This is a genomic window from Mycobacterium gordonae (assembly GCF_001417955.2).
In the GTDB taxonomy this organism is placed as follows: domain Bacteria; phylum Actinomycetota; class Actinomycetes; order Mycobacteriales; family Mycobacteriaceae; genus Mycobacterium; species Mycobacterium gordonae_B.
Genome location: NZ_LKTM01000257.1, coordinates 1 through 57,671 on the forward strand (window position 1 = coordinate 1; position 57,671 = coordinate 57,671).

A 57,671-nucleotide genomic window follows, 5' to 3' on the forward strand; every position below is an offset into this window, starting at 1 on the left:
GCGTTGGTGGGCTGGGCGGTCCTCCCGACCTCCTGGGGAGAGGGGGTCCCGGCGGGACGGGCGGCACCGGCGGAACCGGCGGCGTGGGAGCTGCCGGGGGCACGGGTGGCACCGGCGGATTAGGAAGCACCGACACCGGCGGCGCCGGAGGCACCGGCGGGACCGGCGGCGTGGGAGCTGCCGGCGCGCGCGGCGGTTCCGGTGGCGCGGGCGGCGCCGGCGGTCACGGCGGACTGCTCGTCGGCAATGGCGGCATCGGTGGCATCGGTGGCGGCGCTGGTTCGGGCGGAACCGGCGCCACCGGTGGCGCTGGTGGCACTGGTGGCACTGGCGCCATCGGAGGACTCGGGAGGCCCGACTACCCTGGTGCGGGCGGCAACGGCGGAGCCGGCGGGACGGGCGGAAACGGGGGCGACGGCGGCAATGGCGGCGACGGCGGCCAGGGCGGCGCCGGCGGTCTCTTTGGTCAATCGGGGGCCGCGGGCTTGGGTGGCACCGCCGGCGCGGGTGGCGGCGCCGGCAGCCCCGGCAGCGGGGGCGCCGGGGGTGCCGGGGGTTTTGTTGGAGCGGTGAGTGGCGGCGTTGGCGGTCCCGGTCAGCCGGGCGTTGCCGGCGCGGCCGGCGTCGATGGTCTGCCCGGATAGATCGCTGGCGATTCAGCGTGGGCCGGGTGGCCCACGGTCGCCCTGATCGGTGGATGTGATGACCGTCACTATGACGTTCTGCTCCCGGCGCGCGACTAGTGGGGTGAGAGAGCAACCCACTGGGTACGACACTCGGTAGTAAGCCGGAGTACGCTTGATTTAACGCTCAGGAGATGAACTATGGCCAAGCTGACGCGGCTGGGGGATCTGGAACGCGCCGTCATGGACCACTTGTGGTCGATGGCGGAGCCGCAGACCGTTCGCCAAGTCCACGAGGCGTTGTCGGCGCACCGCGACCTTGCCTATACGACCGTCATGACCGTGCTGCAGCGGCTGGCGAAGAAGAACCTGGTGTCCCAACTCCGTGACGACAGGGCTCACCGCTATGCGCCGGTGCACGGCCGCGATGAACTGGTGGCCGGTCTGATGGTCGACGCGCTCGCCCAGGCCGAGGACTCAGGCGGCCGGCAGGCGGCGCTGGTGCACTTCGTCGAGCGGGTTGGCGCGGACGAGGCCGACGCACTGCGCCGCGCCCTCGCCGAATTGGAAGCTAACCAACGCAATTCGCTATCTGCTGGACCTCCGGCCGACGACTGAGGGAGACTATCAGCGTGTGTGCGCTGGCCTTCACCATCCTTGCGGTGCTGCTGGCTGGCCCCACACCGGCGGCACTGGCACGGGCGAAGTGGCCACTGCGCGCTCCCCGGGCCGCGATGGTGCTCTGGCAGGCCGTTGCTCTCGCCGCCGTCCTGTCCACTTTCAGTGCGGGTATCGCCATCGCCAGCCGGCTGCTGATGCCCGGCCCCGACGGCCGGCCGACCGCGGGCATCGTCGACGCCGAGAGCCGCCTGGGGTGGCCGCTGTGGGCGGCCTACGTCACCGTCTTCGCGTTGACCGTGCTGGTCGGGGCGCGACTGATGGTGGCCGTGGTGCGGGTGGCCATCGCGAACCGGCGGCGCCGGGCACACCACCGGATGGTGGTCGACCTGGTTGGGGTGGGCCACGATTCCGCGCGCAGCCAACCCTGCGCCCGAACCCGCGATCTGCGGGTGCTGGACGTCAAGCAGCCGCTGGCCTACTGCCTGCCCGGGGTGCGCAGCCGGGTGGTGGTCAGCGAGGGGGCGCTGGCCACGCTCGCCGACACCGAAGTCGCGGCCATTCTGTCGCACGAGCGGGCTCATCTGCGGGCCCGCCACGATCTGGTGCTGGAAGCGTTCACGGCCGTGCACGCCGCATTCCCGCGCCTGGTGCGCAGCGCCAACGCCCTGGGTGCGGTGCAGTTGCTGGTGGAACTGCTGGCCGATGACGCCGCGGTCCGCACGGCAGGGCGCACTCCCCTGGCCCGCGCCCTGGTGGCCTGTGCCTCCGGTCGCGCTCCGTCCGGCGCGCTGGCCGCGGGAGGCCCCAGCACCGTGGTGCGGGTCCGGCGGTTGTCCGGCCGGGGCAACAGCCCGCTGCTGTCCGCGGGCGCCTATCTGACCGCGGCTGCGGTGCTGGTGGTGCCCACCATCGCGCTGGCCGTACCGTGGCTGACGGAGCTGCACCGGTTGGTCACCGCGTAGGCACCGGGCCGGGCGCCTTGGAATGCCGGGGAACGCCGGCGCGGCCGTTGTGCGACAGTATTTCCCAGGTTTCCTGAACCGCTGGGCCCGATTGAGAGGCAGGACATGAGTTCGTCGGATTCGAAGACTGCGACCGCACAGATCGGGGTGACCGGCCTGGCCGTGATGGGCTCGAACCTGGCCCGCAACTTCGCCAGGCACGGCTACACCGTGGCGCTGCACAACCGGTCGGTGGCCAAGACCGACGCGCTGCTGGACGAGCACGGCTCTGATGGCAACTTCGTGCGAAGTGAGACGATCCCGGAATTTCTTGCGGCACTGGAAAAGCCGCGCCGGGTCATCATCATGGTCAAGGCCGGCGACCCCACCGATGCCGTCATCAACGAGCTCGCCGACGCCATGGAAGAAGGCGACATCATCATCGACGGCGGCAACGCTCTCTACACCGACACGATCCGTCGGGAGAAGGCGATCCGCGAGCGCGGCCTGCACTTCGTCGGCGCCGGCATCTCAGGCGGCGAGGAGGGGGCGCTGAACGGGCCGTCGATCATGCCGGGCGGCCCCGCCGAGTCCTATGAGTCGCTCGGCCCGCTCCTCGAGGAGATCTCGGCGCACGTCGACGGCGTCCCCTGCTGCACGCACATCGGACCCGACGGCGCGGGTCACTTCGTCAAGATGGTGCACAACGGCATCGAGTACTCCGACATGCAGTTGATCGGTGAGGCCTACCAGTTGCTGCGCGACGGGCTGGGCAAGTCGGCGGGTGAGATCGCCGAGGTGTTCGACGAATGGAACAAAGGCGACCTGGACAGCTTCCTGGTCGAGATCACTGCGCAGGTGCTGCGCCAGACCGACGCCAGAACCGGCAAGCCGCTCGTCGACGTCATCGTCGACGAAGCCGAGCAGAAGGGCACCGGCCGGTGGACGGTCAAGTCGGCGCTGGACCTGGGGGTGCCGGTCACCGGCATCGCCGAGGCCGTGTTCGCGCGGGCGTTGTCGGGTTCGGTGGCCCAGCGCAAGGCGACGACGGGACTGGCCTCCGGCGATCTCGGTGACAAGCCCAGTGATGCAGCGCAATTCACCGAGGACGTCCGGCAGGCCCTGTACGCGTCGAAGATCATCGCCTACGCCCAGGGTTTCAACCAGATCCAGGCGGGCAGCGCCGAGTACGACTGGGGAGTCACGCCCGGCGACCTCGCGACCATCTGGCGCGGCGGCTGCATCATCCGGGCCAAGTTCCTCAACCGGATCAAAGAAGCCTTCGACGAGGACCCCGACCTGCCCACGCTGATCGTCGCCCCGTATTTCCGCAGCGCGATCGAAGCGGCCATCGACAGTTGGCGGCGCGTGGTGGTGACGGCCACGCAGTTGGGTATCCCGATCCCGGGGTTCTCCTCGGCGCTGTCCTATTACGACGGGTTGCGCACCGAACGGCTGCCCGCCGCGCTGACCCAGGGCCTGCGCGATTTCTTCGGCGCGCACACCTACGGGCGCACCGACGAGGAACCGGGCAAGAAGTTCCACACCCTGTGGAGTGGAGACCGAAGCGAAGTTCCTGCCTAGCGAGAGACGATGAAGTTCCTGGACGGGCACCGCCCGGCATTCGACCTGACCTACAACGACGTGTTCATCGTGCCCAACCGGTCCGATGTCGCGTCGCGGTTCGACGTGGACCTGTCGACGGTTGACGGTTCGGGCACCACCATCCCGGTCGTGGTCGCCAACATGACCGCGGTCGCGGGCAAGCGGATGGCCGAGACGGTGGCCCGCCGGGGCGGGATCGTGATCGTCCCGCAGGATCTGCCCATTCCTGCCGTGCAGCAGACGGTGGAGTTCGTCAAGAGCCGCGACCTGGTGCTCGACACCCCGGTGACGCTGGCGCCCGACGATTCGGTGTCAGATGCGATCGCGCTGATCCACAAGCGCGCCCACGGGGTCGCGGTGGTGGTCTTCGAGGGCCGCCCCATCGGGTTGGTCCGCGAAGCGGCCTGCGTGGGCGTGGACCGGTTCACCCGGGTGCGCGACATCGCCGTCACGGATTTCGTCACCGCACCGGCGGGCACCGAGCCCCGCAAGGTCTTCGATCTCCTCGAGCATGCTCCGATCGGCGTGGCGGTCCTCACCCACACCGACGGGACCCTGGCCGGGGTGCTGACGCGCACAGCCGCGGTACGTACCGGGATCTACAGCCCGGCTCTCGACAGCACGGGGCGGCTGCGGGTCGGCGCGGCAGTCGGCATAAACGGCGAGGTCGCCTCCAAGGCCCAGGCGCTGGCCGAGGCGGGTGTCGACGTCCTGGTCATCGACACCGCGCACGGGCATCAGGTCAAGACGCTGGAGGCGATCAAGATGGTCGCCTCGATGAATCTGGGTGTGCCGCTGGTGGCCGGGAACGTGGTGTCGGCCCAGGGAACCCGGGACCTGATCGAGGCCGGCGCCGGCATCGTGAAGGTCGGCGTCGGGCCCGGCGCGATGTGCACCACCCGGATGATGACCGGCGTGGGCCGCCCGCAGTTCTCCGCTGTAGTCGAATGTGCCTCTGCCGCAAGAGAACTGGGCGGACACGTGTGGGCTGACGGTGGCATCCGGCACCCGAGGGACGTGGCCCTGGCGCTGGCCGCCGGTGCGTCCAACGTGATGATCGGGTCGTGGTTCGCCGGCACCTACGAGTCCCCGGGCGACCTGATGCGCGACCGCGACAACCAACCGTACAAAGAGAGCTATGGCATGGCGTCCAAGCGGGCGGTGGTCGCCCGCTCCGGCGCGGAAAGCCAGTTCGACCGGGCCCGCAAGGCCCTGTTCGAGGAGGGGATCTCGACGTCGCGGATGGGTCTGGACCCCGACCGCGGCGGGGTGGAGGACCTGATCGACCACATCACCTCCGGCGTGCGCAGCACCTGCACCTACGTGGGTGCCGCGAACCTGGAAGAGCTGTACGAGCGGGCGGTGGTCGGCGTGCAGTCCGCCGCCGGCTTCGCCGAGGGGCATCCATTGCCCACCGGTTGGTGAATGACCCATGAACCACTCCGGCACCTTGCTCAGTGTGCTGGCCATCCTGGCGCTGACCTTCGGCACCGCGGTCTTCGTCGCCTCCGAGTTCTCCCTGACCGCCCTGGACCGCAGCACCGTGGAAGCCAACGCGCGCAGCGGCGGCGGCCGGGACCGGCTGATCCGGCGGGCCCACCGCAGGCTGCCCTTCCAGCTCTCGGGCGCGCAGTTGGGTATCTCGATCACCACTCTGGCCACCGGTTATCTGACCGAGCCGTTAGTGGCCAACCTGCCGCATCCGTGGTTGGACGCACTCGGCGTCTCCGACAAGCTGGCCGACACCATCACCGCGGCGTTGGCGCTGGTGGTGGTCACGTCGGTGTCAATGGTGTTCGGCGAGTTGGTGCCCAAGTACCTGGGTGTCGCGCGGCCGCTGCGGACCGCCCGGGCCGTGGTGTTGCCACAGTGGCTGTTCTCGGTGGTGTTCACGCCCGCGATCCGGATGACCAACGGGGCGGCGAACTGGATCGTGCGCCGGCTCGGCATCGAGCCGGCCGAAGAACTGCGCTCGGCGCGCACTCCCCAGGAACTGGTCTCGCTGGTGCGCACTTCGGCACGCCGGGGCTCCCTGGACGACGTCACCGCGTCGCTGATGCACCGCTCACTGCAGTTCGGCACCCGTACGGCCGAGGAGCTGATGACCCCACGGTCCAAGATCGTGGCCCTGCAGACCGACGACACCGTCGTCGACCTGGTGGCCGCGGTCGCCGCCACAGGGTTCTCCCGGTTCCCGGTCGTGCAGGGCGATCTGGACGAGACCGTGGGCATCGTGCACGTCAAGCAGGCCTTCCAGGTGCCGGCCGCGCAGCGGGCGCACACCCTGCTGCGGACGGTGGTCAAACCGGTCGCGGTGGTGCCCTCGACGCTGGACGGCGATGCGGTGATGGCTCAGATCCGCGCCAACTCGCTGCAGACCGCGATGGTGGTGGACGAGTACGGCGGCACGGCCGGCATGGTCACGGTCGAAGACCTGATCGAAGAGATCGTCGGTGACGTGCGCGATGAGCACGACGACGCGACCCCGGATGTGGTGGCCTCCGGCAGCGGCTGGCGGGTGTCGGGATTGCTTCGTATCGACGAAGTGGAGACCGCGATCGGGTACCGGGCGCCGGAAGGGCCGTACGAGACGATCGGTGGGCTGGTGCTGCGCCAGCTGGGCCACATCCCGATGGCGGGTGAGACCGTCGAGCTCCCCGCCCTGAACCGGAACGGCCTGCCCGACGAAACGATGCGCTGGGAGGCCAAGGTGGTGCGGCTGGACGGGCGCCGGCTGGACCTGCTGGAGCTCAAGGAACTGCCCCGATTGAGCAGGGATGAGCGATGAACTCGATTGTGGCGGTGCTGCTGGCGATATTTTTGATCGCCCTCAACGCCTTCTTCGTCAGCGCCGAGTTCGCGATGATCTCGGCCCGCCGCGACCGCCTGGAAGCGCTCGCCGAGCAGGGCCGGGCCAGCGCGGTCACCGTCATCCGCGCCGGCGAACAGCTACCGGCCATGCTGGCCGGCGCTCAACTGGGTGTCACGGTGGCATCGCTGCTGCTCGGGCGGACCGCCGAACCTGCGGTCGCCTCGTTGCTGCAGTCGGCGTTCGAGCTGACCGGAATTCATCCCGCACTGGTGCACACCCTGGCCTTCATCCTGGCGTTGGGCCTGGTGGTGACGCTGCACGTGTTGCTGGGCGAGATGGTGCCCAAGAACATCGCGCTGGCCGGTCCGGAGCGCACCGCGATGCTGTTGGTCCCCGCCTACCTGCCCTATGTGCGCGCCGCGCGCCCGGTCATCGTGTTCTACAACAAATGCGCGAACGGGATACTGCGGCTGCTGGGGGTGGAACCCAAGGACGAACTCGACATCACGGTGTCCACCGCGGAGCTCTCGGAGTTGATCGCCGAATCGCTCTCCGAAGGTCTGCTCGACAAGGAAGAGCACGTCCGCCTGACCCGCGCACTGCGGGTGCGCACCCGGGTGGTCGGAGATGTCGCGGTTCCGCTGGCGAAAGTCCACGCGGTCCCGGTGGCATCGGCGAGTTCCGGGCCCACCATCGGTGCGGTCGAAGAGGCCCTGGCGCAGACCGGCTACTCCCGTTTCCCGGTGGTCGACCGCGATGGCAACTACATCGGCTACCTGCACATCAAGGATGTGCTCGCCCTCGGTGACAATCCACACACGGTGATCGGCCGGGCGCTGGTGCGCCCACTGCCGACGATTCCGCAGGCGCTGGGGTTGCCCGATGCACTGTCGCGGATGCGCCGCAGCAACAGCCACCTCGCGCTGGTGACGGCCGATGACGGGGAGGTGGTGGCGCTGGTCGCGCTGGAGGATCTGGTGGAGGACCTCGTCGGCAGCATGCGCGACCGCGCGCCCCGAGAGTGATCAACAAGCCCGTATGATCTGAGCGGCCGCGGGTACCAGACAAGTGCTGTCGGGAACGAAATCCCATGTGTCCGCGTTGCCAGAAAGCGATTCACAGGGCCCGCCGCGTTGCTGCGGGCGAAGCTGTCAGCGCGCCGTGACCTGGCATTGAGGGTCGGCCGGGCTAGGCTCGTCGAGCTACCCATCGGTAGTCTGACGGTAGCTAGTCGGCGGGTCCGGAGATGGTTCGGCGAGGTTGGTGAGGGGCCGGTAAGGCCATTACGGAGGAGAACGATGACTGATCGGGTGACCGAAGGCAACCTGCGCGTGGCTCGCGTGCTCTATGACTTCGTGAACAACGAGGCGCTGCCCGGCACCGGTATCGACCCGGACAGCTTCTGGGCGGGTGTCGACAAAGTCGTCACCGACCTCACGCCCCGCAACCAGGAACTGCTGGCGACTCGCGACGAGCTCCAGGCCCAGATCGACAAGTGGCACAAGCAGCGGGTGATCGCCCCGGTCGACCAGGACGCCTACCGCCAGTTCCTCACCGAGATCGGCTACCTGCAGCCGGAACCGGATGACTTCACCATCACCACGTCCGGCGTCGACGACGAGATCACCAGCACCGCGGGTCCGCAGCTGGTGGTGCCGGTGCTCAACGCGCGGTTCGCGCTCAACGCCGCGAACGCGCGGTGGGGGTCGCTGTACGACGCCTTGTACGGCACCGACGTCATCTCGGAGGAAGACGGCGCCGAGAAGGGGTCGGGCTACAACAAGGTGCGCGGCGACAAGGTCATCGCCTACGCCCGCAAGTTCCTCGACGGCGCGGTGCCGCTCGCGTCGGGCTCCTGGGCCGACTCCACCGGCGTGAGCATCGACAACGGCCAGTTGCAGGTTGCGCTCGGCTCCGACTCGACCGGCCTGGCCAGCCCGGAGAAGTTTCTGGGGTACTCCGGTGAGCTGGGCTCGCCCAGCTGGTCGGTGCTGCTGGTCAACAACGGTCTGCACATCGAAATCCTGATCGACCCCCAGTCGCCGATCGGTGCGACCGACGCGGCCGGCATCAAGGACGTGATCCTGGAGTCCGCGATCACCACGATCATGGACTTCGAGGACTCGGTGACCGCGGTCGACGCCGACGACAAGGTGCTCGGCTACCGCAACTGGCTCGGACTCAACCGGGGCGACCTGTCCGAAGAGGTGAGCAAGGGCGACAAGACGTTCACCCGCGTGCTCAACCCGGACCGCACCTACGCGACCCCCGACGGCGGGGAGCTGACGCTGCCCGGACGCAGCCTGCTGTTCGTGCGCAACGTCGGTCACCTGATGACCAACGACGCCATCGTCGACGCGGACGGTAACGAGGTGCCCGAAGGCATCCAGGACGCGCTGTTCACCGGACTCATCGCGATCCATGGCCTGCGCACCGGCGATGAGAACGGACCGCTGCAGAACAGCCGCACCGGCTCGGTGTACATCGTGAAGCCGAAGATGCATGGCCCCGAAGAGGTCGCGTTCACCTGCGAGCTGTTCAGCCGCGTCGAGGACGTGCTCGGATTGCCCCAGGCCACCCTCAAGGTCGGCATCATGGACGAGGAACGGCGTACGACGGTCAACTTGAAGGCGTGTATCAAAGCCGCCGCCGACCGGGTCGTGTTCATCAACACCGGGTTCCTGGACCGCACCGGGGACGAGATCCACACGTCGATGGAAGCCGGCCCGATGATCCGCAAGGGCGCGATGAAGAACAGCACCTGGATCAAGGCCTACGAGGACGCCAACGTCGACACCGGTTTGGCCGCCGGCTTCAAGGGCAAGGCCCAGATCGGCAAGGGCATGTGGGCGATGACCGAGTTGATGGCCGACATGGTGGAGCAGAAGATCGGCCAGCCCAAGGCCGGCGCCACCACCGCGTGGGTGCCGTCGCCGACGGCGGCGACCCTGCACGCCATGCACTACCACCAGGTGGATGTCAGCGCCGTCCAGGACGAACTCGCCGGCAAGAAGCGGACCACCCTCGACGAGCTGTTGACCATCCCGTTGGCCAAGGAGCTGGCCTGGGCGCCGGAGGAGATCCGCGAAGAGGTCGACAACAACTGCCAGTCCATCCTGGGTTACGTGGTGCGCTGGGTCGAACAGGGCGTCGGTTGCTCGAAGGTGCCCGACATCCACAACGTCGCGCTCATGGAGGACCGCGCCACCCTGCGCATCTCCAGCCAGTTGCTGGCCAACTGGCTGCGCCACGGCGTGATCACCAGCGAGGACGTGCGGGCCAGCCTGGAACGGATGGCGCCGCTGGTCGACAAGCAGAACGAGGGTGACCGGGCCTACCGGCCGATGGCGCCGAACTTCGACGACAGCATCGCGTTCCTGGCCGCCCAGGAGCTGATCCTGGCCGGTGGTCAGCAGCCCAACGGCTACACCGAGCCGATCCTGCACCGCCGGCGCCGCGAGTTCAAAGCTCGCGCCGGCGCGTGACCTGACCGCGGCGACCTGACCAAGATTCGAAGGAGAGGACGCAGACACCCGCATGGGTAGGCACAGCAAGCCCGACTCCGGGGATTCCCTGCCCGATCCCGAACCCGAGCCGTTCGACGAGCATGTCGACGAACCCGATGCCTGGGGTGCCGGGCGATTCGGTGACGAGTACGGCCAACCAGCTGGCGATGACTATCCCGAGTTCGGGTTCCGCCCGGCCGACGCGGAGCCGCCCGCGGAGCACGAGCCGACGGCCGAAGAGCCCCCGGCGACGGCTCCCCCACCGCCGCCGTTGCGGGCCAGCCACCGCGGGCTCCGGGATTGGCAGGGTGGACACCGCAGTGCCGGTGGCCGGCGCGGTGTCAGCATCGGTGTCATCGTCGCCCTGGTCACCGTCGTCGTGGTGGTCGCCGGGGTGATCCTGTGGCAGTTCATCGGCGACGCGCTGTCGCACCGTTCGCACACGGCCGCCGCGAACTGCGCCGGCGGCAAGGACGCCGTCGCGGTCCTGGCCGACCCGTCGATCGCCGACCAGGTGAAGGAGCTCGCCGACGGCTATAACAAGCAGGCGGGCCCAATCGGCGACCGCTGTGTCGACGTCACCGTCAAAGCCGCCAACTCCGACGCCGTCATCAGCGGCTTCATCGGCAAATGGCCGGCCGAACTGGGTGCGCAGCCCGGCCTGTGGATTCCGGGAAGTTCGATCTCCGCGGCCCGGCTGTCCGGTGCCGCCGGGCAGAAGATCGTCAGCGACAGCCGCTCGCTGGTGACCTCGCCGGTCCTGCTGGCGATCCGGCCGGAGTTCAGTCAGCCCCTGTCCAAACAGAACTGGGCGGCACTGCCTGGCCTGCAATCGAATCCGACGTCCATGGCGAACTGGGGGTCGCTGCGACTGGCCCTGCCGGTGGCCGGCAACGGCGACGCGTCATTCCTGGCCGGCGAGGCCATTGCCGCGGCGTCGGCACCCGCCGGCGCGCCGCCGACGGCCGGTAGCGCCGCGGTACGCACCCTGGTGAGCGGGCAACCCAAACTGCCCGACGACTCGCTGAACGAGGCGATGAACGCGTTGCTGAAGCCGGGCACGAAGGCCGAGGAGGTGGCGTCCGCCCCGGTTCACGCGGTCGTCACGACCGAGCAGCAGCTGTTCGCGCGCGGCCAGTCGATCTCGGATGCCAAGAGCAAGTTGGGATCCTGGACCCCGCCCGGCCCGGTCCCGGTGGCCGACTACCCGACGGTGTTGCTCAGTGGCTCCTGGCTGAAGCAGGAACAGACCACCGCCGCCAGCGCCTTCGCGCGGTACATGCACACCCCCGAGCAGCTTGCGAAGCTCGCGAAGGCGGGATTCCGGGTCAACGGTGTCAAGCCGCCGAGCAGCGCGGTGACCAGCTTCGCGGCCTTGCCCGCCACTTTGTCGGTCGGCGACGACGCCCTGCGCGCCACGCTGGCCGACACCATGGCCACCCCGTCGGCGGGTGTCGCCGCCACGATCATGCTCGACCAGTCGCTGCCGAACGACGATGGCGGCGGCAAGACCCGGCTGGCCAACGTCATCGCGGCGCTGGACGGCCGGATCAAGGCGTTGCCGCCCACGGCGGTCATCGGGCTGTGGACGTTCGACGGCCATGAAGGACGCGCCGAAGTGCCGGCCGGGCCGCTGGCCGACCAGGTCAACGGCCAGCCCCGCTCGGCGGCGCTCGCGGCGGCGCTGGACAAGCAGTATTCCTCCGGCGGCGGGGCGGTGTCGTTCACCACGCTGCGCATGATCTACCAGGAGATGCTGGCCAACTACCGGGCCGGCCAAGAGAATTCGATTCTGGTGATCACCGCCGGGCCGCACACCGACCAGAGTCTGGACGGCCCCGGTCTGCAGGACTTCATCAAGAACAGCGCCGACCCCGCCAGACCCGTGGCGGTCAACGTCATCGACTTCGGCGGGGACCCGGACCGGGCCACCTGGGAAGCGGTCGCCCGGCTCAGCGGCGGCAACTATCAGAACCTGGCGACCTCCGCCGGGCCCGATCTCGGCACCGCGGTCAACAATTTCCTGAGTTAGGCCGGTATCAAGCGATGAACGTGGATTTCACCCCGGATCCCGAGCTGTATCCGTTCGAGTCACGCTGGTTCGACAGCTCGCGGGGCCGGGTCCACTACATCGACGAGGGTGACGGCCCGCCCATCCTGTTCTGCCACGGCAACCCCACCTGGAGTTTCCTCTACCGCGACATCATCAAGGCCCTGCGGGGCCGATTCCGTTGCATCGCACCGGATTACCTCGGCTTCGGCCTGTCCGAGCGCCCGGCCGGCTTCGGGTACAAGATCGACGAGCACGCCCGCGTCGTCGGAGAGTTCGTCGACCACCTGGGTCTCGACGGATTCGTGACGATGGGACAGGACTGGGGCGGCCCGGTCGGCATGGCCGTGGCGGTCGAGCGTGCCGACCGGATCCGCGGTGTCGTATTGGGCAACACCTGGTTCTGGCCGACGGATGTGTTGACCACCAAGATCTTCAGCCGGGTAATGGGCAGCCCGCCCCTGCAATGGGCCATCCTGCAACGGAATTTCTTTGTCGAGCAGATGATTCCGGCGGGGACGACGCGCAAACTCAGCCCGGCGGAGATGGAGCACTACCGGGCGGTGCAGCCGGACCCCGCTGCGCGCAAAGGTGTCGCCGAGATGCCCAAGCAGATCCTGGCCGCCCATCCCCTGCTGGAACGACTTGGCCGGGAAGTACCGGCCAAGCTCGGCGGCAAGCCCGCCCTCTTCGTCTGGGGCATGAAGGATTTCGCGTTCCGCCCCGGACCGTCGCTGCCGCACATGCGGGCGGCGTTCCCCGATCACGTGCTCGTCGAGTTGCCTGCCGCGAAGCACTTCATCCAAGAGGATGCGCCCGAGGAAATCGCCGCGGCGATCCTGGACCGCTTCGGTTGAGCTACGCGAAGGCCTCGACCGGCGGGCAGGAGCAGACCAGGTTGCGGTCGCCGTAGGCGCCGTCGATGCGGCGTACCGGGGGCCACACCTTGGGCCGGAATGCCTTGCCCAGCGGGTACGCGGCCTCCTCGCGGGTGTACGGGTGGTTCCACTCCGATGCCACCAGGCACTCGGCGGTGTGCGGGGCGCCGCGCAGCGGGTTGTCGTCCACCGGCCACTGTCCGGAACCGACGCGGTCGATCTCCCCGCGAATGCCGATCATCGCCTCGCAGAACGCGTCCACCTCGGCCAGGCTCTCACTCTCGGTGGGCTCCACCATCAGTGTGCCGGCCACCGGGAAGCTCATGGTCGGCGCGTGAAAGCCGTAGTCCGCCAACCGCTTCGCGACATCGTCGACCGTCACACCGGTGGCCTTGGTGATGCCGCGCAGATCCAGGATGCACTCATGGGCGACCATCCCGTTCTCGCCGGTGTAGAGCACCGGGAAGTACTCGTCGAGGCGCCGCGCGATGTAGTTGGCCGACGCGATCGCGGTCAACGATGCTGCCCGCAGCCCGTCCCCGCCCATCATCCGGATGTAGGCCCAGCTGATCGGCAGGATCGACGCCGACCCGTACGGTGCCGCGGACACCGGGTGCCCCTGGGGAAGCTCGGGAGCGTGCGGGTGGCCGGGCAGGAACTGCGCCAGGTGCGAGCGCACCGCCACCGGGCCGACGCCCGGGCCGCCGCCGCCGTGCGGGATGCAGAACGTCTTGTGCAGGTTCAAGTGGCTGACATCGCCGCCGAACTTGCCCGGCCGGGCCAGGCCCACCAGCGCATTCAGGTTGGCGCCGTCGACGTACACCTGGCCGCCGGCGTCGTGCACGGCCGCGCAGATGTCGGCGATGTCGTGCTCGTAGACGCCGTGGGTGGACGGATATGTGATCATCAGCGCCGACAGCCGGTCCGCGTGTTCACCGACCTTGGCCCGTAGATCGTCGAGGTCGACGTCGCCGTTCTCGTGACACCCGACCACTACCACCCGCATGCCGGCCAGCGCGGCCGAGGCGGCGTTGGTGCCGTGCGCGCTGGACGGGATCAGGCAGATGTCGCGGTGCGGTTCGCCCCGGCTGGCGTGGTAGTCGTGGATTGCCAGCAGCCCCGCGTACTCGCCCTGGGAACCCGCGTTGGGTTGCAGGGAGACGGCGTCGTAGCCGGTGATGGCGACCAGCCAGCTTTCCAGGTCACCGATCAATTGGCGCAGGCCGACGGTGTCGGACGCCGGGGCGAACGGGTGCTGACGCCCGAACTCCGGCCAGGTGATGGACTCCATCTCCGCGGCCGCATTGAGCTTCATGGTGCAGGAGCCGAGCGGAATCATGCTGCGGTCTAACGCAATGTCCTTGTCCGCCAGGGTGCGCAGGTAGCGCATCATCGACGTCTCGGTGCGGTACCGGTGGAAGGCCGGATGGGTAAGGAATTCCGATGTGCGCGTTGCGATATCGGTTCGCCGCGGCTCAGCGGCCGGCACGCCGAACGCGTCCAGCACCGCCGCGACGTGAGCGTCGGTGGTGGCTTCGTCGCAGGCGATCGACACGTGGTCGGCATCGACGCGCCACAGGTTGATTCCCCTGTCTTTCGCCGCGGCCACCACCTCGTCGGCGCGGCCCGGCACGTGCGCCAGCACGGTGTCGAAGAAGTCGTCGTGCACCAGCGCCTCGCCCAGGGCGCCGGCGATGGTCTCGGCCTGGGTGTGCACCCGGCGCGCGATGGCGGTCAAACCCTCGGGGCCGTGATAGCTGGCGTACATGGCGGCCATCACGGCCAGCAGGACCTGCGCGGTACAGATGTTGCTGGTGGCCTTGTCGCGGCGGATGTGCTGTTCACGGGTTTGCAATGCCAGGCGGTATGCGTCATTGCCGTCGGCGTCTTTGGACACCCCGACCAGGCGTCCTGGCAACTGCCGGGCGTGCTTGGTGTGCACCGCCAGGTAACCGGCGTGCGGGCCGCCGAATCCCATTGGCACGCCGAACCGTTGGGTGGTGCCGAAGGCGACGTCGGCGCCGATCTCGCCGGGCGGTGGCAGCAAGGTCAGGGCCAGCAGGTCGGCTCCGATGGCCACCAGCGCCCCGCGGTCGTGCGCCTGGCGCACTAGCGCGCTCCAGTCCGTGATCCGCCCGCTTGCCCCGGGCAGCTGGGCGATCACCCCGAAGAAGTCGCCGTCGGGCAGCCCGTCCCGCAGGTCGGCGGTGACGATCTCGATGTTCAGCGGCTTGGCCCGGGTGGCCAGGATCGCGGCGGTCTGCGCGAATACGTCGACGTCTACGGCGAGCCGGTTCGCCGGCCCCCGGTAGGCCCGGTGCATCAGTGTCATGGCCTCGGCGGCCGCGGTGCCCTCATCGAGCATCGAGGCGTTGGCGATCTCGAGGCCGGTGAGGTCGGTCACCATCGTCTGGAAGTTCAGCAGCGCCTCGAGGCGGCCCTGGCTGATCTCGGGCTGATACGGGGTGTACGCGGTGTACCAGGCCGGGTTCTCCATGATGTTGCGCAGCAGCACCGGCGGGGTGAGCGTGTCGTAGTAGCCCTGCCCGATCATCGACACGGCGATCGTGTTGCTGTCCGCCAGCGCCCGCAGCTCGGCCAGTGCCTCGGCCTCGGTGGCGGCCTGCGGGAGGCCGTCCAGGCCGGGGGCGAGACCACTGGCGGTCAGTGTGTCGAGGATGCCGCTGGGCACTGCCTTGGCGGCCAGTTCGTCCAGCGAGTCGACGCCGATGACGTCAAGCATTCTCTTGACGGCCGAGCTGTCCAAGCCGATGTGCCGGTCTGCGAACGTGAAATGGTCGGACACGCGAAGATCTCCTGACGTAGGGCACCACTGAGTGCGGGGCCCTCTCCCTCTGTCTTCACCCGCACATCGGGCGCCTGAGAGATTCGGCGCGGCAGGCGCCTTTCCCCATCGGCGGACGGTGACCAATATGGGTCGCCGTCACTTTCCAGAGGCATCGTTGTCTCGGGCGGTCCGGGTGCCTGAGAGGTTGACGGAGAGGTATTGCTCCTTCGGCGTCCGTAGCTGGCGGCCACGGAACTCTCCCGCGCGAGGGCGATGCGGAAACCAGTTTACGCCGCCGGGCAGCTAGCCGATCTTGCGGTCGCGGTGCTTGCGCCGGGAGGCCAGCTCGTCCTCGGGCGCAGCGATCGATTCGCCGCCGTCGGCCCGCTCACCCGGGAAGTCGGCGATGACGCCGGTCAGCTCGCGCATCGCCCCCGAGACGGCGATGCCGAACACGCCCTGGCCGCCCTGCAGCAGGTCCACGACCTCTTCGGCCGAGGTGCACTCGTACACGCTGGTGCCGTCGGAGAAGAGAGTGATGTTGGCCAGGTCCTGCACGCCGCGCTGGCGCAGGTGGTCGACCGCGACCCGGATGTTGTGCAGCGAGATCCCGGTGTCCAGAAGCCGTTTGACGATTTTGAGGACCAGGATGTCTTTGAACGAGTAAAGCCGCTGGCTGCCCGACCCGGCCGCGCTGCGGATGGAGGGCACCACCAACGAGGTGCGGGCCCAGTAGTCCAGTTGGCGGTAGGTGATGCCGGCGATCTGGCAGGCACTCGGTCCGCGGTAACCGACCAGTTCGTCGGGCACCGAATCGTCCGGGAACAACCCGGGCTGGACGGGTTCGGCGGCGCTGTTGTTGGCTTTCGGCGCGGTGGCCGGGTTTTCAGCAAGATCCAGCTGTCCTTGACGTGGCTGCTCGCTCACGGTGCGTCCTCTCGCCGATCGCGCTGTTGTCACTAGCTGCGGCACTGGCTGCCCCAACAGCCACGTTATCTCAGGTTCGAGTGTTTGAGAGCATACGCTGTTCGGTGGCCGCTGTGCTGTGGTCGATCATCAACTCGTCAACAAAGTATGGCTGCCGCCCGGATCAGTCGGCGATATCTGCCAGGCGTGTCGACAATCCGTTGTGTGATATGAGACGCATCCGTGACATGTGGGGGGTACCCGCGCAACACGGGCGTGCGCCGGTCAGGTCGCCTTGAAGTCGTCCGGGGAGACGCTGTCGAGAAACTCCTTGAACTTCTCCACCTCGTCCTCACGGACGGCACTGCTGGACTCTTCGTCACCCTCGTCGGGAATCAACAGACCGGCCTGGGCGAGAACGTCCTCCTCGACGTAGATCGGGACACCGACCCGCAGGGCGATCGCGACCGAATCCGACGGCCGGGCCGACACCTTGATGTCGCGGTCGAAGATCAGGTCGGCGTAGAACGTGCCTTCCTGTAAATCGACGATGCGCACCTCTTTGAGCGAATGCCCAAGTGCGGCAATGAGATCCCTGATCAGATCGTGAGTCAGCGGACGGGGTGGCTCCACCCCCTGTTGCTCGAGCGCGATGGCCGCGGCCTCCGACTGGCCGATCCAGATCGGCAGATAGCGGTCACCGTTTGCCTCGCGCAGCAACAGCACCGGCTGGTTCTGGGGCTGCTCGACGCGAATGCCGACAACACGAACTTCACCCATCTGTGTCTGCCCTCCGCACGCGCTGCTGTGACTCAATTCGCCGAATACCAGCTGTCGAAGGAAGTCTAGTCCTCAGCGGTGCAGTACGTCGCGGACGGCGGACTTGATCAGTGAGGTGTGCAAGGTGATTGCCAGCGCGGCCACCTCTCGCGCCAGGTCGTCGGCACGGTCGCGTGCGCCGGCTTTGTCTGCCTTGACCAGCGGACCGGCGATCTGGGCGATCAGGTCCGACTGTCGGTCGGCCGCAGAACGGAACGCCCGCAGATGTCTGGGTTCGACGCCGTAATCGGCCAGCGCCCGCGCACATTGAAGAATCACCACGGCGTGTTCGTCGAAAAAACCGGCCGGGCCGGTGGTGATCACGCCGGCCTTCAGCAGGGCCGTCAGCAGCTGGTCGTCGACCCCCGACCGTTCCAGCAGGTCTTCGCGACTGAGCCGGATACGCGGCGGCGCCACGGAATCGGAGACCGCTTCGGAGCCGGCGCCGTCGGCGGCCGTGACCAATCGCGGTACGCCGTAGGGAGACCCGACCGCCGGCAGTTCCCCGTCGGGCAGCGCGTCCAGCTGAGCCCTGATCACCTTCAGGGGGAGGTAGTGATCCCGTTGCGCGGTGAGGATGAAGCGCAGCCGCGCACAGTCGTAGGCCGTGAACCTCCGATAACCCGACGCCGCGCGTTGAGGCGTCACCAGCCCTTCGGCCTCCAAGAAACGAATCTTGGAGATTGTGACGTCGGGAAAATCAGGTCGCAGCAAGTCCAGGACCGCCCCGATCGACATCCCGGCGAGCGCAGGGCTATCGGGCGCGGTCACTGGCCCCCGGATCCCCCGTCGTCGTCACCCTTGGGGCCGGTCAGGAATACCAGACGGAACTTGCCGATCTGAACTTCGTCGCCGTTGGCCAGCACGGCGGAGTCCACCGGCTCGCGATTGACGTAGGTGCCGTTCAGGCTGCCCACGTCGACGACGCTGAACTCGCCGCCTTCCAAACGGAATTCGGCGTGCCGGCGGCTCACCGTCACGTCGTCGAGGAAGATGTCGCTGTCGGGGTGCCGGCCGGCGGACGTGATGGCCTGGTCCAGCAGGAAGCGGGAACCGGCGTTGGGTCCGCGTTTGACGACCAGCAACGCCGAGCCCGCCGGGAGGCCCTCCACCCCGGACACCGAACTCTCGGTACCCGACTGAGCGGGCGCGTCCAGTTCGTTGAGGAAGTCTGCGCGGAAGACCGAGGTGGTCTCCACGGTGACTTCATCACTCTGGTCGTTATCCATTCCCGTCACCCGCTGCTCCTCACTGGCCGCTGTGGCGTTGTCTGACCGGGCCGTTCGGCCGGTCGCCCACTCGGATCTACCGCCTGTACTGCGCTGCTGTCCACTGCTTGAAATAACCGATGTCTTGACCGTACCGCGCACGGGTCGGCCGTGTGCCGACCCCTGCAGGATCCTAAGCCCGACATCCCGGCTTCTCCTAGATCTACCGAATCCCCCGACCGGTCCCGGATCCTGCCACGCAACGCTTTCGGGACCTTAGCAACCGTCATTCGGTCAGCGTGCCGCGGTACGCCTCAGCGTCGAGCAGTCCCGCGATCGCCGCGTCCAGTTCGCCGGCGTCGGCGCTGTCGACCTGGAGCTCCAGCAACCATCCTTCGCCGTAGGGATCGGAGTTGAGCAGCTGCGGTGTGCTCTCCAGCTCACCGTTGACCGCGGACACCTTGCCCGTGATCGGGGCGTAGAGATCGGACACCGACTTCGTCGATTCCACCTCACCGAACGAGTCGCCGGCACTGAGCTCGGCGCCCACATCGGGCAACTGAACGAACACGACGTCACCCAGCGCCGACTGAGCGAAATCGGTGATCCCGACCCGAACGGTGTCTTCCGCGCTGCGGCGAACCCACTCGTGTTCGGTGGTGTAGTGCAGATCGGACGGGATATCGGTCACGGTGATCCTGTTCTGGTCGGTGTTGGTTCACTTGCCGGGCTGAGCGTATTGGTGCGGTTTTGGTTGTCGCAAGGTGGTCACCTCGATGCGGTCGGCCTGCTGCACCGACATCCGGCCGCCCACCCGCTTGACGCTGTCCTCGGCCCCGCCCGGGATGTTCATGGCCGCGGCCAGCGTGGGCGGATCACCAATCGCCAGAATCGAATACGGCGGCGAGAACGGCTTGCTGTCGATGGTGAGGGCACCCGCCGAGCCGGTGACCCAGGTGTCGACACCGACCCGCACGGACTGCCGGGTGTCGTTGATCTCGACCGCCTCGGCGCCCGCCGCGCGCAGCTCGTTGATGACGTCAAGCATCACTTCGGGTGCGACGCCGGGCCCGGGATCCTCGATCTTCACGGTGACACCCGGACCGGTCGCCCCCACCGCGCCGGCCAGGATGGACAACGCGGCCAGTCTCGCCTGCGCGCTCTCGATCGCGGCCTGGTCGGTGTTGCCCGAGGCCTGCAACGCGTTCAGGGTGTTCTGCAGATCCGCCACCTCGGTGCTCAGCGTCGCCTCGCGCTGCCGCAACGAGTCCAGCAGTACCAACAGGTCCGCGGGACGGGCCGTCTCCAGGGAATCGCCGGATTCGTTCTGCCGCACCTGGGTAACGATCGCTATGCCCAGGACCAGGCACAGCAACACCGCCAGGCTGCCGAACACCAGTCGGGACCTGCCGCCGGTCAGCGCCGCCCGCATACCGGTGCGGCCGCCGTTCGAACGCTTTGCCGGCAGCTCGTGCCGCCCGTGCTGGACGGGCTTTTCGTCCTTCTCGTGGGGGTTCGGCTCAACGTCGGACATCTCGTCACGCTCCGAACAGCCGGCGGCGCAGCGCGGCCGCGTTGCCGAAGATCCGGATTCCCAGCACCACGATGATCGCCGTCGACAGCTGGGTGCCGACGCCCAGTTGGTCGCCGACGTAGACGATCAGTGCCGCGACCAGGACGTTAAACACGAACGAGACAACGAAAACCTTGGGGTCGAAGATCCGCTCCAGGTAGGCGCGCAACCCGCCGAACACCGCGTCGAGCGCGGCGACCACCGCGATCGGCAGATACGGCTGGATGACCTCGGGAACGCTGGGATGAAACACCAGCCCGAGCACGATGCCGATGACGAGCGCGGCAATACCGATCACTTGGGCCCAATCTCTCTGGCGAACTTGATGTCCCGGATCGCTCCGGCCGGCAGAGCCAGGCTGTCGCCGAGGTTCACACTGACGCCTACCCCGTAGGAGGCCTCCAGCAGCCTAAGCCGACGCAACCCGGGACTGCGATCGAAGGTGTCCCGCATCGCCTTCGACGGGCCGACCGCCAGGATGGTGTACGGACTGGTGGTCGGGTTGTTGTCGACCAGGATCGCGCCCCCGGCCTGCCGGATGGTCACGTTGGGCCCGATTCTGGCACCGTCGACCGAAATGGCTTCCGCGCCACTGGCCCACAACGAATTCACGACGAGTTGCAGGTCGCGGTCGAGGATGATCTGCTGACTACCGCTGACCCGTTGCTTGGACGCGTCGGACAGGTTCGGGCCGGCGCCGGGGTCGGTCACGGTCACCGTCAGGCCGGGCCCGGTCACCGGCGTGCTGGCCGCCGCCAGGCTGAGCGCGTCCAAACCGTTCAACAGCCGTTGGCCCTCGGCGTCGTCCGCCAGAGCGAGGCGCTGCACCTGATCGACCTTGGCCGCCAGCGCGCTGCGCTGCTGGGCCAGCCGGGTTGCCGTGGCTTGGGTCAGACGCACATTGGAGGCCAGCAGCTGCTGCGCGGAGCGAACCCCGGGAGCGACCGAGCGGGCCTGGGCGACGGCGGCGGCGAACACGGCCGCCACCAGGGTCGCGGCCAGCGCCTGCCACAGCCACCCGAACGCGCGCTCGCGCCGGCTCTCGGGTTCGGCGCGGCGCTCTCGTTCGGCGGCCGCCGCCGCGTAGCCGGGGTCGAGATGTTCGGACAGCAGCGCGCGCAACAGGGACGGCACCGGAATGCGTTTGGGGCGGGCCGCATCGTGGGTGCTGAAGCCGGCGTTGGGGTCGTAGCCTCCCAGCAGCCGGTCGGGCTCAGCCACGGCTGACCTTCGGCATCCGGCGCATCACCAGGACCATCTGCACGATGTAGAGCACGAACGCCCACAGGTACATGTACAGCCCCCAGATCAGAAACGCCCAGCCACAGGCCAGCACGACGCGGCTCCACAGCGCGTCCCACTGCCCCAGCAGCACCAGCGGGAAACCGGACATCAGCGCGAACGTCGCGGCCTTGCCCACATAGGAGACCGGCAGCGCCGACAGCCCGCGGCTCCACAGCAGCGGCAGGGTGCCGGCCAGCGCCGCGTCGCGGGCCAGCAGCGCCAGCACGAACCACCACGGGGCGATGCCGCTGATCGCGAAGACGATCGGCACGGTCACCATGTAGAGCCGGTCGACGGCCGGATCCAGCAACATGCCCAGCCGCGACTGCTGATTGAGCAGTCGGGCGATCTTGCCGTCCGCCCAGTCCGAGAACCCGCTGAACATCAGGATCGCCACCGCCCAGCTGAGGGTGTGAGTGACCAGCATCAGGTAGACGAAGACCGGGATCAGGCCGAGGCGGACGACGCTCAGCACATTGGGCACCGTCAGGACCCGGTTCTGCGCGAGCACTGGCTCCATGTGCCGTGACATTAGCCCGGAACCCGCTCGACCGTGAAGCTGGCTTCACCGTCGGACACGTGCGTGAAGCCAGCTTCACGCACGGCGGAGGGAGGACTCAGCGGAAGACGCCCGGCAGGCTCAGGGTGGACAGCGTGTCGTCAGACAGCGGGTTGTCATTGACCATGTAGGTCCACGTCGACGTCGGGCGGGCCAGCTTGGACAGGTCCAGACCCGGCTCGTCCTCGAGGATGTTCGCCGTCTCGAACGTCTGCTGCGCCGCCTCGATGGCGTCGGCGGCCAGCGACGCGAATGCGTCCACCGCCATCCGGTGGAATTCGTCGAGCGGGTTCTGGCGCCCGAGCGCGCGCAGGTGGATGCTCTCCCGGATGTCGGCCAGGTAGGCCAGGTGATCGGCCCAGCCGCGGTCGAGGTGATACAGCATGATCAGCCGGCAGATCTTCTCCAGGCGTTCCTCGGAGATCTCCTCGCGCAGTTCCTTGTATCGCTTGGGTGCCAGCTCCTCCAGCTCCTCGCGCGCAGTCGGCGTGCGCAGCAAGGTGTTTCGCCGATCGACGATGATGGCGCGCTGCTGGGCGATGAGCTGGTTGTAGCGCCAGGTATTCGCGTGCACATCGAGCAGCCGGCCCTCGGCGACCCGCTGTGCATGGTCGAGCAGAGTGTTGGTCTTCGGGCTGAGAATGCGGCCGTCCTCGTCGGTTTCAGTGGGCAGCTTGTTGCTGTCGAGATTGGCCGCCACCACGTCGTCTTCCCAGCTCGAGAAGAACACCGACGACCCCGGGTCGCCCTGACGCCCGGCCCGGCCGCGCAGCTGATTGTCCAGACGTTCGGTGTGGTGGCGGCCGGTGCCGACCACATGCAGCCCGCCCAGCTCGGCCACGCGGTCGTGGTCGGACTCGTCGGAGCCGCCCAGGCGGATGTCGGTGCCGCGTCCGGCCATCTGGGTGGATACCGTGACCGAGCCGTAGGTGCCGGCCTCGGCGATCACCTGGGCTTCTTCGGCGTCGTTCTTGGCGTTGAGCAGCACCGCGGGGACATTGCGCCGGGTCAGCCGCTCGTACAGGTCCTCGGATTCGGCGACGTCGCGGGTTCCGACCAGGACGGGCTGCCCGGTCTCGTGTACTTCCGCGATGTGCTCCACGATCGCGTCGTTCTTGGCGGCGGCGGTGATGTAGACGCGGTCGGACTCGTCCTCGCGGATGTTCGGGGTGTTGGGCGGTATCGGCGACACCCCGAGCTTGTAGAACTGGCGCAGCTGCTCGCCGGCGGCCAGCGCGGTGCCGGTCATGCCGCAGACGGTGGTGTAGCGGTTGATCAGCGCCTGCACGGTGATGGTGTCGAGAACCTCGCCGGTCTCGGTGGTCTCGATCCCTTCCTTGGCCTCGACGGCCGCCTGCAGGCCGTCCGGCCAGCGCTGCAGCTGGGCGATGCGACCGCGGGACGAATTGATGAGGTGCACCGCGTCATCGCGCACGATGTAGTGGACGTCGCGCTGCAGCAGCACATGGGCGTGCAAAGCGACGTTGATCTCGGTGAGCGTGGTCCCGACGTGTTCCTCGGAGTACAGGTCGATGCCGCCGAGCGCCTTCTCGAGCTTGCGGGCGCCCATCTCGGTCAGGTGCACGTTGCGGCTGTCGGCGTCGGTGGCGAAGTAGTCGTCGGCGTTCTTGTGGTGGACGAGCTGGCCGACCAGCTTGATGATCTCGAGCCGCGGCGTCTCGCGGTGGGTAGTGCCGGCGAGCACCAGCGGCACCAGGGCCTCGTCCACCAGCACCGAGTCGGCCTCGTCGATCAGCGCGACGTCGGGGTTGGGTGACACCAGGTCGTCGACGTCGGTGACCAGCTGGTCGCGCAGCACGTCGAAGCCGATCTCGTTGACCGACGCGTAGGTGACGTCGCAACCGTAGGCCGTTCTGCGTTCCTCGCTGGTCGACTCGGCGGTGATCCAGCCGACCGTCAGTCCCATCGCCTCGATCAGCGGTCCCATCCACTCCGCGTCCCGGCGGGCCAGATAGTCGTTGATGGTCACCACATGCACGTGCCGCCCCGCCAGCGCGTAGCCGGCCGCGGCGATAGCCCCGGCCAGCGTCTTGCCTTCGCCGGTGGCCATTTCGATCACGTCGCCGGCCAGCATCCGCAGCGCCCCGAGCAACTGCACGTCGAACGGACGCAGGCCGGTGGCACGCTCGCCCGCTTCCCGGGCGATCGCCAGGAACTGCGGGATGTCGGCGGAGTCCGCCAGATCGTCCAGGTTGAGCAGCCCGGCGGCCTTACGCAGCTTCTCGTCGGTGAGGTCGGCGGCTTCCTTCTCGTACTCTTCGGAATCGGTCACCACGGCCATCGAGCGGCTGCGGTTCTTTTCCGTCGTGGCGCCGAGCAGGCGCCAGAAGCGGCTGCTCAGCCGTCCGGGCTGGGAGCGGGTGGTCTTCGGCACAGCCCCACGGTACGCGGTTGGCATCAGGCCAGGTTGGATCGGCGCGGGTAGGCGACGCTCGGGTCGGTGAGCACGTTGACCACGGCGGGCAGCCCGCTGGCGAAAGCGCGTTCCAGGGCCGGGCGCAGCTCCGCGGGCGCCGCCACCAGCTCGCCGTGGCCGCCCAGCACGCGTGCCACCTCGTCGTAGCGGGTTCCCGGGCGCAGCTCGGCCACCACCGAATAGCCGTACAACGCCTCCATCGGGTGCTTCTCCAGCCCCCAGATGCCGTTGTTGCCCACCACCGACACCACCGGCACCCCGTGCCGGACCAGGGTGTCCCACTCCATGCCGCTGAACCCGAACGCGCCGTCACCCTGCAACAGGACCACCTGACGTTCGGGGTGGGCCAGCTTGGCCGCCAGCGCGTAACCGGGGCCCGATCCCAGACACCCGAAGGGACCGCTGTCCAACCAGCAGCCGGGCTGGTAGCTGTCGATCACCCGGCCGGCGTAGGACCCGAAGTCGCCGGCGTCGATCACGACGATGGCGTCGCGGTCCAGCAGCGGAGCCAGTTCGGCGTATACCCGCATCGGGTGCAGTGGGATGCGGTCCTCGGCCAGTTCGGCCCGCTCCAGGTCCCGCGCAGCGGTCTCGGCGGTGCGCAGTCCGTCGATCCACTCCTGGTGCCCAGGCGTGCCCGATCCGGCCAGTGCGGACAGGATCGCGGTCAGGTCGCCGTACAGCTCGGCGGCGACCGGACGCGGATGGGCGCGCCCGGGTCGGGCGCGGTCGACGACGACGAGCTGGGTGTCCGCGCCGAAGACCCCGCCGAAGCCGAGCCGGAAATCCATCGGCACCCCGACGATCAGCGCGACATCGGCTCCGCCCAGGGCCCTCGAACGCGCCCGCGAGAACGCCAGCGGATGGTCGGCGGGCACCACACCGCGGGCCATCCCGTTCATCAGCACCGGGATGCGCAGCTGTTCGGCGAGCCGCAGCAGCGCGGTTTCCCCGTGCCCCCACCACACGTTGGTACCGGCCATGATCACCGGACGCTCGGCTTTGGACAGCAGGTCGACGGCCCGATCCAGCGCGTCGGCGTCAACAGCGGGCGGCTCGGGCAGGTCGCTCAGGGTGCCGGGGCGGCCGTCGTCCTCGGACACGGAGAACACGTGATCCATCGGGAAATCGACGAATCCGACGCCCGACGGGGCCCCGACCGACGCCCGCAGCGCCTCATCGAGGAGCGAGCCGGCGTCCTGCGCCGACTGTGCGGTGGCGGCGAAGCGGGACAGCGGCGCCACGAACGGCACGTGGTCGATCTCCTGCAACGAACCCATCCCCCAGCGACCTGCCGGTGCCCGGCCGCCCAGCACCACCAGCGGCGACTGGTTCTGCTGCGCGGCAGCCATGGCGCTCATGCCGTTGGTGATGCCCGGGCCGGCGGTCAGGGCGGCCACCCCGGGCACCCGGGTCACCTTGGACCAGCCCTCGGCGGCGAATGTCGCCGTCTGCTCGTGGCGGGTGTCGATCAGGCGGACACCCTCGTCGCGGCAACCGTCGTAGATCGAGAACAGATGTCCGCCGGACAGCGTGAAAAGCGTGTCGATGCCGCTCGCCCTGAGCCGGCGGGCGATGAGTCGTCCGGCGTGCACGGTCTGGGCTGGGGCGGCTTCGGTGGTCATATTCGCAGCCTATCCATCCGCTTCGGGTACCTTCGCCGGAGGATTTCTGTTGCTCAGCCGCGCAGAACACCTCGACCGTGAGGAGACAAGGCCGTGGGTCCGAAGCCGTTTACGCCGTCGATCGACTGGTCACACGCGCTCATTGATTCGTTGCGGTGGACCGCCATCGCATGGTCGATCAGTGCCGTCGCCCTCTTGTTCGCGCTCGTGCTGTTCCGGTTCATCACGCCGTGGGGCCGGCAGTTCTGGCGGATCACAGGCGGGTATTTCACCGGTCGCCACAGTGTCCGGGTCTGGCTGATGTTCGGTGTGCTGCTGCTTTCGGTGGTGCTGGCGGTACGGCTGAATGTGTTGTTCAGCTACCAGGGCAACGACATGTACACCGCCCTGCAGAAGGCCTTCCAGGGTGCCGCCGGCGACAATGATGTCGTCAAAAACTCCGGTGTGCATGGCTTTTGGATGTCGATCGGGATTTTCAGCATCATGGCCGTGATCCACGTGGCCCGGGTGATGGCCGATATCTACCTGACCCAGCGGTTCGTCGTCGCCTGGCGCGTCTGGCTGACCGACCACCTCACCGGGGACTGGCTCGCCGGCCGCGCCTACTACCGGGACCTGTTCATCGACGAAACGATCGACAACCCGGACCAACGCATCCAGCAGGACATCGACATCTTCACCGCGGGAACGGGTAACGGGCCGAATCAGCCGGGGACCGGAACGGGAAGCATTCTGCTGTTCGGCGCCGTGCAATCGGTGATTTCAGTCGTCTCGTTCACCGCAATCCTGTGGAACCTGTCCGGCACGCTCACCATCTTCGGGATCGACTTCCCCCGGGTGATGTTCTGGACGGTGATCGTCTACGTGCTCATCGCCACCGTCATCTCGTTCATCATCGGCCGTCCGCTGATCTGGCTGAGCTTCCGCAACGAAAAGCTCAATGCCGCTTTCCGATATGCGTTGGTGCGGGTGCGCGACGCCGCCGAGGCGGTCGGCTTCTACCGCGGCGAGCGGGCCGAACGCACCCAGTTGCGTAAGCGTTTCACCCCCGTCATCGACAACTACCTCAAGTACGTCAACCGCAGCGTCGGCTTCTATGGCTGGAACCTGGCGGTGAGTCAGGCGATCGTGCCGTTGCCGTGGTTGATTCAGGCCCCTCGATTGTTCGCCGGCGCAATCGATTTCGGTGACGTCAGTCAGACGGCGTCGTCATTCGGCAATATCTCGGACTCGTTGTCGTTCTTCCGTAACGCTTACGATTCGTTCGCGTCGTACCGGGCGGCCATCATCCGGCTGCACGGCCTGGTCGAAGCCAACGAGCAAGGGCGGGCACTGCCGTCGGTGTTGGCCCTGCCGAGCACCGACGGGTCGGTGCAGATCGACAACGTCGAGGTGCGCAAGCCCGATGGCGACCGGTTGATCGACCCGTTGGATGTGCGTCTGGAGACCGGCGACTCGCTGGTGATCACCGGCCGCTCCGGATCGGGCAAGACCACCCTGCTGCGCAGCCTCGCCGAGTTGTGGCCGTTCGCCACCGGCACCCTGCACCGCCCCGGCGGCGACAACGAGACGATGTTCCTGTCCCAGTTGCCCTATGTGCCGCTGGGTGATCTGCGTTCGGTGGTGTGCTACCCGCTGTCGACCGAGGATGTCTCCGAGGCGGAACTGCACGACGTGTTGACCAAGGTCGCTCTGGCTCCGCTGATCGCGCGTCTCGATGAGGATCAGGACTGGGCCAAGGTGCTCTCGCCGGGTGAGCAGCAGCGGGTTGCGTTCGCCCGGATTCTGCTCACCAAACCCAAGGCCGTCTTCCTCGACGAGGCCACCTCGGCGCTGGACCCGGGCCTGGAGTTCGCGCTGTACAAGCTGGTGCGTACCGAGCTTCCGGACACCATCCTGATCAGCGTGAGCCACCGCCCCACCGTCGAGCAACACCACAAGCGGCACCTGGAACTGCTCGGCGAAGCGCAGTGGCGGCTGGGGCCGGTCGAAACCAAGGCGGCCCCCTCGGAAGTCACCTAGTCGGCGTCTGACAAAGCTCGGTGCTCCGTCAACTCTTGAGCGAGCATCACGATGATGCCACTGGGACCGCGGACGTAACTGAGCTTGTAGGTGTTTTCATAGGTCGCCACGCCGCGCAGCGGATGGCATCCGTGCCTCGCTGCGATCTCCAGAGCCCGGTCGATGTCGTCGACTGAAAACGCGACGCGGTGCATACCAATCTCGTTGGGAAGGGTGGGTTCAGACTCGATCGCTGCCGGGTGGATGTACTCGAAGAGCTCAAGTCGGCCGTGACCGTCCGGGGTCTCGAGCATCGCGATGTTGGCGTGGTTGCCATCGAGGCCGACGGCGGTCTCGGTCCACTCACCGCTGACCGTGTCACGGCCCACGACCGTGAGACCGAGATCGGTGAAAAAGGAGATCGTCGCTTCGAGGTCGCGAACGGCGATGCCGACGTTTTCAAGTTTGATGGCCACGTGCTGCACGTTACGACGATGGCCTGCCGCCCGCCGGGCCGCGTGCGCTCCGGCTGGGTCTGACGGCGCCTACGCGCCCGCCGCCCGCCGGGCCGCGTGCGCTCCGGCGCGGCGCCCGAAGAAGGACCCCTCCCCCAGCTGCGTTCCACTGGCATAACCCTTGCCGTCCTGAGCGATGTTGGAGGCACAGGCTCCGGCCGCATAGAGCCCGGGGATCACACTGCCGTCAGCCCGCCGCACCTCACCGTCGACGGTGACCGTCAGGCCGCCCATGGTGAATCCGGAGTACATCGCCCGCCCGAGCGACAGATCGAACACCGCCCAGGGGCTTTTATCTTGCGGGGCAAGGTATTCAGGCTGCTTGTGGAAGTCCGGGTCCGCACCCTTCGCGGCGGATTCGTTGTAGCGCTGCAGCGTTTGCGCGAGGTTGCCCGTGGGGATGCCGAGTGCGGTCTCTATTTCGGCGACTGTCTCGTACCCGTCCAGAAACTTGATCAGCGGCAACTCGGGCATCTTCATGTGCGTCTCGTCGACAATCAGATACGCGGTCTGCTCGGGCTGCTCGAGCACGAACGCCGAGGTGCGCGAGTGATAGGAGTCCTCGGCGACGAAGCGTTTGCCTTCCTTGTTGACGATGAGACCGGTCAGCAGGATCTCCGGCGGATAGGCCGCCGCCGTGATGAACAGCTCGTCCATGTTCTTGGTGACGCCGCCCGCCGACACACCGAGCCGGATGCCGAGTCCGTCGTCGTGGGGGTTGCCCAGGATGTAGGGCGCAACCAGACCATGGTGTTTAGTGCGCCGCGGCTGACCGAGCGCCGGCGTGTGCTCGGCGACCATCTCGGGGTTCATCGCGAAACCGCCGGCGGCGATGACGACAGCCTTCGCTCGCACGGATCCGGTCTCGGAGAACCGCTTCCAGCTCGCGCCGACGACTGCGCCGTCGCCGTCGACGATGAGGTTGGTCACCCCGGTTTCGTACTGGACCTGCACGCCGAGTTCGTCGGCGCGCTTGACGAGCAGGTCGATGACCATTGCGGCACCGCCCAATTCGCCGGGCACCGGCACGGAATGCCCACGCGGCGCCGGCTTGGCCTGTTCGCAGTACGGCCACACTTTCTCGTTGCCGGTATAGCTGAGCCCCTCGGTGCCCGGCGGCACCACAACCTTGCCGGGGTAGTAACTGCGCTCGAACTGAAAGCCAAGTGCCTCAAGCCAATTGAAGTGCTCGACACTGTCGTCGCAATAGCTGCGGATCTTGTCGAGTTCAGGCTCGCGGGACACCGCGACCAGGTACTTGTACATCTCCTCGGGCGAGTCGTCCTGATTGGTCGCCTGTTGTACGGCAGTGCCGCCACCCAGGTAGAAGTGCCCCCCGGCCATGGAGGTGGTGCCCCCCGCGGCCGCGGCGCGTTCCAGAATTAGCACCCGGGCACCCGCGGCGGCGGCGCTGACCGCTGCGCACCCGCCGGCGATGCCGAAGCCGATCACGAGCACGTCGACCTCATCCGACCAGGACTCGACCGTGTCCGCGCTGACCGTCGTTGGAATGTCGGTGCTCACCGCTGCTCCTGTTTTATGTAGTCGTAGAACGCTTTGATCTCGGGCGAGAGGTACGCGATCTCCACAAACGGGACCCCCGCTTGCGGCGCGCTGACATAAGCGAAGTGGATGCCACCGGGCATCACGCCCTGCTGCACCACCTCGGCGTCGTGACGGGCCGCGTCGGCCAGTGCGGCATCGAAGGCCTCAAGCGATTCGGCCTCCATGCAGATGTGATGCAGACCCGGGCCGTGGTCGCGCAGAAACTCACTATAGATATTCTCCCCGCGGACCGGAGCGATCAGCTCCAGCTGCATATCCCCGAGGTAGCTCAGCGAGATGCCGGCGACGAAATCGGCCGGCTCGCCCCGCAGCCGGCAGGTGTCCGGCGAGAAGTGGACATCGGGTATCCGCACCCACTTGCGGGCACCTAAAAGCCCGGTGAGGGCCGTTTCTGTGGCATCGAGGTCCGGCGTCACCCAGGCGATCTGGATCGGTGACGCAGCGAGAAAGTTCATCGTCTCGCAGACTAGCGCAGCCCGAGGTCAGCTGAAAGAACGGGGAAAGACTTTGCCGTGGCCGTCTGTGCCCGGTCCCAAGCGGCTGGCTGAACGTGTTCTAATTCGGCTGGCCGAACAGGCCGATCAGCAACCGGACCTGGGTGTCGAACACGCTCCTGGGGTCGGTCACGGTATCGGCACCGTACTGCTCGAAGACCTCCATGCTGATCGCACCCAACACGCCGGCCCACAGCAGAAAACACCTGGCCATCACGCGATCATCGCCCGGAAAGCCGAACTCGTGCCGAATGCGTTCGAAGTCCGACGACATCGGTTGCGGCGCGGCATCACTGGTGAGCATGATGTCGCCGGTGGTGATGCCCGCCGCGATCGCGTCGAACAGATCCGCCACCACGCGGGTGCCCACTCCCACGGTGCGCTCCGGCGGCGCGTGATACCCGGGCACCGGGCTGCCGTACAGCAATGCCCATCTCGCCGGGTGCGCGACCGCCCAGGCTCGCACCGCGTGCGTGATGGCCAGCACGTCCTCGCTCCACGAATCGCTCTGGGTGCTTTCGCGGGCCTGGCGCACCGCCTCGGCGAGGTCGGAATACGCATCGACCAGCAGCAACGTCAACAGCTCGTCCCGGTTGGCGACGTAGCGGTACACCGCCGAGGAAACCATGCCCAGTTCGCGGGCGATGGCCCGCAGCGACAATCCGGCCGCGCCGTGCTCCAGCAGATGGCGGCGCCCGACTTCGACGATGTTCGCCTCGATCTGTTCCCGCGACTCCTGGCGCTTGCCCACGGCGTCAAGTGTGGCAGGACCGAGATCACCGCTCTTGCTTTTCGGTCACGGTTGTGACACGGTAATCGACAAGTGAGAGCACTGCTCTCGTTTGTGCCTGGGAGGCAGTGATGACCACGCAGTATCAGCAACCACATCGCGTCGCGCAGTACGCGAACACGGTCATCCGCTGGCTCGCGGAATCCGGCGTCAGCATCGCCGGCACCCGGGCGCTGCGGGTGCGTGGGCGCAAGACCGGCCAACCGCGCAGCGTGGTGGTCAACGTGCTGGTCGCCGACGGCGCTGAGTACCTCGTCTCACCCCGCGGCAATACCCAGTGGGCCCGCAACGTCAGGGCCGCGGGGGTGGTCGAGACCGGCCCGCGCTGGCGGCGTCGGCGCGCCACCGTCACCGAGGTTGCCGACGACGACAAACCCGAGATTCTTCGCAGTTATCTGCAGCGGTGGTTTTGGCAGGTGAAGGACTACGTCGGCGGCGTGACGCCACAATCCGGCACCGAGGAGTTGCGCGCTGCCGGGACCCGGATCCCGGTGTTCGCGCTGGCGACTACGGATTGAAACCGGTGTCCTCGCGGACCTGCTGGGAGACCGACGCCCAGAGGACCGCCGCGGGCAGGGTGCCCCACACGCTGTTGAAGATTCCCACGATTTGGCCGGATCCATCGCCCGCGAGGTAGATCGGTCCGCCGGAGTCACCCTGCTGGGTCTGCACTCCGTTGGTCATGGTGAACCAGCCGTTGTTGACGCTTTCCACCGTCCCGCAGGTCTCGCCGGTGATGATGCCGAAGTGGCAGACCGCCTGACCCGGACTCACCGTGCCCGGCCCGGACCGCAGCTGGCGGCCACCCGGCAGCGCGTTGCTCACCGTCACGTTGTCCGCCAGGGCAATCGCCTCGTAGTCGGCGATCTGCTGGTCGGTGGCTACCGTCGAACCGGTCGGCGTGTTGTCGCGGAAGGTCGTCATATGCCCGATGACGTTGTTGGCCTGGTCGGTGACGGCGCCGCCCCCGCGGCAGTGCCCGGCCGTGTACGCCGTGTGCATGCGGACATCGACGAATCCCAGGGTGCAGACCCGATTGTCCTGGTGGATCTCCATCCCGGGATACACGACCGTGGGGTCTGCGCTGGCGGTTGCCGGCGCGAGCGCCGACACCGACGCCACGAGCATCAGGGATGCGGTTACTGAACGCAACACCGTGCGGCGCACCATCGGACTCCGATCATCTCGGGCCGACACAGTGCCGACCTCCCCTATCGAGGTTACGGATTGATAACCCCGTATAGGTCATCGCCCGGGAATCGCGCTGCGTTACCGCGATGTGGCAAGTGGCGCGCTTTTGTGGGTCTGGTCGGCCGTGCGGGGCGCCCACCCCGGGGGCCCGAAGACGTAGCCGAACCGGTCGCGCAGCCGGGTCGCCGCGCGGACGTCGCGCGCAATGGCCACGTATTCGTGCGTCTGCAGCTTCCAGATGTTGAACGTGTCGACCTGCTTGGTCAAGCCGTAGTGCGGCCGGAACGTCTCCTTCTGGAAGCTGCCGAACAGGCGGTCGAAAAGGATGAAGATGCCGCCGTAGTTCTTGTCCAGGTACTCCGGGTCCATGCCGTGATGCACGCGGTGGTGGGACGGGGTGTTGAAGATGAACTCAAACCAACGCGGCAGCTTGTCGATGCGCTCGGTGTGCACCCAGAACTGGTAGATGAGGTTCAGCGACCAGCTGAAGAAGATCAGCCACGGCGGGAGCCCGAGCAGCGGCAGGGGCAACCACATCAGGATCTCGCCGCTGTTGTTCCACTTTTGCCGCAGCGCGGTGGCGAAGTTGAAGTATTGGCTTGAGTGGTGCGCCTGGTGGGTAGCCCAGATGAGCCGGATGCGGTGGGCGACGCGGTGGTAGGCGTAGTACAGCAGGTCTACGCCGACGATTGCGGCGACCCAGGTGTACCACTTGGTCGCAGGGAGGTGCCACGGGGCGAGGTAGGCATAGATTCCGGCATACCCGAACAGCGCCAAGGTCTTCCAGGCGGCAGTCGTGGCAATCGACACCAGACCCATCGAGATGCTCGCCATGGAGTCGCGGGTCAGGTATGCCCCCGACGACGGCCTGTCCTTCGACGGGTTCTTGGCAGCAGCGGCATCAAGCTTCTCCAGCTTGCGGGCCGCCGTCCACTCCAGGGTCAACAGCAAGAGGAAGAACGGTATGGCAAACAGCACCGGGTCCCGCATTTCCGGGGGCAGCCCCGTGAAAAAGCCCGCTATAGCACTCACGGCAGCCAGATTACTGTCATCGCGGTCGGAACGTACCGGGTTCTCGCACGGTAGGCACCAGTGAGAACTCTGACGCGCCCGGTGCACAAACCGCACGTGACCCAGCGTCTGCTCCGCGCGTCCGGCATGCGCAACCGGATGTTCCCGCCGGCGAAGCTGGCGAGCTGGGCCGCCAACCCCCGTCCGCCCTACTGCGGGATGCCGTCCAAGCTGGTCCAGAAGAAGGTCGAGGTCGTTCGCGAGGACCTCAACGGCCGTCCGGTCTACCAGGTCACCCCACGTCACAGTGACGTCCGCGACCACACGGGTCACCTGATCTACCTGCACGGCGGCGCCTATGTGCTGGATCTGCTGCCCCATTTTCACTGGCCGGCCATTGCCCGGCTGGCGACCATGTTGAACCGCACCATCACGGTGCCGATCTACCCGATCGCGCCCGAAAGCAACTATCGGCAGGTGTTTCCGTTCCTGCTGCAGCTCTACCGAAGCATTTTGGAGACGCGTGAACCGGATTCCGTGGCCTTCATGGGAGATTCGGCCGGGGGCGGGATGGCCTTCGCGCTGTGTCACGCCGTGCGGGACGCGGGCCTGCCGAAGCCCACGGATGCTGTGCTGCTCTCGCCCTGGATGCATCTGGGGCTGCCGGACCCGGATGTGCCCAACGTCGCCAAAATCGACCCTTTCCTCAACCTCGACGATCTGCGTGCGGCCGGAATTCGCTACGCCGGCGGCGATCCGCTGGACACTCCCCTGCTCAGCCCCAGCGTGGGACCGCTGGACGGGCTGCCGAGATTGACCGTGTTCACCGGGACCCATGATGTACTCAACCCCGACGCTCGCGCTTTTCGCCGGCGTGCGACGTCCGAAGGCCTGGACATCGGCTGGTACGAACTCGAGGGAGGCATGCACACGTGGATGCTCCTCCCCGGCCACAAGGCCAAGGCGACGCTGGGCCAGATCCGCAACGTGCTGGCGGGTCAACCCGGGTCCTGATCATCGGTTCCGGTTTTGCCGGACTGTGGGCGGCGCTGGGTGCGGCGCGCCGTCTCGACGAACTCACGGTCCCCCCGGGGAGCGTGGAGGTCACGGTGCTCAGCGCCCAACCGTTCCACGACATCCGGGTGCGTAACTACGAGGACGACCTGAGCGCCTGCCGCATCCCGCTCGCCGAGTTGCTCGACCCCGTCGGCGTCGCGCACGTCACCGCCGAGGTGACGCACATCGACACCGATGCCCGCACCGTCACCACCTCGGCCGGTACGACGTACGGATACGACCGGTTGGTGCTCGCGGCGGGCAGCAGGGTGAACAAACCCGACCTGCCGGGGCTGCGCGAATTCGCTTTCGACGTCGACACCTACGACGGTGCCGAGCGCCTGCGGCACCATCTGGAAGCGTTGCCCGCTGGGCCGGCGACGGCCACCGTTGTGGTGGTCGGGGCTGGGCTGACCGGGATCGAGACAGCCTGCGAGCTGCCGCACCGGCTGCGCGAACTGGGGCTGACTCCGCGCGTGGTGCTGGTCGACCACAACCCGCTGGTCGGTTCGGACATGGGCGCTTCGGCGCGGCCGGTGATCGAGAAAGCCTTGGCGGACAACGGCGTTGAGTGTCGCACTGGTGTCGGCGTGACGGCCGTGGGGCCGGCCGGTGTGTCGCTTACCTCGGGCGAGCAGCTGGACACCGCCACCGTGGTCTGGTGTGCCGGAATGCGGGCCAATGCGCTGACCGGCCAGTTGCCGGTGACCCGCGACCGATTGGGGCGCGTTGCGGTCGACGACTACCTACGGGTGATCGGGGTCCCTGCGATGTTCGCCGCCGGCGATGTGGCCGCGGCCCGCATGGACGACGAGCACCTGTCTGTCATGTCGTGTCAGCACGGCCGGCCGATGGGACGGTACGCGGGATACAACGTCATCAGCGAGCTGTTCGGCGAGCCGATGCTCGCGCTGCGAATCCCTTGGTATGTCACGGTTCTCGACCTCGGTCCGGCGGGTGCGGTGTACACCGAAGGGTGGGATCGCCTCGTGGTGGCTCAGGGCGATCAGGCCAAGGCCACCAAACACACGATCAACACCAAGCGGATCTATCCACCCCTGACCGCCAGCCGCGCGGACCTGCTCGCCGCCGCCGCGCCGGAGCTGCAGGCGCGACCCTGATATCAGTCGGGTTGGGCGGTGGGCAGCATCGGGCTGTTCTGCTCGCCGGCGTACCAGTGCACCGCATAGATGCCCGGTTGCAGCGACAACTCGGCCACCAGCCGTTCCAGTTTGGCCGCGGAATGACCGCCCAGCAGCACATGCGCGGTCAGCGCGGCATTGTCGTCGGACTGTCCGGTGTGGATACCGCGCAGGATGATGTCATTGCTGCGAGTGTGCTGGACGATCTGGGCCCGGGCATACTGCGCCGACTTGGGCCGGCAGACCACCTGGACCTGGAACGGTTCGAGGCCCTCGTCGTCGTCGCCGGTGTCGTCGTGGTCGATGAGCCGACCCAACGGGCGTCCGAACAGGTGGATGACGATCACCGTGCCGGTGGCGATCAAGGCGAACACCAGGTGTCCGGAGGCCGCCAGCACGCCGACGGCGGCCGAGCACCACAGGGTGGCCGCCGTGTTGAGCCCGCGGACGTTGGCGCCCTGGCGCAGGATGACACCGCCGCCCAGAAATCCGATGCCGGAGACGACGTACGACGCGACCCGGGTGGGGCTGCTGTCCTCGGTCGCGGCGGCGTAAAGCACGAACAGCGTGGCACCGGCCGCCACGAGCGCGTTGGTGCGCAAACCCGCCATGCGGGCCCGCCACTGGCGCTCCAATCCGATCAGGGCGCCGCACCCCACGCCGACGGCCAGGCGGAGCGCGAAGTCGGCAGTGGTCAACGTCTGCACGGCGCAACTCCTTTCCTCGAACCGCAAGGCAACCAGAATCGGGTTAACGCTCGGTGTCGGCCGGGCAAACCGGCTTGTCGCTAGAAGTAGCCGCCCTCGGGTTGGCCCAGGTGCTCGGGGCAGTAGGTGTTCGACGCGATGGCCGTGAACAGTGCCGCACCGTCCAGGGTCAGCCCGGGATTCTGGTTGCGCACGTCGGTCAGGACCTGCAGACCGGTCTCACCGTTGCGCATCAACCCGCACACGGCCTGCGCCGACGTGATCGCCCGGCTGGTGTCGGGCACCGTGATGCCGGCCTTGGCGAGTGCGGCCAGGAAGGCGGCGTCGTCCCCCGCGGGGTCGCCGTGGGCGGGTGCGGCAAAACCTAGTGCCGCGGCCGCGGCAGCGGCGGCGAGGACCGCTGACAACAGCCTCATCAGCCGCCCTGCCCCGACTCGGGCAACATGATCTTGGGCTTGTCACTGTTGGAGACGTGCACGGCATGGATGCCGGGTTTCTTCGACAGTTTCTCGAGGAGCCCGTCGAGCCCGGCCTTGTCGACGTTCCAGTGTTGCACCGCGTCGGGCTCCTGCTGCAGCTTGGCGATGACCTTGTCCAGTTTCACCGGTTCCACCGGGCCCTCGCCGCCGTTGGCGCGGGCCCGGGCACCGCTTCCGCTGTAGACCTGTGCCCCGACCGTGCCCGCGGCACCACCGGTCAGACTGCCCAGCGCCGCCTGGTTGACGAGGTCGGCCGGAAGCGCGGCCGCGGGCGCCGCGGCCATGCTGGTGGCGGGCAGCGCGGTGGAGACCATCCGGATCGCCGGGGTGGCCGAGGCCCAGCTGGGCGGCACCGACAGCTTGCCCACCACGTTGGCGCCACCCACGCTCGCCGACGTCGCGCCGGCCGATGTCGCGCTGCTCAGGCCGGCGGAAGTCGGAGCCATCCCTAGCCCCGCTCCCAGTGCCGACTTCGGGATGTCCTCGAGCGGCGGCTTCCAGAACAGCTTGAACTCGGTCATGCCCAGGTTGGGACCGCTCATGGAGTCGTTGGCCACCGTGCTGAACCGGCCGATGTCGGCCAGGATTCCGAAGCTGTTCTCCCACGTGGAGGCGGCCAACGGGGTTCCGGTGAGGGCGTTCAGCAGCTGGCCCATGGCCTGGATGTACGCGGTGCCGCCGCTGCCGAGAGCCTCGAAGACCTGCAGGACGATGTCGAACGGGAAGATCGGCGCCGCCGTCGGAGCGGCCGTGGCCGCCGCGGTTGCCGCCGCCGTGCCCGCGGCCAGGGCACTGGACTGTCCGACCGCCGCTTGCTGGCTGCTCAGACCGGCCGCGTTGGTGACCTGCGGTGGGTCGGTGTAGGGAGTCAGCCTGGCGGCGACCGCTGACGAACTGGCGTAGTCGAACATCGCCGCAGAGTCCTGGGCCCACATCTCGGCGTACTGGGCCTCGAGGGCTGCGATCGCGCCGGTGTTCTGCCCGAAGATGTTCGTGGCCACCAGCAACGCCAACTGGGCGCGGTTGATCGCGATCTGCGTGGGTGGCACCACAGCGGCGAACGCCGCCTCGTAGGCGCTCACGGCCGCTTTCGCCTGATCGGCGGCGGCTTTGGCCTGGGCCGCGGTAGCTGACATCCAGGTCACGTACGGTGCCGCGGCCGCGGCCATCGCGGCGGCCGAGGGACCGGTCCACGATTCGTTGGCCAATCCGTCGACGATCAGGCCGTATGCGGATGCGGTGGCCTGCAGTTCGGCCGCCAGGGTGTCCCAGGCCGTGGCGGCCGCAATCATCGGACCGGCACCCGGGCCGGCGTACATCAGGCCGGAGGTGATCTCCGGCGGTCGCACCGCGAAGCTCATGACCCGGGCCTTTCCGCTACAGACATCATCGGTCAGTCCGCCGGTATCACGATGATTGTCGCCGTGGCAGCAACGTCTTCGGCGGCCGCCGCACCTCCCGACGCCCCGGCGGTGCCGTTGCTGACGGTGCGCACGGTGGCCCCGGCCAGCGCGCGTCCGGCCAGGCTCGCCATGGCCATCTCTCCGAACACGCCACCCTCGGCCGCCGCGGGCGCCGCCGCCAGTGCCTCGGGGGTGGCGGCGGGCAGCACCGATGCCATGGTCCTCATCACGGGAGCGGCCGTGACCCAGCCCTGTGGCACCGACAGCGATCCGACCAGGGTGGAGTGCCCCATCGACCCGGCCACCCCGCCGGCGGGCCCGACCGAGGCCACGTATCCCCCGCGTAGTGGCGACAGGCCGGCCAGCGGCTTTCCGCCGGTGCTCAGCAAAGAGGCGACACCCGGGGCGTTCTGCGACAGGCCGAGGATCTGCAGGGCGAAGAGCCACCAGCCGCCGCCCAGGACGATGCCGGCGATCGGGCTGTAGGCGCCGGTGATGGCAGCGAAGAAGGGGCGGACCGCCACGACAAAGGGGTTGATGGCGTCGATGACCGAGGACACCGGTGTCGCAGCCGCGGGTGCCGCAGCCGCCGGGCCCACCGTCTGCAGCGCGTTCGGGACGACGGTCATGAGCTGGGCCAGCTGGGATTGTATTTCGGTAGCGCCGACAGCCTCAGCGGTTGCGGCACTCTGTCTGGCCATCCCAGCCGGATCGGTGGTCTCCGGAGGCTCGGTGAACGGCGTCAGCTCCGTCGCGGCGGCCGACGATGCCGCGTATGCATACATTGCGGCGGCGTCCTGAGCCCACATCTCCACGTACTGCGCCTCGGTGGCAGCGATCGCGGCCGTGTTCTGACCGAGCAGGTTGGTGGCGATCAACGCCATCAGCAGGCTGCGGTTGGCTTCGATGACGGGCGGCGGCACGGTCGCCGCGAACGCGCCTTCGTATGCCGCCGCGGCGAGTTTGGCCTGTGCTGCGATCTGCTCGGCCTGAGTGCCCGTTGCGTTGAGCCACGCGACGAACGGCGCCGCCGCCGACAGCATTGACGCCGCCGCCGGGCCGTGCCACGACCCGACGGTCAAGCCCTGGATCGTCGAACCGTAGGAGGTCGCGGTGGTGTGCATCTCGGCCGCCAGCGCATCCCACGCCGCTGCGGCAGCCAGCATCGGCCCAGATCCCGCCCCCATGTACATGCGTCCCGAGTTGATTTCCGGCGGCAACGCCCCGAAGTCCATCTATTCCCTCCGGTCCCCATTGTGGGCGCCATGGTAATCGCCGGGGTGCCGTTGTGCGGGGAGGTCCGGCGGATCTCATATGAAGTCCACCAGATGCCCCAATGACACTCCGCGCAATTCCACGTATTTGCGGGTTTGGGTACCGGTTATGTGAAAGTCGAGTGAGTTTCTGTCAGCTCTTCGAGAGGTGTTGGGGGCAGTAGAACTTCGAAGAGATGACGGCGAACTCGGCCGCGGCATCCAGATTGAACGCCGGGTTGTGGGTCTGCACATCATGGACGAGCTCAAGACCCGACTCGCCGTTGTTCAGGCAGGTGCACACCGCCTTGGCGGACCGCACGGCCTGGGCCGGCGAGTTGTAGCCGATATCGGCCGTGTGCAGGGCCGCGAGGAACCCTGCGTCGTCCCCACCGCCATCGTCTGAGGGGTCGGCGTACGCCGGGACGGCGAAGCCGATTGTGGCACTCACGCCGATCAGCGCGAGAAGCAATTTCATGTCATAACCCTTTCTTGCTCGGGGGGTCGTGCTATCCCAATTGCGCATCCGAAGGCACCACCGCCTTATCGCCCTTCGACAGGTGCACCGCGTGGATGCCTGGTTTCTTGGCCAGTTGTTCCAGCAGGCTGTCGAGACCTTCCTGATCGACCGTGTGGTGCTGAACGCTGTCCGGCCGTTCCGATATCTGGGCGACCATCCGTTTGAGCATTTCCGGTGATTTGAGGTCGTTGAGGTCCTTGACGGGTGTGAGGCGGCTGCGCGTGCCCGTCCGTCCCGACGGTGCGGGCACCCCGGCGCCCAGGGCGGCGCCCGTCATACCCGCCAGCGACATCGAGCTGAGCAACCCGCCCTGACCGAGTTCGGCGGCCGGGACGGCTTCGGGCCCGGCCGCGGAGAGCGCGGCGGCGACGGTGCGGATGGCCGGGGTGTTCGCGGCCCAACTCGGGGGCACCGTCAACGCACCGACCAGGGTGCCCCGTCCGAAGTTGGCGGCCGGCGCCGAGGTGGCACCGGTCAGCCAGCCTCGACCCCAGTGCGGTGCTGCCAGCCCGCCACCCAGCGCGTCCTTCGGCAGCTCGCTCAAAGCTGCCGCCGAGTGCGGACCGAATTTCAGGAACTGCGATACGGGGAAGTTGATCAGCAGGCCGATGTCGTTGAACTGGGTGGTGAAGCCCAGCGGCACCTTGAGAGCGGAATACAGCGTCGTGTAGGTCGACGCCCCGGCCGGCCCGAACATGCCGTTCAGCAGACCGTTGATGGTGGCGGTGTAGTCGGTGCTCAGGTTCGCCAGCGTCTGCAGTAAGCCCGACACCGGGTCGCCGGCCGCCAGGATCGATTGCGCGACAGTGCCGCCCGATGTACCTGCCGACTGCGCGGCCGCGGCGGCCTGGTTGACCAGACCGCCCGCGTTGACGACCTGCGGCGGCTCGGTGAACGGGGTGACGCGGCTGGCGGCGGCCGACGAACCGGCGTAGTTGTCCATCGCGAGCGCGTCCTGCGCCCAGAACTCGCCATACTGGGCCTCCGTGGCAGCGATGGCCGCGGTGTTCTGCCCGAACAGGTTGGTGGCCATCAGCGCCGCCAACTGGGCACGGTTGGCCGCGATCTCCTCCGGCGGCACATGCGCGGCGAAAGCCGTCTCGTAGGCGGCTGCCGCCGCCGTCGCCTGGTTCGCCGTTTGCGCGGCCTGTGCTGCGGTGGCGCTCACCCACGTCACGTACGGTGTCGCCGCCGCAGCCATCGCCGCCGACGACGGCCCTACCCACGGTCCGCTGGTCAGGCTGGAGACCACCCCGGTCAAAGACGCTGCGGTGGACTGCAGTTCAGCGGCGACGCCGTTCCAGGCCGCTGCCGCCGCCAACATCGGTCCCGCGCCCGGACCGCTGTACATCCGGCCGGAATTGATCTCCGGCGGAAAGGCTGCATAAAACATGTCGGTCTACCCCCTGCCCCGTGGACACATCTGAATCGTTTGTGCCGGACTGTGATTCGCCGTTGCTGTCACGGTCTCATTCCTCCAGTGCCGGGAGGACGAAGATCATCGCCGCGGCGGGGTCGGCTTCGGCGACCACGCCACCCAGTGATGCGGCCGTCGCGCCACCGCTTCCGGAGCTTGCCGTGGTGGCAGCCAGAGCGCGTCCTGCCAGGCTGGACAGGGCCATCTGACTGAAGACGCCGGACTCCCCCGTCAGGGTGGCCGCCGGCGCGGCCGCCAGATTGGCCGACAGCGTCGCGGCGACCGTTCTGATGGCCGGCGCGGCGGTGGTCCACCCCTGCGGCACCGACAAGCTCCCTACCAGTGCCGCGCGTCCCATTGCACCGGAGGCCCCGACCGGGCCGGCACCGGTGAGGTGCGGTGGAATCGACTGGGCGATGGGCGCAAGTGCGCCGGTGATGGGCTGCGACGGCGCGAAGAAGGATGCCAGGCCCTGCCCGTTCTGACCATAGGCGTAGACCTGCCCGAACGACAGGAACGGACCGCCGGGGATGGAACTCAGACCCTGCAGCGAGAACGGCCCGGTGAGGGTTCCCATGATGGTGTTCCAGTTCGCCAGGTTCGTCGAGAGCCAGGGCGGCAGCGACGCGGTGGCTATCTGCGGCACGGCAAGCCCCTGCAGCAACGACGTCGAGCCCGTTGACGGTGCGGCGCCGACCGTTGTCGCGAGGTTCTGCAGCGCCGTCGGCACGGAAGTGACCAGCTGGGACAGCTTCGCCGCCACATCGGAGCCCGTCGATGCGCCGGTGGCCTGGGTGACAGCGGCCGCCTGCAGAGCCGGTCCCGAGGTGCTGGTGGTTTGTGGGGGTTCGGTGAAAGGTGTCAATTGGGTTGCCGCCGAGGATGATCCGGCGTATCCGTACATGGCGACGGCGTCCTGAGCCCACATCTCCAGATACTGCGCCTCAGTGGCGGCGATGGCGGGAGTGTTCTGCCCGAAGATATTGGTGGCGATCAGCGACAGCAGCAGTGCGCGGTTCGCCGCGATGACCGGTGGCGGAACCGTTGCGGCAAAGGCGGTTTCGTACGCTCCGACCGCAATCTTTGCCTGCGCCGCCGCTTGATCGGCCTGGGCGGCGGTGGCGGAGATCCAGGACACGTAGGGGCCTGCCGCGGCCGCCATCGCGATGGCCGTCGGTCCTTGCCAGGTACCGGCGGTCAGGTTTTCGATCGCGGCCGCGTATGAGGCTGCGGTGGAATGTAATTCGGCTCCCAGAGCGTCCCAGGCCGCGGCTGCGGCCAGCATCGGGCCCGGGCCGGGCCCGGTATACATGCGACCGGAGTTGATCTCGGGTGGCAGTGCCCCGTAATCCATAGGTGTTACCTCTTCATCCCCTCGATGACTGCCCGGGCAGAGCCACGGCGGCGGTCATTCACTCCCTGATTAAAAGGCTCGGTAAGCGCGGAGCGCTTGGCTGATACAGGCCCCCCGTCTGATTCGAACACCATCGTCAATGGAACTTATTGTCGGCGCGTTCCCGTACTGTAATCGCAAGGTAAACAAGAACTCTCACTGGTCAGAGATGGCGTGTGATATTGGAATACAGCTATGTGTGTAGGCATGGTTTACCCAGCTCAAAGGGTTACTTAAATTTCGCAGCAAAATGCTATTTAGGTGCTTAGCACTGCCAAAAATAGTCTGAATTCATGATTCATGGACTACCCGATAAATGTGGCGAGTGGGTCGTCAGAATAGCGACCGAGTGTGGTGATAACGGCGCGAATATCTCGCGCTCAAGTCGAGGTGGTCATCCGAACCGTTTTCGTCTGCGGAACGTGTCATGGGCCGGTTGCGGTCTGGGTCGACCCGAATCGGTCGAGCGCGCCCGGTCGCCGTCGACCTTCGCGTGAGGGAGGATGTCGCCTGGTGCCCGCCCAGCCGTCATGAGATGTTCTCCTAGCATTAGGAATCAACCTACGTAAGACGTTAGGGAACGGGAGCCAAGAACACCTGTATCGTGACTGCACCTTTCCTGACGATTTCCTGAAAGGGCATTTCGCGCAGGTCAATACGTCTTTCGTCACCCGGCGGCGGGTGGTCGCGCGACGACGGTGGGGCGGAAGCCGTACTGCGGGACGGCCCGGCCGTAAGGTTGTCCGGCGACGTTGCCCATTGGAACGCCCGGCATTCCGGGCGCTCCCGCCGGCGGTGGCGCCACCATGGGCGTGCCGCCCAGCGCGGAGTGCAGCGGGCCGGTCAGCGGAGTGGCCGCCGTCCAGGCCGGTGGCACCGAAAGTTTGCCGACGCCAGCCGCATTGCCCGCACCGGCGGACACGATGCCGGCAATGCCGCTCGTGGACTCCACCGAACTAGAGACCGCACTACCAGCCGCCGTCGCGGCGCTTTCCGTCGCATCGGTTGCGGCACCGCCGCTAAGCATGTCGAGGAAGGGGCCAAAGGTGCTGCCGGGCACCAACAGTCCGGTGGAGGCGATGGTGTTCCACACATTGGCGTTAGGTCCCCAGTCGGCCCAAAAGCTCTGTCCTGCGGGCCCATTGCCTCCCGAGAGTCCCTGCAGGGCTCCCGGGACCGCCGAAATCAGTTGAGACAGCACGCTCTGCTGACCAGAAGATGCTGCCGCCTGGGTGACCGCGGCCGGCTGTGCGCCCGGTCCACCGGGATTGGCGCCTTCTTGCGGTTCGGTGAACGGGCTCAATTGTGTGGCGCCGGATGATGATCCGGCGTAGTCGTACATCGCGGCCGCATCCTGTGCCCACATCTGGAAGTACTGCGCCTCGGTGGCGGCGATCGCCGGGGTGTTCTGGCCGAGGACGTTGGTGGCCACCAGCGCGGCCAACTGCGCGCGGTTGGCCGCGATCAGCGGAGGTGGCACCGTGGCCGCGAAGGCCGCCTCGTAGGCGGCCGCGGCGGCCTCCGCTTGCGCAGCGGTCTGCTCGGCCTGCGCCGCGGTCGCACTCATCCAGGCGACCTGCGGCATGGCCGCCGCTGCCATGGATGCCGAAGCGGGACCCAGCCACTCATCTCCGGTCAACGTCGACAGCACCCCGTAGTAGGACAACGCGGTGGCGCGCAACTCGGCGGCCAGGGCGTTCCACGCGGACGCGGCGGCGAGCATCGGACCGGAGCCCGGCCCGGTGTACATCCGCGCGGAGTTGATCTCGGGCGGCAACGCTGCAAAATCCAGTGCGGCAGGCATCGGTCGCCTCCTTGGCTGACTGTTTTCCGGCAGGACAGAATTCCGGGCAGCATTGATCGCAATTCGCGCAGCGCTATTCCGCGCAGGTTGAATGGCGCGCTACTGGGAAATCAGCGCACGCGAGAAACTATCGGAAATTCCAACTCAAAGTGCGAACATGGTGCCCGGGTCGGATCGAAACGAAATGGTCGTCGATCTCGGATAGGGACTGTCGTCGGGACTCACTCCGCTCTCACCTCCTCTGGGCCGGGGCACGCAGGGGTGCCGGGTGCACGCCACAGAGATGAGACCAGCGGGAAAACCGCTGGGCCAGCACCTCTCTCGACAGAGCTTTGGCACCACACGGCGTATCCGGCCGGTGCCGGAAGCCACTTGGGCTCAACCCTTAAGCCGGGAAGAGCTGTCCTGACCCTGGGCGTCTTTCGACGTTCGAGGTCAGTGGCCTGTGTCCGTGCAGACGCCTCACCTAGCGAGGTGCATGCAAAGTCATCGTGGCACTTGACACGATAAGAGTCAACTCAACGCCCGCATTTTCCGGCAATTCGCGAGAATTCGGGTCAACGAAAATTCTTATTGGACACGGCGGCAATTATTACGTCGGCGGGGTCCGGCGTCAGCCCGCGGCCACCGGACGGGGCATTATCGTCAGCTTGAACCCGTATCGAGGCCCGTTGCCCCAGTTGCGTGAGTAGGCAGTGGGAGCGGGCATCCCGGGCATTCCGGGCATGTTTACCGCGGCTTCTGGCGCCGCGGTGACGGCCCCGCCGGAGCTGGGGACCGCGCGGTTCGCGACCTCGACGGCCGTGGTCCAACTCGGCGGTACGGACAACCGGCCGACGAAGGAAGCCTGATTGACTCCGGCGCCCACACCGCCCGACTGCGAGGCGGTCAGGCCCGCCGTGGCGGACGAGGCATCGGCGGCAGCGGGGGCGGCATCGAGTGCCCCGTCGGCCACGGCCTCGACGTCGGCGAGCGCGTCGGTCGTGGCAGGGAAAATGATTGTGGGCGACACATATTGGGCCGACACGACTCCGTTCACCAGCGTTGAGTTCAGGAAGATTCCGTAGGGGTTGCCGTCATTTCCGTCGAGGAAGTTCAGGATGTCGGCGAGCAACCCGGTCTGCGGGATGTTGTCGAATGGCGAGGCGGCTGCCGGAGATGCCAGTTGCTGCAAGCTCCCGGGCACTGTGGACATCAGTTGCGGCAGCTCAGTCTGCGTGGCGGTGGAACCCGACGCCTGGGAAACGGCTGCCGCCTGGGCCGCCGGACCGCCCGGGTTGGTGGTCTGGTCGGGTTCGCGGAACGGCGTTAGCGTCGCAGCCTCCGCGGCGCTGGCGGCATACACGTACATCGCCGTCGCATCCTGGGCCCACATTTCGGCGTATTCGGCTTCGGTGGCCGCGATCGCGGGTGTGTTGATGCCCAGGAAGTTGGTGGCTACCAGCATCAGCAGTCGTGCCCTGTTGGCGGCGACGACCGCCGGAGGCACGGTCATCGCGAATGCCGCTTCATATGCGGCCGCGGCGGCGGCCGCCTGACCGGCGGTCTGCTCCGCCTGTAGCCCGGTCGCGCTCATCCACGTCACGTACGGAGCGACGGCAGCCGTCATTGCGGCCGACGCCGGCCCCAGCCAGCCTTCGCTGACCAACGTCGATATCACCGATTCGTATACCGTTGCGGTCAAACGCAATTCATCGGCAATCCCGTTCCACGCCGTCACCGCGGCCAGCAGCGGCGCTGCACCGGGCCCGGTATACATTCGCAGCGAGTTGATTTCAGGTGGGAGTGCTCCAAAATCCAATACCAGCACCTCCTTTCGCCCATCGTGAGCGATGTCGCGGTGGCCTCCCTCCTGTCATCCAGCGGCCGGTGGGCGCCCCATGATCGTCGGCCGGAACCCGTAGCGCGGAGGATTGCCGAAGTTGTTGCCGTACATGCCGCCGACCGGCATGCCGGGGAAGCCCGGCATACCCGCCGCGGCCTGCGGCGCAACCGCGGTACTGGTCCACCCACCACCGGGTGCGGCCGCACCGGCGTGATTGACCACCGCCGTGGCTGCCGTCCAGGTCTGCGGCACGGACAACCGCCCGACGACGGCCGATTGGTTGATTCCGGCCGTCACACCGCCTCCCGTGGTGAACGAGGCCTCGGCCACATCCATCAAAGGGGGAAGGTTGGTCGGGTTGGCCGGAGACGCCGCCGGTATCCAGGAAGCGTTTCCCTCACCGGAACCCATCGGTGGCAGCGCTTGCTGCTGTGCGCCAAGTGCGACGGCGTTGATGTCGGCCAATCCAGCGAACGCAGCCGGGGCCACGATGGCGGGGCTCACATACCCGGCCGACACGAACCCGTTCACCAGGTTGGAATTCAGGAAGATGCCATACGGATTCCCATCGTTACCGTCCAGGAAATTCAGCAGGTCGGCGAGCAGCCCGGCCCCCGGGAAGGCGTCCAGTGCGGCCGCCGGCGCCGAAAGGCCTTGCAGGGTCGAAGGAACCGACGACATCAACTGCGGGAGCTGCGATTGCACGGTGCCCACCGCGGTACCGGCCGCCTGCGTGACCGCGGTCGCCTGGCCGGCCTGCCCGGCCGGATCGGTGACCTGGGGTGGCGCGCTGAACGGCGTCAGTGTCGACGCGGCCGCCGAGCTGGTGGCATAGCCGTACATCGCCGCCGCATCCTGGGCCCACATCTCCCCATAGGCGGCCTCGTTCGCCGCAATCGCGGACGTGTTCTGACCGATCAGATTCGTTGCCACCAGCAGCTGCAACTCGGCCCGGTTGGCGGCGACGACCGCGGGGGGCACCGTCATGGCGTAGGCCGTCTCGTACGCGCCGGCCGCGGCTGCCGCCTGGGTGGCGGCTTCCTCGGCCTTCACCCCGGTCAGTGTCATCCAGGTCAGATAGGGCGTGATTGCCGCCAGCATGGCCTCCGACGCGGGCCCGCGCCAGCCGTCGTCGGTCAGTATCGAGACGACTGTGTCGTAGGCGGCGGCCGTCGACTGCAGTTCGGTGGCCAACCGCTCCCAGGCCGATACCGCGGCCAGCATCGGTGCCGACCCGGGCCCGGAGTACATGCGCAGCGAGTTGACTTCCGGTGGAAATGCGCCAAAATCCATTGTCACCGCCTCCTCAACCGATCACAGCGACCGGGGCGTCAGCGGAACATGTTGCAGCGCAATTGATTATAAGAATAGTCATCGGACTTCTCCTGTGGGATGGTCCGACCCGGCTACAGAACTTGGCCGCTGAGGTGGTGTCGGGGTGCTGCCGATGACGCAAGCGCTGCGGGCGCCGCGTGTCCGGATTGTCGCGCCAGCCGATTCCGACGACGGGAAAGCGCCGTGACCGGATCGGGAAGAATGGTCATCGAAATTGCAGAGACGTAGTCGGTTGGATCAGTGCGGCCCCACCTCCCGTCGCCGTCGGGCACACGGGAGAGCAGCCGTGGCCAGGTACGCCCCTCTCGCCTAGCTCGAGTTGCACACAGCGTATCCGGCCGAAGCCGCAGCGGCAGGGCAATAGCCACAACCCATTCGGCGTGCCGCGGCAGGTGAGTGCGCGGGTCCGACCTCAGGGGTTACTTGTTCTTGCGCTCCTCGGCGACCGCGGCGCTGAGCCCCTCGGCGAGGTCGTCGCGGGTGAGCTCACGGAAGCGGCGCAGCTGGGCTTCGCTGAACTCGGTGAGGTCACTGTTGAGCACCGCGTCCAGGTCCTCATCGTCCAGCCGGAAACTACGGTGGTCACGCGCCTTCTCGACGACGTTCCGCACAAAGCCGGCGTTGCCGAGCATGTCGATGCCGCGAATCAGGTCGCCGTCCTCGGAGTACGTCTCGTCGTTGTAGAACTTCGTGTAGGACGGCAGCAACACCGATGCCTCTTCCTCGGTGATGACGTCCTCGTTCTCCCGGCCCATCAGCACGGTGAGCGCGACGAGTTCCTCGGGCGTGTAGCTGAAGAACTCGATGACGGTTGAAAAGCGCCGCCGCAGGCCCTGATTCACCTCGAGCATCTTTTCCATCGCCTTGGCGTACCCCGCGCCGAACACCACCAGTTCGTCGCGATGGTTCTCCATATAGAGCAGCAGGGTGTTGATGATCGCGTTGCCGTACGGGTCGCCCTGCTGGTAGCCCTTCTCGTGCAGGGTGTGCATCTCGTCGAAGAACACGGCGCCACCCAGCGCGCCTTCGAGCATCTCTTCGGCGTTCTTCTCGGCGTCAGCCATGTAGCGGCCCAGCAGCTTGGTGCGGCTGGTCTCCACCACCAGTGGCTTGCGCAGCACCGTGAGCCCGCACAACTGCTTGGCGAATGCGCGCGCGACAGACGTCTTGCCGGTCCCGGGCGGCCCCAGCAACAACGTGTGACGCGATGTCAGTGGGACGGGAAGGCCCATCTTCGCGCGCGCCAGGTTCACCTTGGTCGTCGACTTGATCAGCTTGATCTCGCGTTTGGCCTGCTCCATGCCCAGCATCGCGTTGAGCTCGGCATCGCCCTCGGCCAGGTATTTCGCGGCTTCCTCGGCATGGCGGGCGGCCTCGGTCTGGGCGCGCGTCGGAGCGCTTTCGGGGTCCCACGGGTCCGTGCGCGCCTCGATCGTTTCCGGGTCGGTCAGGACCAGCCGGAAGTTCGGGTTGTCCAGCGCTTCGCGGGCAGGGGTGAATTTCGCGTCGCGCGAATACACGCGGCGCAGCAGTTCGACGGCCTCGTCCTCGCGGCCCACGTGCCGCAGGCACATGCCCTGGGTGTATAGGGCGATGTTGGCCGCACCCGGGACCCGATCCCCCTCGATGGCGTCCTGACCGCGCCGGAATGCTTCTTCGAAGACTCCGAGCGAAGCCAGCGCGGTGGTGGCCATCGCCGCCCCCGCAGCCTTCAGCTCGGGGTGCCGCCAGGGCGTGGCCTCGGGGAACTGCGTCAGCACGTCCGGCCAGCGCTTGGTGCGGAAGTAGAGCACGCCCCGCACATAGGTGACCAGCTCGGCGTCGAACGGGTGCCGTGGATCGGCCGAGTCGAGCAGTTCGGCCGCTTCTTTGTAGCGTTTGTTCTCGGCCAGGACCGCGGCGTAAGCGCAGGCCAGCGAATCCACGCTGGTGACGGCGAGACGCAGGAACAGACCGTCGGACACCTCGGGACGGAACTGCAGGTCCGTGACCCCGAGGCGGCGGGTCTCCCACCCGAAGGTCCTTACCGCCGCCCAGGCGCCGGCGAGGACCTCGAGGCTCTGGTCACCGGCCAAGATCCGCGCCAGCCAGGCGTCGCACATGCCCGGGTCGAGCTTGGTGGCGGTGGTGAACATCTGCGCCGCAACTTGCGGGTTATGGCTCGGCTGCAGTCCGTTGACCGAGATACCTGAAGCCAGTAGTCCGGCGACCATGGCGTTTCTGGCATCTTCGGCGGCTGACTGCGCGCGCGTCATTGTGCTGATGAGCTGGTTGCGTGCTCCGGCTCATGACTCACCGGCAATTCCAGCTCGTCGTGGTCGCGCAGGTCGCGGCTCGGTATGACCAGCGGGGGACGGGAAGAGGGCGCGGGCAGGCTGGCCCGCACCGCCGCCAACTGGCGTCCGGTGAGGCGGTTGAGGCCCGCCGTGAGTTCCCTGGGCAGCCGGGACTCACTGTGGTAGCGCACGAACGCCGACAGCTTCGGCCGCCTGGCCCGGGTCGTCAGTCGCATGGTGAGAACAGTAGCGCCCACTTCCGGTGCGTCGGACAGCCACAGGCTTTCCAGCGTTTCGGAGTCGATATCGGCGGGCGTCACCCAGAAACTGGTCACGAACCCGTTGAAGTGCTTGAGGTGCCGCCAGCCCGGCCGGCTCCAGGTCGGCTCCAGGTCGGCCAGCACGGCGGAGTCGACCTCGGCCAGCTCGTCGGCCGTCAGGGGGCGGGCCGAACACGTCTGTCCGTCCAGGTCCTGAACCAGCCGCTCGGTGGCGGCGACCAGGGTCGAGGCCAGCGAGTCGCGGCACACCACTGCGGCGACGTTGCGTTGCGGGTTCATCCGCAGCACCAGCCAGGTGCGGCGCCGGTCGGCAGCCGGCCGATCCCCGGCACCTTCGTTCGCCTCCCAGCCTTCGGGCTGCCACTCCTCGAGCGAAGCCGAGGCCCGGGCGGCGGCTGCGCCACCGCGCACCTGAACGGACACGATGTCAATTCCGTCCAGATGAATATCGAACTGGCGCAGCCCATCTGCGACCGCGGCTACCGGCAGGAAGGGGGGCGCTCCCCCGGCCACGGCCCGGTGACGGTGGCGAGCCGAGGAGTCCCCGTCGCCGCCGTCCACCTCCACCACGGCTACCAGTTGGCCGCGGTACTCGCGCACCCCGACCGTGTCGCGGCCGAAACGACGCTTGAAGTCGGTGGCCGGCGTGCACCCGGCACCGAGGGCGGTACCGGGATCGGCGGACCAGTCCCACAGCCAAGAGGCCACGCCGGAGGCGACCGTGATGCCGTGATAAGTGACGATCGACAGCAGCGTGATCAATACCGCCAGGCCGACGCCGACCCACCACGCCACCCGGTTCTCGCCCTGCCACGAATCCGGGGCGTGGCTGGCGAGCACCAGGATCAGCACGTCAACCAGGAACACCGCGGTCAGGCGCGGCCAGGCCAACGACAACCCGAGCTTGCGCTGCGCCTTCATCGTTGTTTCCGCGATCGTCGCATCAATGAAGCTGTACCGAACACTGCTCCGCCTATCAGTAATGCCGCAGCCAGGCCCCCGGTGGCCACCCACACCGGCGCCATGTTGCGCGGGGCGGGCGGTTTCGGCAGCGACAGCGGCGCCGAGAGTTGTTTGGGTGCCTGGGTCGGCCCTTGCGGGACATCCCATGTCAATGCCGCGACCGGGTCGACCACACCGTAACCGACCTGATTGTCGACTCCACGTGCGGGCGGCCTGGCCGTGTGGATCAGACGCTGCATCACCTGGTACGACGACAGTTCCGGGTACTTGGCACGCACCAGTGCGGCCACCCCCGACACGATCGCGGTGGCGAAGCTGGTGCCCGCGGGAACCAGCAGCGTGTTGTCCGGGCCGTCGATCGCGTTGATCAGGCCGTCGTCCCGGGGCGAGAGCCCCATGACGTCGGTCCCCGGTGCCGAGATGGAAACCCACGGCCCGGCGATGCTCATCTGCGACAGCGGCTGTCCGCTGGTGTCGACGGCGCCGACGGTGAGCACGTAGTCGCTGAACCACGACGGCGTCACCACCGTGGTGACGGCGTTCCAGGCGCGGGGGTCATTCGGCGACAGCGGGTCGAAGATGGTGTTCTGCTTGCAGTCCTTCTTGCTGCTGTCACCGGCCGCCGCCACGATCAACGCGTTCTTGTCGACAGCGGCGTAATGCACCGCGGCACCCAGCGTCCGCTGGTCCACCACGTTGCGGGCACTCATGCAGGTCACGTCGGAGATGTTGATCACCGACGCACCCATGTTGGCGGCGTGCACGATCGCGCGCGCCATCGTCTCGACGCTGTCGATCTTGGCCACCGTCTGCGGGTCTTCGTCCCCGGTGTAGGCGTCCTTGAGGCCGAAGGCCTGGCTGGACTGCCGGATCGAGATCAATTCGACGTCAGGTGCGATCCCACTGAAGGCGTCCGGCGGAGCCGCATTGGGACTCGGCGGCGGCGGTGGCGGAGGCGGGGTCGACGAGCTGGATGGACTCGGGCTGGTGGTCGTCGTCGACGGAGCCAGCGGATGCGGGTGGCGCGGATTGTCGATGGGGTGCACCTTCGCGCCGCCCGCGTAGCCCGGGATCGTCACCGTTCCGCCCCCGCGATTGCCCGAGGGAGCCTGCCCCGGACCGGGAGCCGGGCCCGGCCCGGCGCCTTCCGATGGCGACGGCGGCGCCGGAATGACCGTGATGGTCGGGCCGGGTACCGGCGAGAGAGTCACCGTCTGCGGTGGCGGTGGCTTCTCGGTCGTCGGGATGGTGACCGGACGGCGGGGCGACGCCGGCGGTGGCGAGGCCCCGTTGGCGGGCGCTCCCGCGATCATCGAAGCGACCAGGGTTCCGTGGGCGTCGCAGTCCGACAACCCGTCGCCGCCGGCCATCACGTAATCGCCGCCCGGAATCAGGCGCGGCAACCTCGGGTGGGGAGTGACCCCCGTGTCGATGACGGCGACCTTGACCCCCTCGCCGCGGCCGAAATGCCACGCCTCGTTGAGGTTCAGCATCTCCATGTACTTCGGCGGCACCTTGAAGTCGGTGCCGGGCATGACCCCGACCTCTGTGCAGTAGGAGTTCTGCTTCATCGGTGCGACCGGCCCCGGGGGGCCGTCAGGAGGAAGCGCCCCCGGATCAATCGTCGGAGGCGCAATCGCATATGCAGGTGGCATTCCGGCGAGCGCGCCGGAGGTCAGCAGCATCGCGGCGACGGTCGCGCTGATCGCGCGACCGCGCCGCGAGCGGCTGCTACCGGTATCGAATCGCTGCATAGACATTCATCAACCACAATGCCAGCGGGAAGATCGGCATGAGGCAGAGGTACTCGAGCCATTCCACGAACTTCCGGAACAGCGGGCTGTAAACGGTGTTGGGCACGACCGCCGCAGCCGTCAGGCCCGCGGCCGGTAGCGCCACCAGGATTGCGGCGCAGATCGACACCGAAAGCGGCGAGGCCAGCACGAGGGCGTAGCGAACCAGCACCGCCGCGATGATCAGCACTCCGGTAGCTGCCAGCGTGATGGCCTGCCAGCGGTCCACGTAGGAGCGGCCGCGCAGCAGCAGGAACCCGGCGGTGAAGCTGGCCAGCAGCAGCGGCAGCCACCGCTCGTGGGTGTGCGGGTTGGACAGCGCGGTCAGGCACACCACCACCAGCACACCGAGCCCCACCAGCAGGCCACTCAGGAAGGACCGGGCACGCTCGGCCTGCAGCAGCACGTCGCGGACCGACGCCGGGCCCTCGAGGGTCGGCGGGCCGCCCTCGGAGCGCACCACGGTGGTCGGCAGGTCAGGCCGAGCCTCGAACACCCACCGGCTGGTCGCGGACGGGAAGACCGGCAGCCGGATACCCGCGAGACGCCGGGACAGCGCGGGCGCGGCGTGGTAGACGATCACGCAGGCCAGCAGCAGGCAGGCGAGCATGGTCACCGCACTGGTGGCCGCCACCATCCTGGCCACGCTGGCGATGGTCGCCAGCGCGGCGACCGTCACGATCGCGGTGTAGACCGCCAGCCGGCGACCGGTGAACCGCAGGGCCAGCGCCGCTGCCACCGTGAGCACGCCGAACCCGAGCACCGCCTGCGGGGAACCGACCGGGCCCGGGGGCGCCGCAGCGGCCGCAACCGTGACCGGCACCAGCCCGCTCATCAGCATGATGTCGGCGACTCGGCGGTCGGCGTCCGTCTTGGCGCGCATCAACAGCATCATTGAAACGGTCAGCACCACGGCACCGACGATCGCAAGGAAGATGGTGGTCAGCCAGGTGTTGTGATGCCAGCGCCACCAACCGAGTACGCCGGAAGCCAGCACCACGCCGGACGCCACCATCGTCGCGCCGACCTGAAGGGCGACGACCGGGTCGATCGCGGCGAACCGCTTGCTCAGGTTGGCCGAAACCGCGGTCGAAATGTGCTCGATGACCTGTGACCGGTGCTCGGTGTCGTTGATGAACCGGATCCACAGCCGGTCCCCGTCGTACACATCCTGCTCGGTGAGCGACTGGGTGGCACGCAGCGGCGTGCCGTCAACCAGGCACAGCGCCCACCGGCCGCGGCCGGTGGCCTCGAGCGGGGTCTCCCCCAGTTCCCGGAGCCGGCTGTTGATCACCTTCAACAGCGGGTCGGTCATCACCGAGACCGGGGCGTTGGCGTCCAGGAGGACACCGATCTGCACCCCCTCGCCGGCCATGATTCCGACGACCACAGCCCGGGGCGACGAAACGCCCTCAATGTCAGTCTGTGGCGCATCAGCTACTGCGGTCATCGTCCTGCACCCCCTGCCTCAGCGAATGAATTGGTTGTCGAGCGCGTGCGGGGCTGTGCCGGTGCACTGGCCGGGGCGTCTGCGACTCTGCAGCCCGGATAGCGCTTCGGCTGGACCGACTCCGATTTCATTTGCCTCGCCTCGCGGTTATTGGTTGTGGTTGACGTATAGCGTTTTAGGTTTTGCAGCCCGTTCCGAAAGCAGTATGCCGTGTTGGCATCTCGCTCGCATTTTATGTTCAAAAATGTTGTTACACCGCGCGTTTGGTAACGGCGCTGTTAAACCCTGCTGTGTGATTTCCACTCGCCGTACGGCAAAGTGTCCAAAACCGTCTTCACGCCCACCTGGACCAGCTGCGGTGTGGCCGGGCAGATTGCCAGCCATGCCTCGCCGGAGCCGGCCGTGCGGGCCTGCTGATAGAGCGCAATGCGCCCGCCGGAGCCGTCCTTGAGGGACAGCACGGAGGCGCTCGGGCCCTTGGCGTCGTCGCGATACTGGCGCGCGTACACCGCAACCTCGGCCGCGGGGTCGGACAGTGCCTGACCCAGCGCAGCCACCGTGGAGGCGCTGATGCCCATGCGTCGCAGATCGCCGCCGGAAAACACGTTGAAGCCGGACTCCTGCCACGACTTGGTGGCCTCGAGCATCTCTTCCAGGGGCACGTTGACGGCGTTGATCGCCGCCGGGTCGGCGTGGTGAATCGACTCGAGACCGTCGATCACGAGTGCGGCGATCGAGGCGCTGTCCGAGACGACGACGTCGTCGACGGTGATGTCGTTGCCCACCCGCACCGCGGAAACCCAGTGGTTGCCACGGCGGGCCAGCACCACCCGGAATTCGTTGTCGGGGATGTCCCGCGAGCCAGGAGGCTGATTCTCGTCGTCGACGACGCCGTAGAGCAGCTTGCCGCGCGACAGCAGCGCGACGACCTCGATGTCCGGCGCGGCGAGTACCTTCATCCGGGCGGCCACCTGCTCGTTGACCGCGTCGCCGACCACGATGCCCTGCTCGCGCATGACCGCCATGCCGGGATGCTCGTTGAGCCAGTCATTGTTGTCGGTGGATACGTAAGGCCGGCACCTCAACTCCGGCGCGACATGCCGGATATCCAGCAACGCCTGAAGCATCCAGAAGCCGTCGACGTTGACGGTGATGTCGGTGCGGGTGCTCTGTTGATCCATCCCTACCTCAATGGTCTTTTTTTATTCGGACTTCCAGTTAACTGCAGGACACGGCAGCACACCAGTGATTGGTGTGCTGCCGCGCCTGGAGTTCGGTTTTAGGCCCAGCTGGAGCCGACGGCGCTGTCGGTCTGCGCCATGTTGCTGCCGGCTGACTGAACCTTCTGGCCGTGGGCGTTGGCCTGCTCGTAGATCACCTGGAAGTTGCGGCCCAACTGGGCGATGAACTCCTGGCAAGCCACCGAACCGGCGCCGCCCCAGAAGTCACCGGCAGCCAGCACATCGCGAACGATGGCCTGGTGCTCGGCCTCGAGGTTGGCGGCCTGGGCGCGGATGAGCGCGCCGTGGGCGTCGACGTCGCCGAACTGGTAATTGATCGTCATTTTTCGAAGTCCTTTCCTTAGCTGCTGAGGATCTGCTGGGAGGCCTGCTCTTGCTGCTCGTAGTTGTTCGCGTCGCGGATCAGTCCGTCACGAACGCCGTGCAGCATGTTCACGATGTTGCGGAACGCCGTGTTCATCTGGCCCATGGTGTCCAGCGAGGTCGCCGAGGCCAGACCGCTCCAGCCCGCACCCGAGATGTTCTGCGAGGACGCCCACATGCGACGGGCCTCGTCCTCAACGGTCTGGGCGTGGGTCTCGAAACGGCCCGCCATGTCCCGCATTGCGTGCGGGTCAGTCATGAAACGTGTAGTCACCTGATTTCTCCTTTAACTCGTTACTGCTGATCGGTTAGTTAAGGCACGATGGCCGATCGGCTACACGCGGACGTATCCGCCGACCGGTAGTACTGCGAATCTCCCCTTTCGGTCAGCCGGCGGCCACCGGGTGCTCCACGGTCGGAAAGGTGTCGAACCCGAACGCCGGTGTCCGGATTGACGGCGAATGCAGGTGATCCGTGAGCGACGGCCCCGACCGGCCGTCAAACCCCGAAATCACCGCCATTTGGAACGTCGCAGTGGACCTCACGCCCCCGGCTGCCCGTCCCGAAATCTCAGTGCGCCAAACCGTCAGCCGGCTGCCGCTGCGTTGGCGGCCTCGGTGGCCGCGTACGAGCCGGAGCTGGTCGACAAGGTGTTGACGAACATCTCGTGAATGGCCGCGGCCTGAGCGCTGACGGCCTGGTACATCTGAGCGTGCGCGGCGAATTGGGCCGCAGTCAGCGCCGAGACCTCATCGGCTGCGGCAGGAACCACCCCCGTGGTCGGTGCCGCAGCGGCAGCGTTCTGAGCGCTCATCGTGGTGCCGATACCCTGCAGGTTTCCGGCCGCAGCGGCCAGCGCCTCCGGCTGTGTGGTCACGAACGACATGCTGTTTCCTCCCTAAATTCATCCCAGCAACCGCTCCCTGGACGAGAGTAGATGACTGCCTGGCGCCAGGTCGCCTTCGATGCCGCCTGGTCGACATTTGTTCACTAGACGGCAATACGAGTTGACCTCTCGTAACGACACAGTAACAGCGCCTGACCTGCTTCGGAGGACACTCGCGGCAGTCCACAGCAACCTCGTACCCGGCTATCCCTCGGCAGGCGGTGAGCTGGGCTTTTCCCGGCGTGCGCAACGGTCTACGCGGCGGGCAGTTCGGCCTTGTG

General features: G+C 67.5%; 51 protein-coding genes and 2 riboswitches (1 of these 53 running past the window's edge). Of the genes, 14 read left to right on the top strand and 37 right to left on the bottom strand.

The window, feature by feature from the left end; genetic code table 11:
* The 10 genes from AO501_RS38225 to AO501_RS18505 form a co-directional block, all read left to right on the top strand.
* On the top strand, positions 1 to 644 hold a 644-nt coding region (locus AO501_RS38225; protein ID WP_197419887.1), incomplete at its 5' end, for a hypothetical protein.
* A gap of 180 nt (positions 645 to 824) precedes the next feature.
* Positions 825 to 1,241, top strand: coding sequence for a BlaI/MecI/CopY family transcriptional regulator (locus tag AO501_RS18465; RefSeq protein ID WP_055579092.1), 417 nt, complete (start codon positions 825 to 827; stop codon positions 1,239 to 1,241).
* A gap of 14 nt (positions 1,242 to 1,255) precedes the next feature.
* On the top strand, positions 1,256 to 2,206 hold the full coding sequence (locus AO501_RS18470) for a M56 family metallopeptidase (protein WP_055579093.1): 951 nt from the start codon (positions 1,256 to 1,258) through the stop codon (positions 2,204 to 2,206).
* A gap of 105 nt (positions 2,207 to 2,311) precedes the next feature.
* Entirely contained in the window at positions 2,312 to 3,769 is a 1,458-nt protein-coding gene (gene gndA, locus AO501_RS18475) for an NADP-dependent phosphogluconate dehydrogenase (protein ID WP_055579094.1), read from the top strand.
* Positions 3,770 to 3,778: 9 nt separating this feature from the next.
* Positions 3,779 to 5,215, top strand: a complete 1,437-nt coding sequence (locus AO501_RS18480; RefSeq protein WP_055579095.1) for a GuaB1 family IMP dehydrogenase-related protein — start codon at positions 3,779 to 3,781, stop codon at positions 5,213 to 5,215.
* 7 nt (positions 5,216 to 5,222) lie between these two features.
* Entirely contained in the window at positions 5,223 to 6,578 is a 1,356-nt protein-coding gene (locus AO501_RS18485; RefSeq protein ID WP_055579096.1) for a hemolysin family protein, read from the top strand.
* On the top strand, positions 6,575 to 7,627 hold the full coding sequence (locus AO501_RS18490) for a hemolysin family protein (protein WP_055579097.1): 1,053 nt from the start codon (positions 6,575 to 6,577) through the stop codon (positions 7,625 to 7,627). Before AO501_RS18485 ends, AO501_RS18490 begins: the two co-directional genes overlap by 4 nt.
* A 273-nt stretch (positions 7,628 to 7,900) precedes the next feature.
* On the top strand, positions 7,901 to 10,087 hold the full coding sequence (locus tag AO501_RS18495; RefSeq protein ID WP_055579098.1) for a malate synthase G: 2,187 nt from the start codon (positions 7,901 to 7,903) through the stop codon (positions 10,085 to 10,087).
* Positions 10,088 to 10,139: 52 nt separating this feature from the next.
* A complete protein-coding gene (locus AO501_RS18500) occupies positions 10,140 to 12,140 on the top strand; it encodes a substrate-binding domain-containing protein (protein WP_055579099.1) in 2,001 nt (666 codons plus the stop codon).
* 14 nt (positions 12,141 to 12,154) lie between these two features.
* Entirely contained in the window at positions 12,155 to 13,015 is an 861-nt protein-coding gene (locus AO501_RS18505; protein ID WP_055579100.1) for a haloalkane dehalogenase, read from the top strand.
* 1 nt (position 13,016) lies between these two features.
* Here AO501_RS18505 and gcvP read toward each other — a convergent pair whose 3' ends face one another.
* The 12 genes from gcvP to AO501_RS18565 form a co-directional block, all read right to left on the bottom strand.
* Positions 13,017 to 15,842 carry an aminomethyl-transferring glycine dehydrogenase gene (gene gcvP, locus AO501_RS18510; protein WP_055579101.1) on the bottom strand — a complete coding sequence of 942 codons (2,826 nt, stop codon included), beginning with the start codon at positions 15,840 to 15,842 and terminating at the stop codon, positions 13,017 to 13,019.
* A gap of 157 nt (positions 15,843 to 15,999) precedes the next feature.
* Positions 16,000 to 16,097: riboswitch (glycine riboswitch) on the bottom strand.
* Between the two features lie 30 nt (positions 16,098 to 16,127).
* On the bottom strand, positions 16,128 to 16,751 hold the full coding sequence (locus tag AO501_RS18515; RefSeq protein ID WP_055579102.1) for a MerR family transcriptional regulator: 624 nt from the start codon (positions 16,749 to 16,751) through the stop codon (positions 16,128 to 16,130).
* Between the two features lie 264 nt (positions 16,752 to 17,015).
* On the bottom strand, positions 17,016 to 17,510 hold the full coding sequence (locus tag AO501_RS18520; protein WP_055579103.1) for a bifunctional nuclease family protein: 495 nt from the start codon (positions 17,508 to 17,510) through the stop codon (positions 17,016 to 17,018).
* Positions 17,511 to 17,582: 72 nt separating this feature from the next.
* Positions 17,583 to 18,320: a MerR family transcriptional regulator gene (locus AO501_RS18525; protein WP_055579104.1), complete on the bottom strand. Its 738-nt coding sequence runs from the start codon at positions 18,318 to 18,320 to the stop codon at positions 17,583 to 17,585.
* The gene (gene garA, locus AO501_RS18530; protein WP_120792861.1) at positions 18,317 to 18,778 is read right to left on the bottom strand and encodes a glycogen accumulation regulator GarA; all 462 of its coding nucleotides are present in this window, start codon (positions 18,776 to 18,778) and stop codon (positions 18,317 to 18,319) included. The genes AO501_RS18525 and garA overlap by 4 nt, the downstream gene beginning before the upstream one ends.
* A 265-nt stretch (positions 18,779 to 19,043) precedes the next feature.
* Positions 19,044 to 19,448 (bottom strand): glycine cleavage system protein GcvH, encoded by a 405-nt coding sequence (gcvH, locus tag AO501_RS18535; RefSeq protein ID WP_055579106.1) that lies wholly within the window; start codon positions 19,446 to 19,448, stop codon positions 19,044 to 19,046.
* A 27-nt stretch (positions 19,449 to 19,475) separates the two neighbouring features.
* Complete coding sequence (locus AO501_RS18540) at positions 19,476 to 20,291, bottom strand: DUF881 domain-containing protein (RefSeq protein ID WP_055579107.1); 816 nt, start codon at positions 20,289 to 20,291, stop codon at positions 19,476 to 19,478.
* A 4-nt stretch (positions 20,292 to 20,295) separates the two neighbouring features.
* Positions 20,296 to 20,628 (bottom strand): small basic family protein, encoded by a 333-nt coding sequence (locus tag AO501_RS18545; RefSeq protein WP_055579108.1) that lies wholly within the window; start codon positions 20,626 to 20,628, stop codon positions 20,296 to 20,298.
* The gene (locus AO501_RS18550; RefSeq protein ID WP_055579109.1) at positions 20,625 to 21,551 is read right to left on the bottom strand and encodes a DUF881 domain-containing protein; all 927 of its coding nucleotides are present in this window, start codon (positions 21,549 to 21,551) and stop codon (positions 20,625 to 20,627) included. The genes AO501_RS18545 and AO501_RS18550 overlap by 4 nt, the downstream gene beginning before the upstream one ends.
* On the bottom strand, positions 21,544 to 22,134 hold the full coding sequence (locus AO501_RS18555; protein WP_055579110.1) for a CDP-alcohol phosphatidyltransferase family protein: 591 nt from the start codon (positions 22,132 to 22,134) through the stop codon (positions 21,544 to 21,546). Before AO501_RS18555 ends, AO501_RS18550 begins: the two co-directional genes overlap by 8 nt.
* 97 nt (positions 22,135 to 22,231) lie before the next feature.
* Positions 22,232 to 24,568, bottom strand: coding sequence for an accessory Sec system translocase SecA2 (gene secA2, locus AO501_RS18560; RefSeq protein ID WP_055579111.1), 2,337 nt, complete (start codon positions 24,566 to 24,568; stop codon positions 22,232 to 22,234).
* A gap of 23 nt (positions 24,569 to 24,591) precedes the next feature.
* Positions 24,592 to 26,235: an acetolactate synthase gene (locus tag AO501_RS18565; protein ID WP_055579112.1), complete on the bottom strand. Its 1,644-nt coding sequence runs from the start codon at positions 26,233 to 26,235 to the stop codon at positions 24,592 to 24,594.
* 93 nt (positions 26,236 to 26,328) lie between these two features.
* Here AO501_RS18565 and AO501_RS18570 point away from each other — a divergent pair, with 93 nt between their 5' ends.
* Positions 26,329 to 28,257, top strand: coding sequence for an ABC transporter ATP-binding protein/permease (locus AO501_RS18570; protein WP_055579113.1), 1,929 nt, complete (start codon positions 26,329 to 26,331; stop codon positions 28,255 to 28,257).
* Here AO501_RS18570 and AO501_RS18575 read toward each other — a convergent pair.
* From AO501_RS18575 to AO501_RS18590, 4 genes are all read right to left on the bottom strand, one after another.
* Positions 28,254 to 28,712 (bottom strand): VOC family protein, encoded by a 459-nt coding sequence (locus tag AO501_RS18575; protein WP_055579139.1) that lies wholly within the window; start codon positions 28,710 to 28,712, stop codon positions 28,254 to 28,256. The genes AO501_RS18570 and AO501_RS18575 overlap by 4 nt on opposite strands.
* A 69-nt stretch (positions 28,713 to 28,781) precedes the next feature.
* Positions 28,782 to 30,275 (bottom strand): FAD-binding protein, encoded by a 1,494-nt coding sequence (locus AO501_RS18580; RefSeq protein WP_055579114.1) that lies wholly within the window; start codon positions 30,273 to 30,275, stop codon positions 28,782 to 28,784.
* Positions 30,272 to 30,772, bottom strand: a complete 501-nt coding sequence (locus AO501_RS18585) for a VOC family protein (RefSeq protein WP_055579115.1) — start codon at positions 30,770 to 30,772, stop codon at positions 30,272 to 30,274. The genes AO501_RS18580 and AO501_RS18585 overlap by 4 nt, the downstream gene beginning before the upstream one ends.
* 100 nt (positions 30,773 to 30,872) lie before the next feature.
* A complete protein-coding gene (locus AO501_RS18590; RefSeq protein ID WP_055579116.1) occupies positions 30,873 to 31,562 on the bottom strand; it encodes a TetR/AcrR family transcriptional regulator in 690 nt (229 codons plus the stop codon).
* A 110-nt stretch (positions 31,563 to 31,672) separates the two neighbouring features.
* On the opposite strand from AO501_RS18590, the gene AO501_RS18595 reads away from it, so the two are divergent.
* Positions 31,673 to 32,119, top strand: coding sequence for a nitroreductase family deazaflavin-dependent oxidoreductase (locus AO501_RS18595; protein WP_055579117.1), 447 nt, complete (start codon positions 31,673 to 31,675; stop codon positions 32,117 to 32,119).
* Here the strand turns inward: AO501_RS18595 and AO501_RS18600 are convergent.
* Both AO501_RS18600 and AO501_RS18605 read right to left on the bottom strand, forming a co-directional pair.
* The gene (locus tag AO501_RS18600) at positions 32,109 to 32,771 is read right to left on the bottom strand and encodes a hypothetical protein (RefSeq protein WP_055579118.1); all 663 of its coding nucleotides are present in this window, start codon (positions 32,769 to 32,771) and stop codon (positions 32,109 to 32,111) included. The two genes, AO501_RS18595 and AO501_RS18600, sit on opposite strands and share 11 nt — an antisense overlap.
* A gap of 99 nt (positions 32,772 to 32,870) precedes the next feature.
* Entirely contained in the window at positions 32,871 to 33,824 is a 954-nt protein-coding gene (locus tag AO501_RS18605) for a sterol desaturase family protein (RefSeq protein WP_055579119.1), read from the bottom strand.
* 60 nt (positions 33,825 to 33,884) lie between these two features.
* Between AO501_RS18605 and AO501_RS36045 the strand changes: the two genes are divergently transcribed.
* Complete coding sequence (locus AO501_RS36045; RefSeq protein WP_156452666.1) at positions 33,885 to 34,817, top strand: alpha/beta hydrolase fold domain-containing protein; 933 nt, start codon at positions 33,885 to 33,887, stop codon at positions 34,815 to 34,817.
* Positions 34,814 to 35,980: an NAD(P)/FAD-dependent oxidoreductase gene (locus AO501_RS18615; protein WP_231752541.1), complete on the top strand. Its 1,167-nt coding sequence runs from the start codon at positions 34,814 to 34,816 to the stop codon at positions 35,978 to 35,980. Before AO501_RS36045 ends, AO501_RS18615 begins: the two co-directional genes overlap by 4 nt.
* Before the next feature lie 2 nt (positions 35,981 to 35,982).
* On the opposite strand, the gene AO501_RS18620 is transcribed toward AO501_RS18615, so the two are convergent.
* The 19 genes from AO501_RS18620 to AO501_RS18710 form a co-directional block, all read right to left on the bottom strand.
* Positions 35,983 to 36,708: an MgtC/SapB family protein gene (locus AO501_RS18620; protein ID WP_055579121.1), complete on the bottom strand. Its 726-nt coding sequence runs from the start codon at positions 36,706 to 36,708 to the stop codon at positions 35,983 to 35,985.
* Positions 36,709 to 36,788: 80 nt separating this feature from the next.
* Positions 36,789 to 37,124: a DUF732 domain-containing protein gene (locus tag AO501_RS18625; RefSeq protein WP_055579122.1), complete on the bottom strand. Its 336-nt coding sequence runs from the start codon at positions 37,122 to 37,124 to the stop codon at positions 36,789 to 36,791.
* A complete protein-coding gene (locus AO501_RS18630; protein ID WP_055579123.1) occupies positions 37,124 to 38,548 on the bottom strand; it encodes a PPE family protein in 1,425 nt (474 codons plus the stop codon). Before AO501_RS18630 ends, AO501_RS18625 begins: the two co-directional genes overlap by 1 nt.
* Before the next feature lie 32 nt (positions 38,549 to 38,580).
* A complete protein-coding gene (locus AO501_RS18635) occupies positions 38,581 to 39,825 on the bottom strand; it encodes a PPE family protein (protein ID WP_055579124.1) in 1,245 nt (414 codons plus the stop codon).
* A gap of 172 nt (positions 39,826 to 39,997) precedes the next feature.
* Positions 39,998 to 40,321 (bottom strand): DUF732 domain-containing protein, encoded by a 324-nt coding sequence (locus AO501_RS18640; RefSeq protein ID WP_055579125.1) that lies wholly within the window; start codon positions 40,319 to 40,321, stop codon positions 39,998 to 40,000.
* 31 nt (positions 40,322 to 40,352) lie between these two features.
* On the bottom strand, positions 40,353 to 41,756 hold the full coding sequence (locus AO501_RS18645; RefSeq protein ID WP_055579126.1) for a PPE family protein: 1,404 nt from the start codon (positions 41,754 to 41,756) through the stop codon (positions 40,353 to 40,355).
* Positions 41,757 to 41,832: 76 nt separating this feature from the next.
* Complete coding sequence (locus tag AO501_RS18650; protein ID WP_055579127.1) at positions 41,833 to 43,134, bottom strand: PPE family protein; 1,302 nt, start codon at positions 43,132 to 43,134, stop codon at positions 41,833 to 41,835.
* 706 nt (positions 43,135 to 43,840) lie between these two features.
* Positions 43,841 to 44,977 (bottom strand): PPE family protein, encoded by a 1,137-nt coding sequence (locus AO501_RS18655; protein ID WP_055579128.1) that lies wholly within the window; start codon positions 44,975 to 44,977, stop codon positions 43,841 to 43,843.
* A gap of 309 nt (positions 44,978 to 45,286) precedes the next feature.
* Positions 45,287 to 45,458: riboswitch (M-box (ykoK) riboswitch) on the bottom strand.
* A gap of 132 nt (positions 45,459 to 45,590) precedes the next feature.
* A complete protein-coding gene (locus AO501_RS18660; RefSeq protein WP_055579141.1) occupies positions 45,591 to 46,778 on the bottom strand; it encodes a PPE family protein in 1,188 nt (395 codons plus the stop codon).
* A 54-nt stretch (positions 46,779 to 46,832) separates the two neighbouring features.
* Positions 46,833 to 48,095: a PPE family protein gene (locus AO501_RS18665; RefSeq protein ID WP_055579129.1), complete on the bottom strand. Its 1,263-nt coding sequence runs from the start codon at positions 48,093 to 48,095 to the stop codon at positions 46,833 to 46,835.
* A 461-nt stretch (positions 48,096 to 48,556) separates the two neighbouring features.
* Positions 48,557 to 50,392 carry a type VII secretion AAA-ATPase EccA gene (gene eccA / locus AO501_RS18670; RefSeq protein ID WP_055579130.1) on the bottom strand — a complete coding sequence of 612 codons (1,836 nt, stop codon included), beginning with the start codon at positions 50,390 to 50,392 and terminating at the stop codon, positions 48,557 to 48,559.
* On the bottom strand, positions 50,389 to 51,615 hold the full coding sequence (eccE, locus tag AO501_RS18675; RefSeq protein ID WP_055579131.1) for a type VII secretion protein EccE: 1,227 nt from the start codon (positions 51,613 to 51,615) through the stop codon (positions 50,389 to 50,391). The genes eccA and eccE overlap by 4 nt, the downstream gene beginning before the upstream one ends.
* Positions 51,612 to 53,411, bottom strand: a complete 1,800-nt coding sequence (mycP, locus tag AO501_RS18680; RefSeq protein WP_055579132.1) for a type VII secretion-associated serine protease mycosin — start codon at positions 53,409 to 53,411, stop codon at positions 51,612 to 51,614. The genes eccE and mycP overlap by 4 nt, the downstream gene beginning before the upstream one ends.
* A complete protein-coding gene (gene eccD, locus AO501_RS18685; protein WP_055579133.1) occupies positions 53,389 to 54,900 on the bottom strand; it encodes a type VII secretion integral membrane protein EccD in 1,512 nt (503 codons plus the stop codon). Before eccD ends, mycP begins: the two co-directional genes overlap by 23 nt.
* 278 nt (positions 54,901 to 55,178) lie before the next feature.
* Positions 55,179 to 56,081: an ESX secretion-associated protein EspG gene (locus AO501_RS18690; protein ID WP_055579134.1), complete on the bottom strand. Its 903-nt coding sequence runs from the start codon at positions 56,079 to 56,081 to the stop codon at positions 55,179 to 55,181.
* Between the two features lie 98 nt (positions 56,082 to 56,179).
* Positions 56,180 to 56,464: a WXG100 family type VII secretion target gene (locus AO501_RS18695; protein ID WP_055579135.1), complete on the bottom strand. Its 285-nt coding sequence runs from the start codon at positions 56,462 to 56,464 to the stop codon at positions 56,180 to 56,182.
* 17 nt (positions 56,465 to 56,481) lie between these two features.
* The gene (locus AO501_RS18700) at positions 56,482 to 56,778 is read right to left on the bottom strand and encodes a WXG100 family type VII secretion target (RefSeq protein WP_055581207.1); all 297 of its coding nucleotides are present in this window, start codon (positions 56,776 to 56,778) and stop codon (positions 56,482 to 56,484) included.
* A gap of 312 nt (positions 56,779 to 57,090) precedes the next feature.
* The gene (locus AO501_RS18705; protein WP_055579137.1) at positions 57,091 to 57,390 is read right to left on the bottom strand and encodes a type VII secretion system ESX-5 target PE19; all 300 of its coding nucleotides are present in this window, start codon (positions 57,388 to 57,390) and stop codon (positions 57,091 to 57,093) included.
* A gap of 254 nt (positions 57,391 to 57,644) precedes the next feature.
* On the bottom strand, positions 57,645 to 57,671 hold the 3' portion of the coding sequence (locus tag AO501_RS18710; RefSeq protein WP_055579138.1) for a DUF732 domain-containing protein. Its footprint extends 297 nt past the window's final position; the window shows 27 of its 324 coding nt (coding positions 298-324); the start codon falls outside the window, past its right edge — the gene reads right to left on this strand; it ends in the stop codon at positions 57,645 to 57,647.

What these genes read in the sequence shown, in the direction of transcription:
- AO501_RS18465 (WP_055579092.1), top strand. Translation starts at nt 825, where the DNA reads ATGGCCAAGCTGACGCGGCTGGGGGATCTGGAACGCGCCGTCATGGAC.
- gndA (WP_055579094.1), top strand. Translation starts at nt 2,312, where the DNA reads ATGAGTTCGTCGGATTCGAAGACTGCGACCGCACAGATCGGGGTGACC.
- AO501_RS18480 (WP_055579095.1), top strand. Translation starts at nt 3,779, where the DNA reads ATGAAGTTCCTGGACGGGCACCGCCCGGCATTCGACCTGACCTACAAC.
- AO501_RS18485 (WP_055579096.1), top strand. Translation starts at nt 5,223, where the DNA reads ATGAACCACTCCGGCACCTTGCTCAGTGTGCTGGCCATCCTGGCGCTG.
- AO501_RS18490 (WP_055579097.1), top strand. Translation starts at nt 6,575, where the DNA reads ATGAACTCGATTGTGGCGGTGCTGCTGGCGATATTTTTGATCGCCCTC.
- AO501_RS18495 (WP_055579098.1), top strand. Translation starts at nt 7,901, where the DNA reads ATGACTGATCGGGTGACCGAAGGCAACCTGCGCGTGGCTCGCGTGCTC.
- AO501_RS18500 (WP_055579099.1), top strand. Translation starts at nt 10,140, where the DNA reads ATGGGTAGGCACAGCAAGCCCGACTCCGGGGATTCCCTGCCCGATCCC.
- AO501_RS18505 (WP_055579100.1), top strand. Translation starts at nt 12,155, where the DNA reads ATGAACGTGGATTTCACCCCGGATCCCGAGCTGTATCCGTTCGAGTCA.
- AO501_RS18520 (WP_055579103.1), bottom strand. Translation starts at nt 17,510, where the DNA reads ATGGGTGAAGTTCGTGTTGTCGGCATTCGCGTCGAGCAGCCCCAGAAC.
- garA (WP_120792861.1), bottom strand. Translation starts at nt 18,778, where the DNA reads ATGGATAACGACCAGAGTGATGAAGTCACCGTGGAGACCACCTCGGTC.
- AO501_RS18540 (WP_055579107.1), bottom strand. Translation starts at nt 20,291, where the DNA reads ATGTCCGACGTTGAGCCGAACCCCCACGAGAAGGACGAAAAGCCCGTC.
- AO501_RS18555 (WP_055579110.1), bottom strand. Translation starts at nt 22,134, where the DNA reads ATGGAGCCAGTGCTCGCGCAGAACCGGGTCCTGACGGTGCCCAATGTG.
- AO501_RS18565 (WP_055579112.1), bottom strand. Translation starts at nt 26,235, where the DNA reads ATGACCACCGAAGCCGCCCCAGCCCAGACCGTGCACGCCGGACGACTC.
- AO501_RS18585 (WP_055579115.1), bottom strand. Translation starts at nt 30,772, where the DNA reads ATGAACTTTCTCGCTGCGTCACCGATCCAGATCGCCTGGGTGACGCCG.
- AO501_RS18595 (WP_055579117.1), top strand. Translation starts at nt 31,673, where the DNA reads ATGACCACGCAGTATCAGCAACCACATCGCGTCGCGCAGTACGCGAAC.
- AO501_RS18600 (WP_055579118.1), bottom strand. Translation starts at nt 32,771, where the DNA reads ATGGTGCGCCGCACGGTGTTGCGTTCAGTAACCGCATCCCTGATGCTC.
- AO501_RS18625 (WP_055579122.1), bottom strand. Translation starts at nt 37,124, where the DNA reads ATGAGGCTGTTGTCAGCGGTCCTCGCCGCCGCTGCCGCGGCCGCGGCA.
- AO501_RS18630 (WP_055579123.1), bottom strand. Translation starts at nt 38,548, where the DNA reads ATGAGCTTCGCGGTGCGACCGCCGGAGATCACCTCCGGCCTGATGTAC.
- AO501_RS18635 (WP_055579124.1), bottom strand. Translation starts at nt 39,825, where the DNA reads ATGGACTTCGGGGCGTTGCCGCCGGAAATCAACTCGGGACGCATGTAC.
- AO501_RS18640 (WP_055579125.1), bottom strand. Translation starts at nt 40,321, where the DNA reads ATGAAATTGCTTCTCGCGCTGATCGGCGTGAGTGCCACAATCGGCTTC.
- AO501_RS18645 (WP_055579126.1), bottom strand. Translation starts at nt 41,756, where the DNA reads ATGTTTTATGCAGCCTTTCCGCCGGAGATCAATTCCGGCCGGATGTAC.
- AO501_RS18650 (WP_055579127.1), bottom strand. Translation starts at nt 43,134, where the DNA reads ATGGATTACGGGGCACTGCCACCCGAGATCAACTCCGGTCGCATGTAT.
- AO501_RS18655 (WP_055579128.1), bottom strand. Translation starts at nt 44,977, where the DNA reads ATGCCTGCCGCACTGGATTTTGCAGCGTTGCCGCCCGAGATCAACTCC.
- AO501_RS18665 (WP_055579129.1), bottom strand. Translation starts at nt 48,095, where the DNA reads ATGGATTTTGGCGCATTTCCACCGGAAGTCAACTCGCTGCGCATGTAC.
- eccA (WP_055579130.1), bottom strand. Translation starts at nt 50,392, where the DNA reads ATGACGCGCGCGCAGTCAGCCGCCGAAGATGCCAGAAACGCCATGGTC.
- eccE (WP_055579131.1), bottom strand. Translation starts at nt 51,615, where the DNA reads ATGAAGGCGCAGCGCAAGCTCGGGTTGTCGTTGGCCTGGCCGCGCCTG.
- mycP (WP_055579132.1), bottom strand. Translation starts at nt 53,411, where the DNA reads ATGCAGCGATTCGATACCGGTAGCAGCCGCTCGCGGCGCGGTCGCGCG.
- eccD (WP_055579133.1), bottom strand. Translation starts at nt 54,900, where the DNA reads ATGACCGCAGTAGCTGATGCGCCACAGACTGACATTGAGGGCGTTTCG.
- AO501_RS18690 (WP_055579134.1), bottom strand. Translation starts at nt 56,081, where the DNA reads ATGGATCAACAGAGCACCCGCACCGACATCACCGTCAACGTCGACGGC.
- AO501_RS18695 (WP_055579135.1), bottom strand. Translation starts at nt 56,464, where the DNA reads ATGACGATCAATTACCAGTTCGGCGACGTCGACGCCCACGGCGCGCTC.
- AO501_RS18705 (WP_055579137.1), bottom strand. Translation starts at nt 57,390, where the DNA reads ATGTCGTTCGTGACCACACAGCCGGAGGCGCTGGCCGCTGCGGCCGGA.